The following is a 55155-nucleotide window of genomic DNA, read 5'->3' as shown; positions in this document are numbered from 1 at the left end:
CGGTGGTGGCCGCCGAGCGGTCCGGCCCGGTCTCCTGGTGGCCGCGTTCCGTCTCCGGGCCGGCCGGTGGCAGGCTGCGGCAGGTGCCGGCGGCGCTGGTGGGCGCGGTCGTCGTGGCGGTCGTGGCCCTGGTCGTCGTGTGGGTCACGTATGCGGCCGTCGATCCCCGGCTGCGGTTCTCCCCCGCCGAGCCGGTGCCGGCCGTGGCGGGCCTGCGCGGGCGGCTGGTGGATCTGCTGCCGGTACCGTCGGCGTACCGGGCCGGGATGCAAGTGCAGTTCGGCTTGGAGGACCACCCCTGGCAGGGCTTTCTGTTCGGGCACCTGTACACCGGTTCGCTCTGGTACTACCTGCCGGCCGCGCTGCTGGTGAAGACGCCGCTCGGGCTGCTGGTGCTGGGCGTGGCCGGTGCCGTGGCGGTCACGGCCCGCCACCGGACGCGGCCCGCCGCGCCGTATGTGCTGGTGCCGCCCGCGGTGCTGCTGGCGGCGGCGATGACGGGGTCACGGGACTTCGGCACCCGGTACGCGCTGTTCGTGCCGGTGTTCCTCGCGGTGGCGGCGGCGTGCCTGGTGCCTTGCGGGTGGCGCGGGAGCAGGCTCCTGGCCGGCGCGCTGGTGATGTTCACGGCGGTGAGTTCGCTGCGCGCGTTCCCGTACTACCTGCCGTACGCGAACGAGGCGTTCGGCGGCCCCGCGCACACCCACCGGCTGCTGCACGACTCGAACGTGGACTGGGGGCAGGACCTGGGCCGGCTCGCCGACCGGCTCCGCGAACGGTATCCGGGCGAACGGGTGTGGCTGGTGTACAAGGGCAGCGGAGTGCCGTCGTACTACGGCATCCGGGCCGCCGATCCGCGTACGGTGCCGCCGGAGCGCGTGCACGGGCTGCTGGTGGTGTCGGACTCCGCGGTCGCCAAGGCGCGCGGGGGGCTCGCCGAGCTGATCGCGAGCAGTCGGCCGGTCGGCGAAGTGGGCCATTCCATCAGCCTGTACCGGCGGTGAGCCCCCTGCCTCAACCCCCTGGTCACGGCGGTCGGTGAGCTATGTTGAGTGCTCGTGGCAGACAAAGGAGGCCGACCCGTGCCCTCGCCGCAGCAGGCACGCGCTCAGGCATCAGCGATCACGTCGGGCAGGACGGCGCCCGCGGCCGAGGCCGCCCCGACCTCCCGGCTCAGGGAACTCTTCGACGGCCCCCGTCTGTCGCCGGGGCAGCGGCGCATCGCCCAGTACCTGATCGAGCACATCACCGAGGCCGCGTTCCTGTCGATCACCGAGCTGGCCGACCGGGTGGGGGTCAGCCAGCCATCCGTCACCCGCTTCGCCGCCGCCGTCGGCTTCAGCGGCTACCCCGCGCTGCGCGAGAGGCTCCAGGCCATCGCGCTGAGCAGCCTCGCCGGCGGGCCCGGCGAGGAGAACCGGGCCAACGAGCTCCAGGCGGCCGTCGACGGTGAGATCCAGAACCTGGAGAATCTGCGGCGCGACTTCGCCAACCCCGACCGGGTCATCCACGTCGGCCGCGAGCTGTCCCGCTCCGCCCCGCTGACCGTCCTGGGCCTGCGGATCTCGGTGTCGCTGGCCGAGTACTTCAGCTACGCCGCCCGCCGTATCCACCCGGACGTACGGCTGGTGACCCTCGGCGGCAGCGTGGCCTACGACGCGCTCCTACAGGCCCGCGAGGCCGGCGGCAGCTGGGTGCTGGCCTTCGCCATGCCCCGGCACTCCCAGGAGACGCTGAACGCCGTCCGGGTGGCACGCGGCGCGGGTCTGAAGGTGGCCCTGGTGACCGACCTGGCGCTGGGCCCGCTGGCCGACGAAGCCGACGTCACCTTCGCCACCGGCACCGGTTCGCGGCTGGTGTTCGATTCCTACGCCGCGCCCGGTGTCCTGGCCGCGGCGCTGTTGCAGGCCATGACCGACGCCGATCCGGAGCGCACCCAGGCCCGGCTGGAGAAGTACGAGCAGCTCTCGGAACAGCACCAGTTCTTCCTCAAGGACTGACGAACTCAAGGACCGACAGACCCGAGGACGGGCGGACCCGAGGACCCGGGCGAACCCGAAGACGGGCGAACCCGAAGACGGCCGGACCCGAAGACGGCCGGACCCGAGAACGGCCGGACCCGAAGACGGCGAACGTCCCGCCCCGCCGCGCGCGGGTGAGGGCCGACCGGGCCTTCGCCGGGCGCCGTCCCGGCGCCGTGCGGGCAAGGGCCGACCGGGGGCCCTCGCCCGGCGCTGTTCCGGCGCTGTTCCGGCGCTGTTCCGGCGCTGTTCCGGCGCTGTTCCCGCGGCTCATCCTTCCGCCCGTGCCCGGCGTTCGTGAAGATCTTGCGGTCTCCAACCCCTTGGACAGGGATCATTCACCCCAAATCGCGCATGAATGTTTTCATACGTCTTGCAAACCGGACGGCATATATAAATACTGCTCGGCGGACTCACCGCACGCAAACCCGCCCCGAGAAAGCCGACGGACCGCCCATGCGCACGCACCACCGCACGCAGCGCCGGTTCCCCGCGCCCGGGGCTCCCGAACGGACACTCCCTGCCGCCGTCCCCTACCCACGTCGGCGCCCGGAGTGTCCCGGGGCGCATCGTCTGCGCGACGCGCCCGTGGCGGCCCCGGTCATCCCCTAGGCCGGGGCCGCCCCTGATTCGTCGACCACCCTCACGACGCCGCACACCGGAAGCGATGATCATGCCCCTGACCAGCACGCGCATCACCCCCGACTGGCCCTGTCAGGTCAAGACGCCGGGCAGCTACGACTGGGAGCGCTCGGCGGCCAAGTGGCTGCGTGAGCTGATCCCCGCGCGTTACGCCAGCTATCCGGCACTCATCCGCCACCCGGTCCTGCTCGCCCGGCACGCGCAGCTCCAGGTCCAGCAGGAGATCCGGGTCGCACGGACCGCCCTGCAGACCGCGCGGGCCGAGCTGCCGATGCTCGGACTGCCCGAGTCGGTGATCGAACACACGATCAAGCTGTACGCGGCCGAGGTGCTGCAACTGCAGCACATCGCGCGCAGCGTGCGTGCGGTCAGCGAGGCCCTGGTCGGCCGCGGCGCGGGCCGCTGAGCTCTGCCGGCCCGTCTCCGCCGGCCCGGGCTTCCCCGCCCTTTCCCCGCCTTCCCGGGCCCCATCCGCGCCCGCTCGCCCCTCCGCCCGGATCCCCGCCCCCGGGACCGGCCGCCCCTGCTCGCAGGGCCCCTCCCCATGAGCGGGAGCCTCGTATGAAGGTCGCATGAATCCCGCCCCGGCAGACGAGTGATCGAACGGGCGCAGGTGTGCAATGCTCGTCGCGTGACGAGCGAGCCTCTGCCTCCGGTGGACCGCGAGACCAGCGCCGAGCTCGCGGCGCTGGCCAAGGTCGTGGCACGGCAGCGCGCCGAGATGGAACGGCTGCGGGATCTGGCCGCCACCTCGGCGGTCCTGGAGCGCGCCAAGGGCGTACTGATGGCCGTCACCGGCTGCACTCCGGACACCGCCCACGAGGAGCTGCTCCAGCGCGCCAAGGACGGCAACCGCACCCTCCTCGAACAGTGCTGGCTCACCCTGGGCGCCCTGCCGCCCAAGGAACACCCCGCCGCCCCGGTCGCACCGCCCGCGGCGGCGCCCCCCACCGTCGGCCCCTGGGGAAGCGTGCCCGCAGGCGAAGGCGCCCTGGACCTGGCGGACGTACTGGGCCACATCGGCCGCGACCTGGTCCGGGTCGGCTCGCCGCACGAGCTGGCCGGGTGCCTGCTGGACCACCTGGCGCCCGAGGTGGACGCCGACGCGGTGATGATCTACGAGCAGTTGCCCGAGGGCGGGCTCGGCCTGATCGGGCACGCCGGCATCGACCCCACCCTCGCCGCCCAGTGGCGTCACGTACCCCCGGTGACCGGCGTGCCCGCACTAGACGCCCTGCGGTCCGGGGAGCCGCGCTGGCTGGAGAACGCGGCGGTGGACCGCGCACGCTACCTGCTCATCGGGGCCCCTCCGGAGCGGTGGCTCACCCGGGCCTGGCTGCCCGTGCCGACCGGGGACACCGCGAGCGTCGCCCTCGGGGTGCTGCGCCGGCGCGGCGGGCCGTTCGAAGCGCGCGAGCGGGAGCTGCTGCGGGCCGTGGCCCGGCTGTGCGCGGGCCGGCTGCGGGCCTTCGACAGCCCGCAGAACGGCACGGCAGGGAATGTCTCCCAGACCGTGCAGGCGGTGTTCGACGCACTGCCGGGAGCGGCGATCCTGCTGACCCCGCTGCGCTCCGCCGCCGGCGAGGTGGAGGACTACCGCATCGAGGCGGCCACTCCGGAAGCGGTCGACGTGTTCGGCCGGACCGGCCGGGACATGGTCGGCAAACGCATCCTGGAGAGCTACCCGTCGGTCGCGGGTGAGCCGCTGTGGCAGGGCTATCTCCAGGCCCTGGAGACCGGAGACCTGTTCGAGGGCGAGCCGTTCGCCTACCAGGACGTGGTCGGCGAGGTGCCCGTGACCACCACCTACACGGTGCGGGCGGCGCGGCTGGGTGAGGGCCTGGTGGTGACCTGGCTGCGGCACGACCCGGTGGAACGCCAGGAGCAGCGCCTGGCCGACGTGCAGCGGCTCGGCAACCTCGGCTGGGCGAACTGGAACCTGATCACCCAGGAGAGCTCCTGGGCCGCGCAGACCTACGCCGTGCTCGGCCGGCAGCCCGGACAGCGGCCGGTCCGGCTGGAGCGGCTGCCCGATCTGGCCCTGGCCGAGGACAAGGGGCCGCTCGCCCACGCGATCGCCGAACTCGTCTCGCGCGGCCGGCCGTTCGACGTGCCGTTCCGCATCGAGACGTCCGCGGGCGTCCGGTACCTGCGGATGGTCGCGGAGGCGGTCACGGCGCCCGACGGCACCCCGGTCGAGGTGCACGGCTTCATCCAGGACATCACCGCGCAGCGCAGCGCGGAGCTCGCGCTGGTGGAGAGCGAACGCGCGATGCTGCTCCAGCGCGGCATCCTCCAGGCCGAGCGGGCCCTGGCCGCCCGGCTGCAGCACGCCCTGCTGCCGCTGCCCGACAAGCCCCGGCAGTTGGCCGGACTGCGCATCGAGGTCTCCTATCTGCCCTCGCAGACGGGCATCCACGTGGGCGGCGACTGGTTCAGCGCCATCGAACTGCCCGACTCCGAGGCACTGTTCGTGGTCGGCGACGTGGCGGGTCACGGCATCGACGCCGTGGCCACCATGGCTCAGCTGAGGTTCACCGCGAAGGGCATGGTCAGCACCGGTTCCTCACTCACGGGCGCACTGACCCGGCTCAACCAGCTGCTGCTGCACTCCCGCGACGGCCAGACCACCGCCACCATGGTCCTGGCCCGCTACGATCCCGACCGGCGCATCCTGGCCTGGGCACAGGCCGGGCACCCGCCGCCGCTGCTGGTGCGCCGGGGCGAGGTGCGCTTCCTCGACCGTCCCGGCGGCATGCTGCTCGGCGCGACGGCCGCCCCCGTCTACGAGTCGCTGGAGCTGCGGCTCGAACCCGGGGACCGGCTGCTGCTCTACACCGACGGCCTGGTCGAACGCCCCGGCGAGGGTCTCGACGCGGGCTTCGCCCGGCTGGCCGAGGCGGTGCGGGCGCACGGCCTCGGCGAGTCCGGCTCCCTGGACGCCCTGCTCGCCACGATACTGGCGGACGAACGGCGCGACGACGTGTGCGTGCTGGACATCCGGGTGCCCCCGGAGACCGCGCGGGACGCGGAAGGGGCGGCGGAGACGGACACCTAGCGGTCACGCTCAGTCCGCTGGGTGCCCGGCATCGATGGTGACCGGCACCTAGCGGTCACTCAGTCCGCGGGGTGCCCGGCTTCGATGGTGACCGCGTCGGAGAGCCGCAGCAGCGGTCCGTCAGGTCCCTCGCCCCACTCGACCGGGTCGAGGACGTGACCGACGTGATCGCCCCCGTCGATACGGTGCAGGACGGTGCCGACGAACCAGGCCGCGGCCCCGTCCAGGACGGCGGAACCGACGGGTCCCTCACGCCAGTCGAGCCGCGCGAACTTGTCGACCTCGTCGCCCGTCTCGCCGCCGAACAGTTCCGCCAGGTCCCGCTGGTCGCGGGTGAGCAGATGGACGGTGAGGTGCTGCGCGGTCCGGGCGACCCGGTAGGTGTGGTTGGCCTTGGACAGCCAGACGACGAACCGGGGCGGCTGGATGGAGCACTGCGAGGCGAAGCCGACCAGGCAGCCGGCACGCTCGTCACCCGCCACGGCGGTGACCACACACATGTCCGGGTTCAGCCGGTCGAAGAAGCCCCCTGGGTCCGCCTGCCGGCCGCTGCCCGGATCCGCCTCCCGACCACTGCTCCGATCCGCCGGCCTGCGGCTCCGATCCGCCGGCCCGCCACCGCCCGGATCCACCGCTCGGCTGCCCTCGCCGGCCCGCTCGCTCCCGTCCGCCGTACCGCCCGTGTCCCGCCCACCGCTCCGGTCCGCCATGCCGCCGCCCGCGTCCCGCTCGCCGCTTCCGTCAGCCATGCAGTCGCTCCCGTTCCGCCATGCACTCGCTCCCGGCCGCCGCCCGGCACCGGCCGGGAGCCGTCCAGTCGATGTCGCTCGTGCCTCCTGGGTGCCCGGCGTGCCGTCCGTGAATCGTCGCCGAAGCCAGTGCGGGACTCCAGCGCGCGGCGCGTGTCGTTCTGGTGGACGCGCGTCCCGTCGACGCTGAGGCCGTACCGGACCGTGACGTGGCGTCGGGCGGTCGCGGCGGTGACGTCCGCGCCGGCCACGCTCTCCTCGGCGGCCACCGGCTCCACGCTGACCCTGACGTTCGGCGATCTGACGGGCATGGCGGGAGCCGGCCAGCGGATCGTGGTCAGGCTGGGCTGACCACTCCCTGCGCGAACCGGCTCAGGGACGCCGTGAACGCGGCGACGAAGGCGTCCCCGGCCTCCTCCGGCAGCGCGTCCAGGGAGAGGTAGGGGTTGAGGTCCTCCAGTTCGACCAGCAGCAGGCCGCCGTCGGGGGCGCGGCAGGCGTCGACGCGCTGGATGCCGCACCCGAGGTCGTTCCAGTCGATGAACCGGCGGGCGAACTCCAGGTCGGCGGCGGTGGCCGGGTACGGCCTGAGTTCCCAGCGGCGCTGGGGGTCGGGTGCGTACAGGGCGTACTGGAAGTCGTCGTCGACGAAGTAGAAGGACACCTCGTAGGCGAAGTCGACGCAGGGCTGGACCAGGACGTCGCCGGCGGCGAGGTCTCCGAGCCGGCTACCGGGGACGATCCGCAGGCCGAGGGAGTCGGCACCGAGCTTCGGCTTGACCACGTACCGCTCGGCGGACGGCAGCAGGTGCAGGTCCTCGGCGCGGTCGACGGTCGGGATCACGGGGAAGCCGGCGGCGGTCAGGTCGAGCAGGTACTGCTTGCCGGCCATGTCGGCCTTCCCGGTGAGCGGGTTGTACACACGGGCCTCGGTGGCCAGCGCCCGCGCGCGGAAGGCGTCGTATGCGCGCTGGTAACCGAGGACGGGGCCGCTGTTGCGGACGACGACGGCGTCGAAGCCGTCCATCAGGGCCGCGGCGTCCAGTGGATGACACAGGGCCAGATCGAAGTGGGCGCGCAGCCGGGAGGTGAGGTGGATGTCCTCGTCGCAGTAACGACGCCCGCGGGCCTGGTACGCCAGGTCGGTGACGTAGAGCAGGCGGGGGCGGTCGCCGGTCATGAGGACTCCTTGGAGGGCGGTGCGGGGGTGGCACCTGAGTGGTGCGAGGCCGACGTCGTCAGCGGCGGTGGCGGTGGCGGTGGCGGTGGCGGTGGCGGTGGCGGTGGCGGTGGCGGTGGCGGAGAAAGGTTACGCCGCAGGGTACGCCCGCTCCGCACACCCCCGGACGGCCGACCGCCCACCCGTGGCTCATCGCCCGCGCGGACAGGCCGCCCCGCTCGCCGGCATTCCCCTCACCGCCGCCGCGCCCCCACCGCCCGCCGTCACGCCCTTCGACGCCGTCGCCGCGCCCCACGCCGTCGCCGCGCCCCGCACTGGTCCCAGCAGCACTCAGTTCCCCCATGAGGCCGCTCACGCTGCACTGAGTGTCAGTAATCTGGTCCGAGTGCTACTTTCCCGTCCATGAGCTCCAGCAGCGCGGCGCCGGCCGCGAAGCCGCCGATGCGGGACGCCCTGGTGGCGGCGGCCTTCCGGCTCTTCCTGGAACGCGGGTACGAGCAGACCACGGTGGACGACATCGTGGCCCTGGCCGGGGTCGGCCGGCGCTCGTTCTTCCGCTACTTCCCCTCCAAGGAGGACGTGGTCTTCCCCGACCACGAGGGCTGCCTGGCCGAGATGACCGCGTTCCTGGCGGCGAGCGGTCCCGAGCACGAGCCGGTGCGGCGGGTGTGCGACGCGGCCCGGCTGGTGCTGCGGATGTACGCCGAGAACCCGGCCTTCTCGGTGCAGCGCTACCGGCTCACCCGGCAGGTGCCGGGGCTGCGCGCCTATGAGCTGTCGGTGGTGTGGCGCTACGAGCGCGCGCTCGCCGAGTATCTGCGCGCCCGGTTCGCGGGGCGGCCCGACGGGACCCTGCGCGCCGACGTCATCGCCGCCGCGGTCGTCGCCGCGCACAACAACGCCCTGCGCTGCTGGCTGCGGTCGGAGGGCGAGGGCGACGCGGGCGCGGCCGTCGACCACGCGCTGACCTATGTACAGAGGACGTACGCCCGGCCGGCGGACGCCCCGGCGGCGCCCGCCCGCGGCGGCCCGGCCGGCACCGGCGCCGCACAGCCCGACGACGTGGTGGTCCTGGTCACCCGCCGGGACGCCCCGCTGTGGCGCGTGGTGCAGGAGCTGGAGACGGCGCTCGACCGCGGCTGACCGCCGCGGGGACCCGATGACGGTAATTAGGGGTACGGAGTGCCTTTACGAGTGACACTGAGTGCCATACGCTGTCGGCGTGCACGGTGGCACGGCACCCGTGCACGTGCGTGCACGGCCCGCTCCGGGCACGCGGGATTCCGGCCGAGCGCAGGGAGTTGACCAGCGTGTACCACCACTCAGCAAGCACCTCGCACCCGGCGGCCGGTTCCGCGACGGGTGTTCTCGAACCCGCCGTCGCGGACTCCAAGGACGCCATCCTCTTCCAGCGCTGCACCTGGTGCGGCACCGCGACGTACCACCGGCTGCTGTGTCCGGTGTGCCAGGGCAGTGAACTGCGCACCGAGCGCAGCGAGGGCACCGGCACGGTCCGCCACTCCACCGTGGTGCACCGCAACACGCCCGCGGCACGCAATGTGTCGCTGATAGAGATGGCCGAGGGCTTCGTCGTACGGGGCCGGGTCATGGGCCCGCCGGTCGGGATCCACAGCGGTGACCGGGTCCGGCTGTCCACCGCCCAGGACCCCGTGCGCGGTGAACCGGTCTTCCAGCTGATGGACGAGCCGTACCGGGCCTGGACCTGACCGCCGCACGACGCTGAGCACCCGACAGGCCGCGTCACCGACGCCACAGCCCCGGGACCAACTCCCCTGCGGCGAAAGGCCGTCCAGCCCGTGAAACCCGATCGGCGCCGGGGCCGACCTCCGATGTGATCCATCACCTCCTCTTCACAGGCAACCCACAGTCTCCGCTTTCCATCCTCGGGAGCGAGGGACGCCCGGGACGGCCGGGCCGTCCGAGGTCGGGGTTCGAGGAGGAACAGTGGTCCGTGCCCGGCGCATATGGGTGACCGCCACCGCGTTGCTCGCGGTGGCGGGGGCATCCCCGGGGGTGGCAGTCGCCCACTCTCAACCACCAGGCGTTGCAGGGGGATCGACGACTCAGGACGGCTCTCCACTGCCGCCGGGGTGGCGGCTGACCGGTGGGGAGTCGGCGCCCCAGCTGGTGTGGCGGTCGGACCGGCCGGTACCGATGGGCGACGCCCGCGTCGAATTCCGCTCCGCGGGACGGCTGTTGGGTGTGCCGCGACCGGGTGCCGACGGACACACGTTCCGGCTGCCGCTCGACGGACGGCACGCGACGGAGCTGCACGGGCTCCAGGTGTGGTCCGGCGGACAGCGGTTGGACCGGCGGGAGCCGGGCGGTGCCGTGGCGGCCGCCCGGTTGCCGGCCCCGCTCCCGGCGAACGGCGTGGATCCGGGCAAACCCGGCACCTACCGCACCAAGTCCGGGGAGTACGGGCTGACATCGGTCCGGCTGCCGGGTCTCGCGGCTCCCGTGGAGATGCGCGCGGTGGTCGTCGCACCGGTCGGCGCGTCCGGCAAGCGTCCCCTCGCGCTGTTCCTGCACGGCCGTCACGCCACCTGCTACAAGGGACGCGAGGACGTCACCGGCGACTGGCCCTGCAAGTCCGGCACCAAGCCGGTGCCGAGTCACCGCGGGTACCTGCGCGACCAGAAGCTGCTGGCCTCACAGGGCTATGTCACCGTGTCGATCTCGGCCAACGGCATCAACGGGCAGGACTTCGCCGCGGAGGACGGCGGGGCGCAGGCGCGGTCGTCGCTGGTGCGGCTGCACCTGGCCCGCTGGGCCGGCTGGGCCGAACACCCCGAGACGGCACCGAAGGTGGTCCGTGAGGCGCCCCGCGCCGATCTGTCGCGGGTGCTGCTGGTCGGCCACTCGCGAGGCGGGGAGGGCGTCAACCGGGCCGCGCTGGACAGCCTCGCCCCGCCGCCCGCCGACCAGGACGGCTATCACGGGCCGGTGCGCTGGCACATCCGGGGCACGGTCCTCATCGGCCCGACCGTCTTCGGACAGAACCCGGTGCCCGACGTCCCGTCGGTGAGCATCCTGCCGGGCTGCGACGGTGACGTCTCCGACCTCCAGGGCCAGGTGTACGTCGACGGCACCCGGGCGGTCAGCAACGGCACCGCGCTGCACAGCGCGGTGTACGTGATCGGCGCCAACCACAACTTCTTCAACTCGGAGTGGACGCCGGGCCAGGCCGCGGCGCCCGCCGAGGACGACTTCTCCGACGACCCGCAGCACCACGACCCGGTGTGCGCCGAACGGGCCGCCACCCGGCTGACGGCGGACCAGCAGCACCGGGCCGGTTCCACGTACATCGCCGCCGCCGCGCGGCTGTTCCTCACGGGCGACGACCGGGTTCGGCCGCTGCTGGACGGCTCCGGCAGGCGGGCGCCGTCGGCGGACCCGGCGCGGGTGCTGAGCCACGCGGTGGGTGCCCGCCGGGGTGGCGGGTTCCTGCCGGACGGCGGGGTGTCGGTGACCGGCGGCAAGCTGTGCGCCGCGGTGGACCCGAGCCCGGCCAAGGCCTGTCTGGGCGAGGGGACCAAGGGCTCCTCGCCGCACTTCGCGTACTGGGAGACCGACCGGGAGGCCGGTCGGCAGGCGATCGCGCTGCGCTGGACGCGCGCCGGCACCCCGGCCCGGGTGACCGCCAGGACGCCGGTGTCGCTGTCCGGGTCCACCGCGCTGCGACTGCGGCTGTTCGTGCCGCCGAACTCCCGGGGCACGCAGCTGGACGTGGCTCTGACCGACGCCTCCGGCAAGAAGGCGAAGCTCGGCCGGGTCAAGCTCGACGGACTGCCGGGCAGTGAACGGACCGCCTCGTACTGGGCGCAGGAACTGCGCGTGCCGCTGACGGCGGCGACCGGCGCCGGGCTCGACCTGGGTTCGGTCAAGTCCCTGGAGCTGACACCGCGTTCGGCGTCGGGACGGGCCTGGCTCATGGACGCGTGGGGCTGGCGGCCCGGGACCCCCGCGGTGCGCACCGACGCGCTGCCGCGCGTGGACGTCGGGCGGACGACCGTCGACGAGGGTGACTCGGGCGTGCGGACCTACCGGGTCCCGGTGCGGGTGACGGGCCGGGGCGGCAGCGGCCAGGTCCGCTTGTACGTCACCGACCCGGCCACCGGCAAGGCCAAGGACCGGCTGGTGACGGTGCGTCCGGGTGCTCAGGACGTCGACGTACCGGTCGAGGTGAAGGGCAACAAGCGGTACGGCACCGATGTGTCGTACGACGTGCTGGTCAAGGCGGTCCACGGCGCGGTCGTGGGCTCCTACCGGGGCGGGATCACCGTCCACGACGACGACCCGGCGCCGACCATGACCGTCACGCCTGTCGCCGGCAAGGTGACCGAGGGGCAGTCGCTGAAGTGGCGGGTGTCGCTGTCCGAGGCTGTGGACGTGGACATGAGCGCCGCGTTCGAGGTCGTGCCGGCCACCGCGCCGGAGCTGTCCACCAAGGACGTCCCGGCCGCCTGGCTGCGCGACATGACCGGGGAGAAGCCCGACCCGGTGCGTCCGCTGTCCAAGGTGTACGGGCTCTACCTGTGGACGGACATCCCGGCGGGCCGCACCAGCGCGGACATCACCCTGCCCACGGTCAAGGACCGGGTCCGGGAGTCCACGGAGTCGGTGCGGTTCCGGCAGATCGACCCCCGGACCGGGGAGCCGCAGACCGGCGGCCTCGAGCTGTCGGGGTCGGTACTGAACGCGTCGTAGGACGCGCGGGGCGGGTGGCCCTCACTCCCCGAGGGTCACCCGGATGCCGACCGTGCCGTGCTGTCCGCGCCGGAGCCGGCTGCCCAGCAGGGTGAGGCGGCCCACGAGGCCGTACTTGCGGGCGATGAGGTTCCGGTAGCGGGCGGTGGTGGCCGGGTCGGTGATCTCGGCCCTGGCCGGCAGCTGGTCACCGGTGGGGTTGCCGCGCACGTCGCAGGGGCCGACGAGAACGCCGGGGCGGTGCCGGATCCTCTTGACCTTCCAGCTGTCGGCGACCGTCCACACGCCCAGGGCGTCGTCGTCCCGGACCACCCACACCGGGGTGGCCACGGGAGTGCCGTTCTTGCGGAAGCTGGTCAGCAGCAGGTACTTGCCGGAGCCGAGCCGGTCGAGCCGCGTGTCGTCCATGTCGGCAGTCTAGGAGGCGACCGGGCCGGTGAACGAGGGTCAGGCACCGGCCCGCGCACAGCCGGACGCCGCCCGCCGGACGGGCCGGCCGGTGGCGGCGCCCGCAGCGTCCAGCACAGAGCGGCCGCCATCCGCCGTACCTCCTCGGTGAGGATCCCGGGCGAGGCGGCAAGGCTGAGGCGTACGTGCCCCGCGCCGCCGGTGCCGAACGGACGTCGCAGCCGCTCCAGGCCGAGCGCGCGCAGCGGATCCGGCACGCCGGGTGTGTCGTGCGGGATGCCGGTCATGTGGGCTCAGGACAGGCGGCCGTGGGGTGAGCCGGACGGTAGCGGCGGGCCGTCCGAGCGCGGGCAGACGGTGGCAGGGGAATTCCCCGGCCGGGCAGCGGAGATCAACTAGGGCGTCTAGATTGCGTCCTGCACGGTGTATCTCTCGTCAGGCATCTCATCAGGCATCCAGGAGCTGACCCACGTGACCGACAACCCGGCAGCCACCAACGACGTGGCCGTGTCGCTGCGTGCCCGCATCAACACCGGCCAGCCGCACACCGCCCGGATCTGGAACTACTGGCTCGGCGGCAAGGACAACTACGAGGTCGACCGCGCGGCCGGCGACCAGATCCGCCAACTGCACCCGGGCATCGGCGAGTACGCGCGCGCCGACCGGCTCTTCCTCGGCCGTGCGGTACGCCATCTGGTGGGTGAGGTCGGCATCCGGCAGTTCCTGGACATCGGCACCGGGCTGCCCACCGCCGACAACACGCACGAGGTGGCGCAGCGGATCGCGCGGGAGTCCCGGATCGTGTACGTCGACAACGACCCGCTCGTCCTCGCGCATGCGCGTGCCCTGCTGACCAGCACGCCCGAGGGCCGTACCGACTACCTGGACGAGGACCTGCGCAACGTCGACGCCATCCTCGAACACGCCGCGCGCACGCTGGACTTCAGTCAGCCGGTGGCTCTGATGCTGCTCGGCGTGGCCATCTTCATCGGTGACGAGGAGGATCCGTTCGGCCTGGTACGGCAGTTGACGGACCGCTTGCCGTCGGGCAGCCATCTGGTGCTGTCGCACACCATCACCAGCCCGTCGATGCCAGACGTGGACGAGGCGGTGAAGTTCTGGAACGAGCACGGCACTCCGAAGCTCACACAGCGCACGCCCGAGGACGTGGCCCGGTTCTTCGACGGGCTGGAGCTGCTGGAGCCGGGCGTGGTGTCCTGCTCGCGCTGGCGCCCCGAGAACGACCACGGGGCCGAGCCGGAGGAGGTCGCCATGTTCGGCGGGGTGGCCCGCAAGAACTGAGCGCCCCCGTCGGTGAACGCGGCCGTCGCGGACGCCGTATCCAGAAGCGGGCCCTCGACGATCCGAGGGCTCCGCGGTGCCGGTTGGGGCACCGCGCGTCCGGCGGCTTCGGGAGCCATGCATGCGGCACGCACGACGACGGGTCGTCCGGCGAGTGACACGGCTGGCGGCGGTCGGCGGACTCCTCCTGGGGGGTGCGATGGTCACCCAGGCGGCCATGGCGAGCGAGACTCCGCCGGCGCCCGCCAGAACGCTCAGCTCCGCCTCGGGCCCCGGGAACACCGGCGCCGCGCTGGTCGCGCGGCTCGGCACCGCCCGGACGGCGGGCAGCTGGATCGGCGCCGACGGGCGTGCGGTCGTGGCGGTGACCGACGAGTCGGCGGCACGGGCGGTCCGGCGGGCCGGGGCCGAGGCGAAGGTCGTGACGCACAGCATGAACGAGCTGAGGTCGGCGACGGCCACGCTGCGTTCGGCGCCACGGGTGGCGGGTACGGCCTGGGCGGTGGACTACCGGACCAACCGGGTCGTGGTGCGGGCGGACCGCACGGTGTCCGCCGGTGACTGGTCGCGGCTGACCGGGGTCGCCGACAAGATCGGTGGTTTTGTGCACATGGAGCGCACGAAGGGTACGTTCACCACGCGGTTGAACGGTGCCCAGCCGATCCTGTCGACCGGCGGTCGCTGCTCGGCGGGGTTCAACGTCACCAACGGGCAGTCCGACTTCATCCTCACGGCCGGCCACTGCGGGCCCGCCGGGTCCACCTGGTTCGCCGACAACCGGGGCGACCGGCAGCTCGGCTCCACCGTGAACAGCGCCTTTCCGGGCAGCGACTTCTCACTCGTGCAATACGCCGCCGGGAAGGCCGGGGAGGGCGCCGACGTCGTCGCGATCGGCGGCGGCAAGGGCGTGCGGATCACCGGGGCCGCCGATGCGGCGGTCGGACAGCGGGTGTTCCGCAGCGGCAGCACCAGCGGGCTGCACGACGGCCGGGTCACCGCGCTGAACGCGACCGTCAACTATCCCGAGGGGACGGTCACCGGGCTCATCGAGACCGATGTGTGCGCCGAGCCCGGCGACAGCGGTGGCCCGATGTTCTCCGAGGGCATCGCGCTCGGTGTCACCTCGGGCGGCAACGGCGACTGCACGACCGGTGGGACGACGTTCTTCCAGCCGGTGACCAAGGCGCTGGCGACGCTCGGGGTCCGGCTGATCGTGTCGGCGCAGAACGCCGGCGGCGCCCAGGGCGGCTCACCCTCCGCCGCGCCGTCGGCCCCCGCGAACCAGGGCGCGATGGCCCCCAGCGCGGCCTCACCCGGCTCCTCGGCGCCGGTCACGGGCGGCTCCGAGGGCAACACCCTGCTGGCGCGGCTGACGGACACCCGGAACGTCGGTCCCGGCCTGCTGGTCATCGCGGGCAGTCTGATCGCGTTGGTCGCGACCCGGTACATCCGGGCGGAGCAGGACCGCAAGGCGTACCAGCGGTACTACTCGGCGACGTGGGGCTGAGCAGAGCGGCGGGGCCCCGGGCACGCCAGTAAGGGCACCCGTGCGATCACGGGTGCCCTCGGCGGTACGGCGCGGTGCGCGCGGGTCGGTCAGGCCGCCCGGTGCGACTGTGGGGCTGCGGCGGGCGCGGGGTCGGTCAGGCCGCCCGGTGCGGTTGCGGGGCCGCGGCGGCCCACTCCATCACGAGGCGCTGGTACTGCGCGCGCTGCTCGGTGGTCAGTGTCCCGCCCGCCCGGCGCCACAGCGCCCGGATCTCCTCGTTGACCTCCGCGGCCGATCGCTCGGAGACGGTTTCAACAGTGGTGGACATGCTGTGAAGCATATGCCGACCGAGGTGAAGGCATTGTGAGTAAGTAGCCGCGATATGGACATTTCGGACCGTGTTACTCATCACGTCAATGAGTCGACCGGAAGGGGGAGTTCACTGCCCGGTCAGGCCGAGCACCAGCACCTGGATCGCCAGAACGGCGGCCCCGCGCGCCCAGTCGTGGAAGTCGGACACCTTCGTCTCCAGGTCCACCGGGGCGGCCATCGGGTGCCGGTGGGCGCGGATGGTGTCGCGGACTGTGTTTCCGGCCACATCCATCAGGCCGACGCCCTCCCCGGCGAGCCGGATCTTCCGCGGCATCGCGAAGTCGGCGATCTGCGCGACCACGATGCCGAGGGCCCGAGCGGCCTCGCCGACGACCCGGGAGGCCATGGGCTCGCCCCTTGCGGCACCGGCGAGGATCTCCTCGTAATCGGCGTCCCGGCCCGTGGCGGCGCTGATCCGGTAGAGGATGCCGGGGATGGTGAGCAACGACACGGCGCCCCCCTTCCTCGTAGGCGTACCAGTACAGCGGCGGCGCGGACTGGAAGGCGACCGCCAGCTATCCCCCGCTGCTGTACCCGACGCACTCGGTGGGCGGGGTGCTCGGGGCCTGGCGGACGCCGCCCGCTACACCCTGCCGGGCATCATCGCGCACGAGTCGGCACGGCAGGGCGGGGTGCGGCTGAAGATCCCGGACCTCGGGGACGCCCCCGACGCGTGAGGGACCGAGGCGGGCTCAGGTGCCCGGCTTGCGGCCGTAGACGAAGACGTCGTCACCGTTCTTCAGCAGCGACCAGTACTTCTTGGCGTCCTTCGTGGTCATATTGACGCAGCCGTGCGAACCGGGCGGGTTCCACATGCTCAGGCCCACCGAGTGGAAGGCCTGACCACCGTTGAAGAACTGGCTGTAGGGCATCGGCACGTCGTAGATGTTCGAGACGTGGTCGATGTCCCGCCAGTAGATCTTCTTCAGGCCGGTGCGGGTCTCGTAGCCGTCGCGTCCGGTACGCACCGGCACCGGGCCGTAGACCAGCCGGTTGCCGTCCTGGATCCAGCTGAGCTGGAGCGTGAGGTTCACGCAGGCGATCCGGCCCTTGTTCGTCGGGCACTTGCCGTCCTTGTTCGGCTTGTTGCCGACGGCCTTCTGCTTGTTCATCAGGTCCATCACGCCCCAGGTGACGGGACCGGCGTAGCCGATGTCGGGCGTGATGCCGTGCTTGTCCTGGAAGGCCCGGATGGCCGTGCAGTCGGCGGCGGACTGCTTGCCGTCGACCGGCCGGCCGAGGAACTTCTCCACCTGCTTCTGGTACGGCCCCGTCGTCGTGGTGCAGCTCGCTGCCTGAGCCGGTGCCGCGGTGAAGGCGAGCGCGAGCGGCGCCACCAGTCCCGTGACGCCCAGCGCGACGACGCCTCGTCTGCCTATGCCCCCCATGGCGGCCTCTCCCTCTTCCCCTTGTCCGATTCTGCGGTTCGCCCGGGCCTTCGCCCGGGGTCCTCCCAGCGCGATTCCCGCGGTCTCGGACTACTAGACCCGGCAGGGCGGAGCATGGTTGTGTTTCCGGTCAGGCTGTGACGAAACGGTGAAGTTCAGACCGTACAACACGCCCTCAGCAGCCCGACGGCCCGGGTCAGGGTCTCCGGGGTCGCCGTGAACGGCAGGCGGAGGTGGTGCGCGAGGGTGGTCCGGTCGGCGCTGAAGTGGGGGCCGGGGGTGACCGCGAGGCCGCGTGAGGCGGCCCGGGCCGCGAGGTCCGTGGCGCGCGGGCCCGCGCCGCCCAGGTGCAGCCACAGGGTCAGCCCGCCCGCCGGGACCGTGCAAGTCCATCCGGTGCCGGCGAGCAGCGTGGCGAGGTGGTCGCGCTGGGCGCGCAGCCGGGCCCGCCGGTCCGCGAGCACCGACGGGAGCGGTTCGCCGAGCAGTTCGGCGGCGATGAGCTGTTCCAGGGGCGGCGGCGCGAGCTGGGCCTGGAGCGGACTGAGCCGCAGTTGTCGTACGAGGTCCGCGGTGGCCCGGATCCAGCCGACCCGGAGGCCGCTCCACAGGGTCTTGCTCGCGGAGCCGATCTGGATCACGCGCGCCCCGGCGAGGTGGGGTTCGGTGCCGGGCGGTGTTCTCAGGTCCAGGTCGCGCATGGTCTCGTCGGCGAGGACGGTCAGTCCATGGCGGTCGGCGAGCGCGGAGACCGCCCGGCGCGCGGTCGCGGTCATATGGGCACCGGTCGGGTTGTGGAAGTCGGGGACCAGGTAGGCCAGTCGGGGCCGGTGCCGGCGTACGGCGGCGGTGAGGTGTGCGATGTCCCAGCCGTCCGCGGCCGAGACGGGGACCGGCAGCAGGCGGGCCCGGCGGGCGCGCAGCACGGCGAGGGCACCGGGGTAGGCGGGGTTCTCCACCACCACCGGTGCCCTGCGGTCGGTGTGCAGGTGGTCCAGCAGCAGGGTCAGGGCGGCCTGGGCGCCGGCGGTGACCAGGATCTGTTCGGGGCGGGTGGCGAGGCCGGCGCTGCTGTAACGGTCCGCCAGGAGTTCGCGGAGCCGGGGCAGGCCGGCCGTGGCGACACCGGAGTCGACGAGCAGGGGTGCGCTCAGCTCCGCGGCACGGGCGAGGGCGGCGCGGTAGGCGTCGTGGGGCGCGGCGGTCACCGCGAGGGTGAGGTCCAGGTCGGCGTCGGGGGCGCCGCCCCGGTCGAGGGACCAGGGGGTGGTGCGCTCGGTGAGGCGGGCGGGCAGGCGCACGGCGCTGCCGCTGCCGTGCCGGGTGTGCAGCCAGCCGTCGGCGCGCAGCAGGCTGAGCGCGGCGACCACCGTGCCGCGGCTCAGGTGCAGCGTGCGGGCCAGTTGCCGTTCCGAGGGCAGGCGGGTGCCTACCGGCAGCCGGCCGTCGGCCACGGCGTCCCGGACCGCCGCGGCCAGGGTGCGCGCGAGGGGTCCGGGCCGGGCGCGCCAGTCGCCGAGCGCGGCGACGAATCCATAGTCCACCGGTCCAGTTTTCCTGGTCCAGTCGGTACGAGGTGGACCAGGCAGCGGCATCCGCCGCCGTCTACGCTGCGCCGCATGCACCGGACTCTCGCCGACGATCTCTCCCGGCTCCCCGAACTGCTCCAGGCCGCCCGTGACATCGCCGCCCGGGAGGCGGTGGGGCTGGCCGACCGGCCGGTGGCCGCGCCCGGCCGGAGTCCCGAGCGGGTCCCGCTCCCGGCCGAGGGCGCGGGGGGCGAGGGCGCCCTCGCGCGGTTCACCCAGCGGTGGGCGCCCGGCTTCTCCGGTTCCGCCGGCCCGCGCTACCTCGGGTTCGTCACCGGCGGTGCGACGCCCGCGTCCGTGGCCGGGGACTGGCTGACGTCCGCGTTCGACCAGAACCTGTCCGGGGCGGGCGGCTCCTGGGGGCAGGAACTGGAGCGGGAGACGGTGGCATGGCTGCGCGAGCTGTTCGGGCTGGGCGAGGCGCACAGCGGGGCGTTCGTGACGGGCGCCACCATGTCCACCACGGTCGGACTGGCCATCGGGCGGGAGTGGGCCGGGGAACGGCTGGGCGTGGACGTCTCCCGGGAGGGTGCCGCGGCACTGGGGCCGCTCGAGGTGCTCTCGGGCAGCCCGCACTCCAGTGTCGCGAAGGCGATGTCGGTGCTGGGACTGGGCCGGGACCGGTTGCGGCAGGTGCCGCTGCTGTCCGGCAACCGGGAGGCCGTCGACGTGGCCGCGCTGGAGGCGGCGCTGGCCGAGCGGGCGGGCCGGCCGGTGATCGTCGTCGCGAACGCGGGCACCGTGAACACCGTCGACTTCGACGACCTGCGGGCGATCACTGCGCTGAAGGAGCGGTACGACTTCTGGCTGCACGTGGACGGAGCGTTCGGCGCCTTCGCCGCGCTCTCCCCGGAGCACGCCGGACTGGTCGACGGGCTGGACGCGGCCGACTCGGTCTGCGTGGACCTGCACAAGTGGCTCAACGTCCCCTATGACGCGGCCGTCCAGTTCACCCGGCGCCGCGATCTGCAGGTGGCGGTGTTCCACAACACCTCGCCGTATCTCGGCCTGCCGGCGGGCGAGCCCGACTTCCTGCATCTGACACCGGAGAACTCGCGTCGGCTGCGGGCGCTGCCGGCCTGGTTCTCGATGGTGGCCTACGGGCGGGCCGGGCACCGGGAGATCGTGGAGCGCAACGTGGCCCTGGCCCGCCGGCTCGGCGCGGGTGTCGAGGCGCTGCCGGGCCTGCGGCTGCTGGCTCCGGTCCGGCTCAACGTGGTCTGCTTCACGCTCGCCGCGGACCCGTCGCAGGAGCGGGTGGCGCAGCTGGCCCGGGCGGTGGCCGCGTCCGGGGAGGCGTATGTGACGCCGACGGTGTACGGCGGGGTGCCCGGGCTGCGCGCGGCGTTCAGCAACTGGCGCACCACCGAGGCCGACACCGATCGGGTGCTTCAGGTGCTGGCGACGGCCTCGGGCTGACGGCCAGGACAGCGGCACGAAACCGGCACCCGGGCGGCCTTCGGCCGGCGGCCAGGACAACGGCACGGGAACCCCCCGCGGCCTGTGACCGGCGGCCAGGACAGCGGTACGGGAACCGGTGCCCCGGGCGGCCTGGGGCTGCGGGTCAGGAGGCGTCCCGTACGGCGGTGTGGAAGCCGGTGGGACCCGGCAAGCCGGCGGACACCGCGGGCGCCGGATCCTGCACCTCCGCCAGGTACCGGTCCAGGTGGTCGCCCGGTACGCCGATGCCCCGCCCGCCGGAAGCCGTGACGAGGTCGGCGGTGTCCTCGATGATCTCGGGGCGGTCGCACTCGGAGCGGTGGGCACGGGTGCATCCGTCAGTGCCCGCGCTCGATCCACTCCTTCAGGTGGGGCGCCTCCGCGGCGATGGTCGTGCTGTCCCCGTGCCCGGTGAGGACCTTGGTCTCCGGGGGGAGGGTGAGGAGCCGGTCGCGGATGGAGTCGATGATCGTCGGGAAGTGGGAGTAGGAGCGTCCCGTGGCGCCAGGGCCGCCCTGGAAGAGGGTGTCGCCCGTGAAGACGGTGCCGAGGCCGGGGTCGTACAGGCAGACGGCGCCAGGGGCGTGTCCCGGGGTGTGCAGGACGGTGAGGTCGGCGCCGGCCGCCTCGATGACCTGACCGTCCTGGAGGTGCCGGTCGGGGTCGCGATCCGGGTGGGTCTGCCGCCACAGCGTCAGGTCGTCGGGGTGCAGCCAGATGGTGGCGCCGGTACGGGCGGCGAGTTCCGGTGCCGCGTTGACGTGGTCGTTGTGGGCGTGCGTGCACACGATCGCGGTGAGCCGCCGGTCGTCGACGGCGCGGACGATGGCCTCGGCGTCGTGGGCGGCGTCGATGACGATCACCTCCCGCTCGTCGCCGACGATCCACACGTTGTTCTCGACGTCCCAGGTGCCGCCGTCGAGGGTGAACTGTCCGGAGGTGACGAGGCGTTCGATGCGTACGGTCATCACAGCACCACCACCGAACGCAGCACGTCGCCCTGGTGCATCCGCTCGAACGCCTTCTCCACCTCGTCGAGTCCGATGGTCTCGGTGACGAACGCGTCGAGCGGCAGGCGGCCTTGCAGGTGCAGGTCGATCAGCATGGGGAAGTCGCGGCTGGGCAGACAGTCGCCGTACCAGCTGGACTTCAGGGCGCCGCCGCGTCCGAAGACGTCCAGCAGGGGCAGTTCGAGCTTCATCTCGGGGGTGGGGACGCCGACGAGGACGACGGTGCCGGCGAGGTCGCGGGCGTAGAAAGCCTGCTTGTAGGTCTCGGGGCGGCCGACGGCCTCGATGACGACGTCGGCGCCGAAGCCGCCGGTCAGCTCGCGGATCGCCTCGACCGGGTCGGTCTCCTTGGAGTTGACGGTGTGGGTGGCGCCCAGGCCGCGGGCCTTGGCGAGCTTGCGGTCGTCGATGTCCACGGCGATGATCTTCGCCGCGCCGGCGAGGTTCGCTCCGGCGACCGCCGCGCCGCCGACACCGCCGCAGCCGATGACGGCGACCGAGTCGCCCCGGCCGACGTTCCCGGTGTTGATCGCCGCGCCGAGGCCGGCCATCACCCCGCAGCCGAGGAGACCCGCGACGGCCGGGGAGACGGCCGGGTCGACCTTGGTGCACTGCCCGGCCGCCACCAGCGTCTTCTCGGCGAAGGCGCCGATACCGAGGGCCGGGGAGAGCTCCTGCCCGGTGGCGGCGAGCGTCATCTTCTGCCGGGCGTTGTGGGTGTTGAAGCAGTACCAGGGCCGCCCGCGCAGGCAGGCCCGGCACTGGCCGCACACGGCACGCCAGTTGAGGACGACGAAGTCGCCGGGGGCGATGTCGGTGACGCCCTCACCGACTGACTCCACGACACCGGCGGCCTCGTGGCCGAGCAGGAAGGGGAAGTCGTCCGAGATGCCGCCCTGCTTGTAGTGCAGATCGGTGTGACAGACCCCGCATGCCTGGACGCGTACGACGGCTTCGCCGGGCCCGGGGTCCGGCACCACGATCGTCTCGACCCGTAGGGGCTCGTCCTTGCCCGGTGCGATCACGCCGCGTACTTCCTGCGCCATGGTCTGGTCCCTTCTTCGATTGCCTTCGCCGCCGACCCTACGCGCGACCGCTCGGTAGCGGGACGGACCACGACGGTGATCGTGGATCTTTCCGCCACCCGCGATCATGGATCCTTCCGCCGGCGTGCGGGAGTTGGGGACGAATACCGGGGTCGTCCGCGACGAGACCCGCTCACCCGCCTCCCCCTCCGCCCTGGCAGCGGTGAGGGCCGCCCCTGCCGGGACGGCCCTCGGGTCCGGCGGCGGGTCAGGCCTCGACGGCCGGCAGCAGGCCCGTCACGGGCGCCACCAGACCGGCGACCTGCCACAGCTCGTTGAGCCGGTTCAGCTCGTTCACCTGGTTCAGCGCCCCCGCCTGCTCGGAGACCCGCGGGACCCCGGCCTCGTACTCGGCCGGGATGTCGCTGACGGTGAGCGATTCGAGCACGGCCATGGGACTGATCTTCCCGGTGTCCGGTGCGCTCGCGTCGGCCGCGTTCGCCGGCGGCGCGGCAAGACCGGTGACCCCGGCGGCGAGACCGAGGGCGGCGACGTTGGCATCATGTCCTCGGCAATGGCTCCGGGCCCCGGCCGGACACGGGCGGCGGGACGCGCTCACCTGTGAGGCGGAGCGCAGCGGCTGCGCTTGCCGAGCCCGCCGGGGCGGAGGAGTCTCGAAGACGGGGACCCGCGCGGCCCGCCCCCGGACGGCCGCGGGCACCTGAAGGAGGTCACCATGGGTACCACGGCGGGATCCGCTTTCGACACCGAGACACTGCGCCGGGGCATAGAGGGGAACACCGGCAACACCCTGCTGTCCCTCTACACGGACGACGCGGAGATCCGCATCGTCGACCGCAACAACCAGCCGAGTCACCCCACGGTCCTGCACGGCCGCGGCCAGATCGCCGAGTTGCTGGACGACGTCTACAGCCGCGACATGACCCACAAGCTGGACAGGTGCGTGGTCCAGGGTGACCAAGTCGCCTACAGCGAGTCGTGCGAGTACGGGGACGGCACCCGGGTGCTCGCCGAGTCGATGCTCACCCTGCGGGACGGCAAGATCGCCGATCAGCTCATCATCCAGGCCTGGGACGAGTAGGACACCCGGCCCGGTACGGCGGCGCCGGGAGCGTGCCGCGGGTCCGGGCCACCTCACGGCCGGCCTGGACCTTTCCGGTGCCGGCCGTACTCGCCGGGCACGCCGGAGGCGTCCCTCACCGATGCGGGTCCGGGCGGGGGGTACGAGGGTCGTAGGAACGCTCGGCTACGCTGTACGCGGGCCGTGACTGGCGCTGAGGTGGAGCACCACCGGGGAGCGGTCCGTGGTGATTGCCGCGCGCCTGGGCGAGGAGAATCGATCCAGCTCAGGAGTGTGCAGCATGACTCAGGCCCGTCTGATGGACAGCACCGCGCTCGCCCGTCGCATCGTCGAGAACACCGCGCGGCAGGCCGCCGGTCTCACCGAGCGGACCGGGACGGCACCGTGTCTGGCGACCGTGCTGGTCGGCGAGGACCCGGCGTCCGTGACGTACGTCCGCATGAAGCAGAACCGCTGCCGCAAGGCCGGCATCGAGTCGCGTCACGTGGCTCTGCCCGCGGCCACGTCCACCGCCGAACTCGTCGGCACACTGCGCGACTTGTCGGCCGACCCGGGTGTGCACGGCATACTGCTGCAGCACCCGATGGGCGGCCACATCGACGAGCGGGCCGCGTTCGAGGCGATCGCGCCGGAGAAGGACGTGGACGGTGTCACCTTCGCCTCGTTCGCCACGATGAGCTTCGGACTGCCGGGCTTCGTCTCCTGCACGCCGGGCGGCATCCTGCGGCTGCTGGACGAGTACGGCGTCGACCCGGCCGGGAAGCGGGCCGTGGTGGTGGGCCGCAGCGCGATCCTCGGCAAGCCGGTGGGCATGCTGCTGCTGGCCCGGGACGCGACCGTCACGTACTGCCACTCGCGCACCCGGGACCTGTCGGCGGCGGTCCGCGAGGCCGACATCGTCGTCGCCGCGGTCGGCCGGCCGCGGCTGATCGGGGGGCAGGACATCAAGCCGGGCGCGGTCGTGATCGACGCGGGCTACAACGCGGGGAACGTGGGCGACGTCGACTTCGACTCCGCCGTGGAACGGGCCGCGCTGATCACGCCGGTGCCGGGCGGGGTGGGTCCGATGACGATCGCCACGCTGCTGGAGCAGACCGTCGAGGCCGCCGCCCGGCAGCTCGGCGCACAACTGCTCAGCGCATAGCGGTTCGGCGCACAGCGTCTCAGCACGCGGCCGTTCAGCGCACAGCGGCTCAGCAGACAGCCGTTCAGCGCACAGCGGCCCGGCCCCCGGCGGCTCAGCGCATCCAGGCGGCGTACTGCATCACGTCCCCGGCCTTGAGGCCGTACTCGGGTTCGGCCTTGGCGGCGGTCATCTCCAGGCCCAGCACCGCTCCGGTGGACGGGGCCATGATCAGCATGCGCCGGACGCCGCTGGGCTCGCACGGCCGAGCGGGCGCAGGAACTGCGCACGGCGTACGAGTCCCGTTACCGGGCGCTGCGCCGACGTTTGCCGGCCTGCCGTGTGCTGGGATGCACGCTGCTGGCGGCGGCACTGGTGGTGTCGGTCGCCGCCCAGGGCCGTGAGGTCAACGGCCGCGTCCGGCGGCGTACGGAAAGGGCCGTCGAGGCGCATTGGAGCGCGAGGCCGTCATACTGGCCGTCGTGCGCGTTGCGATCATGACGGCGGGATCCCGGGGCGACGCCGCCCCCTACACCGGTCTCGGGCACCGGCTCGCCCTGGCCGGGCACGAGGTCACCCTGGTCACCCACGGCCGCTTCGAGCCGCTGGTGACGGGTTCGGCGGTGCGGTTCCACGCGCTGCCGGTGGATCCACTGGCGGAACTCCGGTCCCCGCGAGGCCGGGGACTGGGCCGCAGCACGAGCGGCGCCGGGAAGCTGCTGCGGCTGGGGGACCTGGCCCGGCGCACGGCCGGACAGCTGACCGAGGCCCTGCTCGCCGCGGCACACCGCAGCGACGTCCTGCTGCTGTCCGCCTCCCTGGCTCCGCTCGGGCATGCGATCGCCGAGGGGCTGCGGCTGCCGAGTCTCGGTGTCTATCTGCAACCCGTCGCCGCCACACGGGAGTTCGCCCCGCCGGTGCTCGGCGGCGGCGCCTGGGGCGGGCCGGTCAACCATCTGGCCGGGCAGGGGGTGAGCCTGGCCGTGGAGCAGGTCTTCGCCGGTACCGTACCCGCCGTGCGTGAGCGGCTCGGCCTTCCGCGGGTACGCACCGGTGCCGCGCGGCGGGCGCGGGAGCGGCGGCACTGGCCGGTGCACCACGGTTTCAGTCCCCTGGTGGTCCCCCGGCCCGGTGACTGGCGGGCGGGTCTGGAGGTGAGCGGCTACTGGTGGCCCTACGACACCGGGGCACGGCTTCCGGGGGTGGTGGAGGAGTTCCTCGACGCCGGCCCGCCGCCGGTCTTCGTCGGGCTGGGCAGCGCCACCGTGCCGGACGCCCGGCTGCTCAGCGCGCGGGTGGTGGCGGCGCTGCGCCGGGCCGGGCTGCGCGGGGTGATCCAGCGCGGCTGGGGCGGGCTCGCGGCCGACGGCGACGACATGCTGACCATCGGCGAGGTGCCGCACTCGGCGCTCTTCGGACGGATGGCCGCCGTGATCCACCACGCGGGAGCGGGCACCACGGCGGCAGGGCTGCGCGCCGGGGTGCCGGCCGTGCCGGTCCCGGTCCAGTTCGACGCGGGATTCTGGTCGGCCCGGCTGGTCGCCCTGGGCGTCGCCCCGGCCGTCGTACCGCTGCGCCGCCTGACCGTGGACGCGCTGGCCTCGGCCCTCGTGCGGGCCACGCGGGACGCGGGGTACCGGCGGCGCGCCCATGCCCTGGGGGCCCGCATCCGGGAGGAGGACGGCACCGCGCCGGTCCTCACCGCGCTCGACCGGCTGGCCGGCTGACCATGCCGGCCGGCAGGTCGCCGAACGGATTCTGACGTGGGGTCAGCCCGTGCTGAGCACCATCCGGAAACGGGCGCCGCCGGAGAGCATCTTCTGGTACGCGCCGTCCGCGTCGTCCAGCGGCACGATCTCGGTCATGGGGCGGATGCCGTGCAGGGCGCTGAAGGCCATGGTGTCCTCCACGTCCTGCGAGGTGCCGGAGGGGTGGCCGCGCACGACACGGCCGGTCATGAGCAACTGGGCCGGGCTGATGCCGAGCGGCGTGGTGTCCGCGCCGATGGCCACCAGTTCGCCGCGCGGGGCCAGACCGTCCACCGTGGCCGTGATGGCCTCGGAGTTCCCCGCGGTGGCCAGGACGACTCCGGCACCGCCGAGGGACTGGAGCGCCTCGGCGACCGGGGTGCCGGAGGTGCTGTCGATGTAGTGGTGGGCGCCCAGTTGCTTGGCGAAGTCGGCCTTCGCGGGGCCCCGGGCGATCCCCACGGTCTCGAAGCCCATCGCGACCGCGTACTGCACCCCGAGGTGTCCCAGACCGCCGAGACCGAGGACCGCGACCAGGTCGCCCGGCCGGGCGGAGCTGCGCCGTAGCCCGTTGAACGTGGTCACGCCCGCGCAGGCCATCGGCCCGGCATCGCTCGCCGCCAGCCCCTCGGGGATGCGGGCCAGCGCGTCGACGGGTGCGATCACCTTCTCGCCGAAGCCCCCGTCATAGGTCCAGCCGGGAACCTTGAGGTTCCGGCAGACGATGAAGTCGCCCTCGCGGCAGGGCTTGCAGTGGCCGCAGCTGCCGCCGAACCAGCCGACGGCCACCCGGTCGCCGGCCTGCCAGCCACGCTCCTGCACACCGTCGCCCAGCTCCTCGATGCGCCCGGCGATCTCGTGCCCGGGCACCTCCGGGAACGACACGCCCGGTAGCCCGCCGCTCACGAAGAGAGCGTCACTGTGGCAGACCCCGCACGCTTCCACGGCGATCCTGACGTGTCCGGGCCCCGGCTGCTGGACCTCACGCTCGACCAGCTTGAAGGTGCCGTTCGGAGCGGTCACCTGCGCGGCTCGATAGGTACTCATGACACTCTCCGAGAACGGTACGACAGCCCCCACACCCAGCACACCAGTTCCGGCCCTATCCCGCGCGCCGAGCGGCTCCCGTCCCCGCTGACCTGCGCGGCCCGGCAACCCGGCCCCTGGGGTCACTGGTCTCCCGGTCGCCAGCCCTCCGGCCGGAGCATCCCCAGCAGCAGCCTGACCAGCTCGTCCACCACCTCGTCCAGCGTGGCGTCCACCCAGCCGGCGGTCCAGTCGTGCAACAGGCCGTTGACGCTGCCGATGAAGGCCGTGGCCGCCAGGCGGTAGTCGCGTGGCGCCGCCTCCCCGCGGGCCACGGCCGCATCCGCCTCGGCGCGGATGAGGTCGACCCAGCGGGCCCGTCGGGCGAGGCGCTGCTCCTCCAGCCGGGCGCTGACGCCGATGATCTCCACGAAGGCGATGCGGCTGCGGCGTGGGTCGGAGGTGACGTCGTGGGCGTAGGCCGTGAAGAGCACGGCGACGCGGTCGGCCAGCGGCAGACCGTCCGCGCCGGCGAGCGCGGCCACGACGGCCCGTTCGGCCCAGCCGTTGACCTGGAGGTGGAGCGCGGCGAGGACGTCCTCCAGGGTGCGGAACTCCTCGTAGAACTGGCGGGTGGACAGGCCCGCCGCCTGGCTCAGCGCGGCGACCGTGGTGCCCCGGTAGCCGGGTGCGTCGCCGAACAGTTGCAGCGCCGCGTCCAGGAAGCGGCGGCGCCGCTCGGCCTGCCGTTCCGCCGCGGACCGGCCGCCGTAGCGTCCTGTCGGCGCTCTGAGCCTGCCCCCCACGCCTCCCCCTCCGTCTCCCCGCCGGTCGTCCAATCTTGGCGTGCACACATCTTGCCGAGAAGACCACCCCTTCCTTACTTTTCAGTAAGTCCACTGTGAATGCGCCCGTGTTCAGATTCTTCCGAGGAAAGAGAGCCGTCATGGCTGTCCCCAGAAGCAGGCACCTGTGCTCCGTGGCCGCCGCCCTCGTCCTGACCGTCGCCGGCCCGGCGACCGCCGCCTCCGCAGCGTCCGCCGCTCCCGCCGGCCTGCGCGAGGTGCTGTTCGTCGGCAACAACTGGGACGGCACCGCCGATGTCATCAGATCGTCCGGCGACTTCGCGAAGATCGGCCGCATCGACGTCGTCCCGGACAAGGACGCCCGGATGGCGGAGATCAACGCGGACCCGATCAAGTGGATCTACTTCCAGGCGATCCGCAACAGCGTCGGCGAGGGCCACGACCAGTTCGCCGACGACATGTACTCGACTCCGGACGGCAGGTCGGTGGTGGTGTCCCGGCCGAGCTTCGCGGATGTCGTCTCCATCGACCTGGCCAGCGGGAAGGTCAACTGGCGCTTCCCCGTGTCCGGTTACCGGGCCGACCACATGGCGGTCTCCCCGGACGGCACCCGGGTGGCGGTCTCCGCCTCGACCGCGAACACCGTGCACGTGCTGGACATCGACACCGGCACACAGCTGGGGTCGTTCGCGACCGGTGACAAGCCGCACGAGAACATCTTCACCAAGGACGGCAAGTACATCTGGAACATGTCCATCGGCGACGTCAACACCGCCCTGGACGATCCGGGCTGGGACTGGACCAAGGGCGATCGGCACATCACGGTCGTGGACGCGACGACGTACAAGCGCGTGAAGGTCGTCGACATGCGGCAGCGGCTGGACGCGTTCGGCCTGCGGGACTTCTCCGACGCGGTCCGTCCGGCCGTGTTCTCCGCCGACGAGTCCAAGCTGTACTTCCAGGTGTCGTTCTTCAACGGCTTCCTGGAGTACGACGTCGCCACCGACAAGATCGCCAGGATGAAGACCCTGCCGAAGAACCCGGCCACCAGCGAGGACCGCACCACCTGGGTCAACGACTCGCGCCACCACGGAATCTCGATGAACCCCGAGGGCACCAAGCTGTGCGTCGCGGGCACCATGGACGACTACGCCGCGGTGGTCGACCGTGCCTCGCTGGAGGAGGGGCCGCTGATCACGGCGTCCAAGCCGTACTGGGCGACGGTCAGCGGGGACGGCAAGGACTGCATCGTCTCCGAGAGCGGCGCCGACCAGGTGACGGCGATCGACTTCGCCACGGGCCGGAAGGTGACGTCGGTCCCGGTCGGTGACCACCCGCAGCGCGTGCGACTGGGGCACGTGCAGTCCGACTGGACAGGCCCGAAGGGCAGTTGAGTTCCGGCTGACCGGTCATCAGACGTGGCCTCCGGGGTGTCCCCACTCGCCCCGGAGGCCACTTTCGTCAGAACCGGGCCGCCGTCCACGCGGCCAGCTCGGTCCTCGCCGCGGTCAGCAGGTCCGCCGCGGGCGCCGTGGCTCCGGCGGTGACCAGCGCGTAGTGCGCCACACCGGAGTCGGAGTCGGTGAGCAGCAGCCGCCGGCTGCCGGTGCCGCCCGGTTCCGGGGCCACGGCGACCGGGGTGGCGGAGTCGTACGCGGGCGGGGCGTGCACGGTGCCCAGGTCGGAGACGACGGTGGTGGTGGCGGTGGGGAAGGACGCCGGCAGGTGCAGTTCGGTGGGGGCCGTGCCGTCGCCGGAGCGCCACACGAGCACGCCGTACTGGCCGGAGCCCACCAGTTTCGCCACGTTCGGCAGGGAAGCCGGCACCGGGTTCCAGGTGAGGACGGCGGAGCCGTCACGGGAGCGGTCCTCGTAGGTGAAGGCGAGGGCGGTGCCCGCGGTGGCGCCCGGGTAGAGGCGGTCCAGGAGACGGGCGTCCTGACGCAGCACGGCGTTCCCGGAGTCGTCGAGCCGTACCGCCGACAGATCCTCGTCGTTCCAGGCGTCCTTGGCGGTGAGCACCTTGTCGGGGTTGCCGTTCATCGGCTCGTGGTGCCGGCCGCTGTAGAGGTCCCACTGCCACTGGGAACCGGAGAGCACCGGACCGGAGGCGGCCGGGCCGGACCACCAGCTCCTGCCGGGCAGGCGGGAGTCGAGAGCCTGGTACATGGCCTTCAGGACGGTCGGTGCCTTGTCGGACACCGTGCCGGACAGGGGGTGGCCGAACTCGCTGACCACAGCGGCGGTACCGGCGGCCGACGCGCGGTCGCGGACGGTGGCGAAGTCGGTGGCGTACTGGCCGTCGGCCGCCTTGCCCCACATCAGGATGCCGGAGATGGCCTTCTGGTCGTAGAAGTGGGTGTTGAAGACGTACGCGGGGCCGAGCGTGCCGGTGTCCAGCAGGCCGCCCTCCTGTTTCTGGGTGGGGATGCCGGCGTTCCAGAAGAGGTTCGGCTCGACGAGCGCGGGCTTGTCCCGCCAGCCGGCGGCGTCCATGCGGGCACGGAACCTGACGTAGAACGGCCAGAGCAGATCACGCTCCCAGGTCCGGGAGCCCTGCCCGGAGTCGTAGCTTCCCGCGTAGGGCTCGTTGTACGGGTCGAAGCCGGTGATGCCCGCGAACTCCTCGCTGGACAGGTGCTGTCGCAGGTGCTCCATGGTGGCCTGGGCGGTGGTCAGGAAGGCGTCCTGGAGACCGTGGGCGTTGTGCCAGAAGTCGTACTGAGCCTTCCGCACGGCCGCGTTCTGGGTGATGTTCTGGCCCCAGAAGAGGCATATCCCGCAGGATTCCTTCGGGTAGCCTCCTTCGTCCACGGCCCACTTGGGGGCGCCGTCGCCGGTGTACCAGCTGCCCGTGCCGAAGAGGTACCGGGAGTACAGGTCCTGGTGGAAGTCGGGGTAGACGCGGATGCCCGCGTCCAGGAACGCGCGTATCTGTTCGGTGGCCGCGGCCAGGTAGGCGGAGTCCACCTGGCCGCGCACGGGCTCGGCGTGCGCCCAGGAGAGCAGGAAGCGGACCGCGTTGCCGCCGCCGAGGGCGCGCAGCGCGGTCGCGGACTTCCGGGCGTCGGCGAGCGAGGCGTAGGGCAGGCCGCCGTTCTCCTCCAGTTTGGTCTCGCCGGAGACGTTGTAGCCGCGCAGGACGATCTCCCGGCCCTGGCCGTCGGTGAACCGGCCGCCCCGCACGGTCAGCGCAGCGCCGTCGAACCACAGGGAGTCGGAAGGGGTGGCGGCGGTGGCGGGCGGGGCCCCCGCCACCGTCAGGGATCCGCAGAGGACGACCAGGACAGCCAGCAGACGCACCCGGATGTTCGGCATGCCCACCACGGTCCGGCGCTCCCCCGGCGGCGTCAATAGATCCTGACCCAGCAGTAAGTTGACTATCGGTCAGTTCTACTGGTTCACGCCGCGCCGCCCGAAGTGGTGTTCGTGCCACCGCTCGGGCGCGCCGGGCGCGCCGTCGAGCCGGATGCCGCCGCGGCGGCACACCTTGACGAGCCGGGCCGCCCCGCGCTGATCGTCCGGGGAGGTCGGCGAGCACGCCGCCGTCCCGGTCCGCCGGCCTCCGGACATGCCTGCAGCGCGCACCCGAGGGCCTCCTGCGGGACGGCGGGCCGGAGCGGTGCGGCGGGAGGCTGACACCACAGCAATGGATCAACATTCAACAGATCCCCGCCGTAGCACTCGCCGCCACCAAGGGGCGGACTTAGAGTGACGTACATCACGCCAGCCTGGCTGGTTCCCCACTCCTGCCCGCACGGCTTGGAGGGCGCATGACCCACATCAAGGTGAACGTGGACGGCACGACGTACGAGGACGATGTGGAACCCCGTCTCCTCCTCGCCCACTACCTGCGCGACCGCCTCGGCCTGACCGGCACCCCGATCGGCTGCGACACCTCGAACTGCGGAGCGTGCACCGTCGACCTGGACGGGGCGACCGTCAAGAGCTGCTCGGTGCTGGCCGTGCAGGCGGACGACAGCGAGGTGACGACGATCCAGGGGCTCGCGCGCGACGGCGAGTGGACACCGCTGCAACGCGCCTTCCACGAACAGCACGGCCTGCAATGCGGCTACTGCACCCCCGGCATGATCATGGCGGCACGCGATCTGCTGCGCGAGAACGCGCGCCCCACCGCGGAGGAGGTGCGGCAGGCCCTGGAGGGCAACCTCTGCCGGTGCACCGGCTACCAGAACATCGTCCGCGCGGTGCTCGCCGCGTCCGGGCAGGAGACCGGTTCCGGGCAACAGGTCACCGAGGAGGCCACGGCATGACCGATCAGGCCGTTGCACACGAGGTCGGCCGCTCCAGGCTGCGCAAGGAGGACGCGCGGCTGATCACCGGCCAGACCAACTGGACCGACAACATCCAGGTCGCGGGCCTGTTGCACCTGGCCGTCCTGCGCAGCCCGATGGCCCACGCCCGCATCACCCGCGTCGACGTCTCCCCCGCCCGGGAACGGCCCGGGGTCGTCGCCGCCTTCAGCGGCGCCGACCTCGCCGAAGGGCTCGGCTCGCTGCCCTGCGCCTGGCCGGTGACCGAGGACATCGTGCTGCCCGACCACCCGCCGATCGCCGTGGACGAGGTCCGCCACGCCGGTGACCCGGTCGCGGTCGTGGTCGCCCGCGACCGGTACGCGGCCGCCGACGCGCTGGAGGCGGTCGAGGTCGACTACGATCCGCTGCCGCCGGTCCTGGACCTGGAGGCCGCACTCGCCGAGGGCGCCCCGCTGGTCCACGCCGACAAGGGCACCAACCGCTGCTACACCTGGCCCCTTGCCACCGGCGAGAGCTTCGAGTCGGTCCGGGCACGCGCCGAGGTGACCCTGAAGCGCCGTTACCATCAGCAGCGGCTGATCCCCAACGCCATGGAACCCCGGGCGGTGGTCGTCACCCCGATCGCCGCCTCCGGCGAGTACACGGTCTACTCGGCGACCCAGATCCCGCACATCCTGCGGATCATGCTGGCGACCGTCACCGGCGTCCCCGAGCACAAGCTCCGGGTGATCGCCCCGGACGTGGGCGGCGGATTCGGCTCCAAACTCCAGGTGTACGGCGAGGAGGCCATCGCGCTCGCGGTGGCCCGCAAGCTCGGCCGCCCGGTGAAGTGGACGGAGTCCCGCTCCGAGGGCTACCTCGCCACCCACCACGGCCGCGGCGTGATCCAGGACATCGAGATCGCCGCCACCCGCGAGGGCAGACTGCTCGGCCTGAAGGTGGACCTCCTCGCCGACATGGGCGCCTACCTGATGCTCGTCACGCCGGGCATCCCGATCCTCGGCGCCTTCATGTACCCGGCGATCTACAAGATGGACGCCTACGAGTTCACCTGCACCGGCGTCTTCACCACCCGCACCCCGACCGACGCCTACCGCGGTGCCGGCCGCCCCGAGGCCACGTACGCCATCGAACGGATCATGGACGAGCTGGCCGTCGAGCTCGGCCTCGACCCGGTCGAGGTGCGGCGCCGGAACTGGATCCGGCACGAGGAGTTCCCGTACACCACCATCGCCGGGCTCACCTACGACAGCGGCAACTACGAGGCCGCGACCGACAAGGCGCTGGCCCTGTTCGGCTACGACGACCTGCGGGCCGAACAGCGGGAGCGCAACGAGCGCGGCGACACCGTACGCCTCGGCATCGGCGTGTCGACCTTCACGGAGATGTGCGGTCTCGCGCCGAGCCGGGTGCTGCGCGACCTCAGGTACGCGGCCGGCGGCTGGGAGGCGGCGAGCATCCGCATGCTGCCGACCGGCAAGGTCGAGGTCGTCACCGGCACCAGCCCGCACGGGCAGGGCCACGAGACCTGCTGGAGCCAGATCGCCGCGGACGTGCTGGGCGTGCCGTTCGACGACGTCGAGGTGGTGCACGGCGACACCAAGGCATCCCCGCAGGGCATGGACACCTACGGCTCGCGGTCGCTGGCCGTCGGGGGCGAGGCCGTGCACCGGGCGGCGGTGAAGGTGGTGGAGAAGGCGCGCAAGGTCGCCGCGCACCTGCTGGAGGCCAGCGAGCAGGACCTGGAGTTCAGCGGCGGGGTGTTCTCGGTGAAGGGCTCCCCGGAGGCACGCAGGACCATCCAGGAGGTCGCCTTCGAGACGTTCACCTCGCACGACCTGCCGGACGGGGTCGAGCCCTCCATCAACGCCGAGACGGTGCTCGACCCGGAGAACTTCTCCTTCCCGCACGGCACCCACCTGTGCGCGGTCGAGGTCGACACGGAGACCGGCAAGATCCGCATCCGCACGTACGTGTGCGTGGACGACGTCGGCACGGTCGTCAACCCCATGATCGTCGAGGGCCAGGTGCACGGCGGGCTCGCCCAGGGCATCGCCCAGGCGCTGTTCGAGGAGGCCGTCTACGACGACCAGGGCAACCTCGTCTCCGGCACCATGGCCGACTACCTGGTGCCGTCGGCGGCGGACCTGCCGGACTTCGTCACCGACCGGACGGAGACCCCGGCGGTCGACAACACCATGGGAGTCAAGGGAGTCGGCGAGGCGGGAACGATCGCCTCGACACCCGCCGTCGTGAACGCCGTGGTGGACGCGCTGCGGCCCCTGGGCGTGCGGGACGTGCGGATGCCGTGCTCGCCGCACCGGGTGTGGCAGGCCGTCCAGGCGGCGCGCTCCGGTGACGCCGGCGCGGCGGACGGCACCGGGGGGACGGGGCCCGCCCAGTCCGGCCAGTCCGGACAGACGGCGCAGTCGGGGGACACCGGCCAGTACGGCCCGTCCGGGAAAGAGGGTCCGCGATGATTCCTCCCGCGTTCGACTACGCCCGTCCGAGCAGCGTCGACGAAGCGGTGCGCACGCTCGCCGACGCAGGCGAGGAGGGCAAGGTCCTGGCCGGCGGGCAGAGCCTGCTGCCACTGCTGCGGATGCGGCTGGCCTTCCCCGAACTCGTCGTGGACGTCGGCCGGGTCCCGGAGCTGCGCGGCGTCCGCGAGGACGGCGACACGCTCGTCATCGGCGCCATGACCACGCACCACGAGGTGGTCCACGACCCACTGGTGCGCCGCCACGCCGGTCTGCTCGCCGAGGCGACGGCCACGGTGGCCGATCCCGCCGTACGGCACCGGGGCACCCTCGGCGGCTCCCTGGCGCACGCCGACCCGGCCGGTGACCTGCCCGCCGTGGCCCTCGCCCTGGACGCGGAGCTCGTCGTCGCGGGGCCGGGCGGCCGGCGCACGGTCCCGGTGCGGGACTTCTTCGTCGACTACCTCCAGCCGGCCCTCGCACCGGACGAACTGCTGGTGGAGGTGCGGATCCCGAAGACGGACGGCTGGAGCTTCCACTACGAGAAGTTCCATCCGGTCGCCCAGTCCTGGGCCATCGTCGGTGTCGCCGCGCTGGTGCGACGCGACGACGGGCGCATCGCCGAGGCGCGCATCGGTCTGACCAACATGGGCCCGACCCCGCTGCGGGCCCCGGCGGCCGAGGAGGCACTGTCCGGCGCCGACGGCCCCGAGGCCGTCGCGCGGGCGGCAGCGGCGGCGGCCGAGGGCACCCGGCCGGCGCAGGACCTGTCCGCCTCGCCCGAGTACCGGCAGCACCTCGCCCGCGTGCTGACCCGGCGGGCGGTGCTGACCGCCACGGGCTGGGGGTGAGCGCCGATCACCTGCATGGACGACCCGGAGCAGGTGCGGGCCCGCCTGGAGGAGACGGGGTATCTCGTCGACGAGGGGCTGGCGATCACCTGCTTCCTGGCCCTGAGACTGCACCGGCCGCTGTTCTGCGAGGGCGACGCGGGCGTCGGGAAGACCGCGCTCGCGACCGCCCTCGCCGGGGCGCTCGGCGCGCCGCTGATCCGTCTGCAGTGCCACGAGGGCATCGACGCCTCCCAGGCCCTGTACGACTGGGACTTCCCACGCCAGCTGCTGCACCTGCGGGCCGCCGAGGCGGCCGGGGTGACGGACGCCGACCGCCTGGAGAGCGAGCTGTACGACCGGCGGTTCCTCATCGCCCGGCCGCTCCTGCGAGCCCTCCAGACGCAGCCGTCGGTCCTGCTGGTCGACGAGATCGACCGGGCCGACGACGAGTTCGAGGCGTTCCTGCTGGAACTGCTGTCCGAGTACTCCGTCACCATCCCGGAACTCGGGACGCTGCGGGCCGAGGCGCCGCCGGTGGTGGTGCTCACCTCGAACCGGACCCGGGAGGTGCACGACGCGCTGAAACGCCGGTGCCTCTACCACTGGTTCGACCACCCCTCCTTCGCCCGCGAACTGGCCATCGTGCGGCGCCGGCTCCCCAGGGTCTCGGCGCGGCTGGCCGAACAGGTCACCGCGCTCGTGCAGGCGCTGCGGGGCGCGGACCTGCTCAAACCGCCCGGTGTGGCCGAGACGATCGACTGGGCCGAGGCGCTGGACGCGCTCGGGGCGAGCGAGGTGGACGCGGAGCTGGCCACGGCGACGCTGGGATCGGTGCTGAAGTACCGGGAGGACGCCGACCGCGCCCGCGGCCTCGATCTCTCGGCAGTCCTGGCACGCCGGGGAGTGTGACGGCTTTGGGCACACCGAGAGGCGGGACGGACCGGGAGCCGGGAGCGGACGCCGTACGGCCCGGGCCGCCTGCCGTGCCGGGGGGCGTGCCGCTCGGGGCGGACGCCGTACTGCTCGGCTTCGTGCGGGCCTTGCGGACGGCCGGTCTCGACGCCAGCACCGAGCGGCTGCACGCGTTCCTGCGCGCCGTGCAGCTGCTGCGGCCCGGGATGCGCAGCGACGTGTACTGGGCGGGGCGGGCGACGCTGTGCGGGGGGCACGACGATCTGGAGCGGTACGAGCGGGTGTTCACCGCGTATTTCGGGGCGCCCGGTGAGCACGCCCGGCGCCCGGCGCGCCCCGCATCCCCGCCCCGGCTCCGGCTCGTCGCACGCGAGGCCGCCGCCGCTTCCCGCAGGCCCGGCGAGGACCGGCCGTCCGGCCCGCCCACGGCCACCCTCGCCAGTTCCGCCGAGGTGCTGCGGCACCGCGACGTCGCCGCGCTGGACGCCGTCGAGCGCGCCCAGGTGCGCCGCCTGCTCGCCGCGTTCACGCTGCACGGGCAGACCCGCCGCTCGGCGCGACGGCGGCCCGCCCGGCGCGGGGAGGTCGACCCGCGCCGCACCGTACGCGAGTTGCTGCGGCGCGGCGGGGAACCGGCCCGGCTGCGGCGGCACGCGCGCGTGGAACGGTCCCGCCGGGTCGTGCTGCTGGTCGACGTGAGCGGTTCGATGGCGCCGTACGCCGACGCGCTGCTGCGGTTCGCGCACGCGGCGGTGCGCGGGGGCCGCACGGAGGTGTTCACCATCGGGACCCGGCTGACGCGGGCCACGCGCGAGCTCTCGCACCGCGATCCCGACCTCGCCATGGCCGCCCTCGCGGCCGCCGTACCGGACTGGCGCGGCGGCACCCGGCTCGGCGAACTGCTGCGCGAGTTCCTGAACCGCTGGGGGCAGCGCGGCATGGCGCGCGGCGCGGTGGTCGTGCTGCTCTCGGACGGCTGGGAGCGCGGCGATCCGGAGCTGCTGGGCGCCCAGATGCGCCGGCTGCACGGCCTGGCCCATCAGGTGATCTGGGCCAACCCGCGCAAGGCCCGCCCCGGTTACGCGCCGCTGGCCGCCGGGATGGCGGCGGCCCTGCCCAGCGTCGACGCCTTCGTCGAGGGGCACAGCCTCGCGGCGCTGGAGCGGCTCGCGGCGGTGGTGCGCGGGGCGTCGGCCGGAGAGAGAGTGGGGAGAGGAGCCGAAAGTGCGTGAGATCCTGCCGGCGCTGGAGCGCTGGTACGCGGCCCGGATCCCGTTCGGGCTCGCCACGGTCGTCGCGGTCAGCCGCAGTGCGCCACGCGGGCCCGGCGCCGCCATGGCGGTGGGGCCCGACAACGAGGTCGTGGGCAGCGTCTCCGGGGGCTGTGTGGAAGGGGCGGTGTTCGAGCTCGCGCAGGAGGTCGTGGCGAGCGGAACGGCACAGCTCGCGACCTTCGGCTACAGCGACGAGGACGCCTTCGCCGTCGGGCTGACCTGCGGTGGCGAGATCACCGTGCTGGTCCGGCCGGTGACGTCCGGGACGGACCCGGCGTTCGGGGCGGTCGCCGCGTCGGTCGCCGCGGGCGAGCCGGTGACCGTGGCGACGGTGGTCGACGGGCCCGCCCCGCGCGGGGCGGCCCTCGCGGTCTGGCCGGACACCGTCGCGGGCACGCTCGGCACGAACGGGCTGGATGCCGCCGTCACCGCCGACGCGCGTGGCGAACTCGCCCTGGGTGCCTCGCTCCTCAGGCACTACGGCCCGCACGGGGAGCGCCGCGAGGACACGGTCACGCTGTTCCTCCAGTCGTTCGCTCCCCCGCCGCGGATGCTGGTCTTCGGCGCGATCGACTACGCGGCCTCGGTGGCCCGCATCGGTGACTTCCTCGGCTACCGGGTCACCGTCTGCGACGCCCGCCCGGTCTTCGCGACGCCCAAGCGCTTCCCGGGCGCGGTCGAGGTGGTCGTGGACTGGCCGCACCGCTATCTCCGGAGCACCGGCACCGACGAACGCACGGTGATCTGCGTCCTCACCCACGACCCGAAGTTCGACGTGCCGCTGCTTCAGGAGGCGTTGCGCCGGCCGGCCGCCTACATCGGGGCGATGGGCAGCCGCCGTACCCACGACGAACGACGCGCGCGGCTGACCGAGGCCGGTCTCACCGACGCGGAGCTGTCCCGGCTGCGTTCACCGCTCGGGCTCGACCTGGGGGCCCGTACGCCCGAGGAGGTCGCCGTGTCGGTCGCCGCCGAGATCGTCGCCCTTCGCTGGGGCGGCAGCGGGGCACCGCTCACCGCGACCGCGGGGGCCATCCACCCGCCCGCGGCCATGTGAGTGCGAGGAGGAAGTCATGGAACTGGAACACGAGTTCACCGTCCCCGTCCCGGTCGACGACGCCTGGCGGGCGTTCGTGGACATCGACCGGGTCGCCCCGTGCCTGCCGGGCGCGACGGTGGAGGAGTTCGACGGCAGGACGGTGACCGGTTCGGTGAAGGTCAAGGTGGGCCCGGTCAGCGTGACCTACCGGGGCACCGCGGTCTTCGAGGAGCAGGACGAGGCGGCGCACCGGATGGTGCTCGTGGCGAGCGGCCGGGAGACCCGGGGGCAGGGCACGGCCAGGGCGACCGTCACCGGCACGCTCACCGAGGCCGACGGCGGTACGGCGGTGACGGTGCGGACCGATCTGGCGGTGACGGGACGCCCAGCGCAGTTCGGGCGCGGGGTGCTGGCGGAGGTGGGCGACCGGCTCGTGGGACAGTTCGCGGCCTGTCTGGCCGAACGGCTGGGCGAACAGCCGCGGCCCTCCGACGAGGAGCCGGCACCGCCCACCGGGCAGGAGCCGGTGCCGCGCGACCGGCAGCCGGAGCCGCTGGACCTGCTGCGTACGGCGGGACTTCCGGTGGCCAAGCGAGCCGCCGGCGCGGCGGCGGGGGTCGCGGTACTCGCGCTGCTGGCCGCGGGCGTGCGGCACCGCGTGCGGGCCCGGCCGGCCCGGGCCCGCGCCCGCCACCGGGCCGGCCGGACGGCCCGCCGACGCTAGTGCTGGGACCGGAAAGGTTCACCGGCTCGCGGCGCCCGGCACGGCACCTCGCCGCGTTGTCGCATCACCCGAGTACATCCAGTACGCGGGTGATGCTCCGCCTTGCGATGCACCGCACCGGACGCCGCGAGCCTTCCGGCAAACCTTTCCGGCCACAGCACTAGGGGTGCCGCCCGGCCGGCTTGGCGCGGCCCGCCCGGTCCGCCTCCCGCTCACCGCCGCCGGAGCGACAGCGTTCCCGGGAGCAGCGTCAGCCTGGCAGCAGCGTCAACGGCAATCCCACGCCGACGCTATTCGGGGTCTCCGGCGACACGCGCGTGGACGTGCTGGTCGTGCCAGCCGTCGGCGTGCAGCAGGGCGCTGCGCTGGGTGCCCTCGACGGTGTATCCGGCCTTCTCGGCCACCCGGCAGGAGGCGGGGTTGGCCGTCGAGTGGCAGAGGACCAGCCGGTGCAGGCCCAGGTCGTCCAGGGCCCAGCGGCTGAGCCGCCGGGTCGCCGCGACCGCGATGCCGCCGCCGCGCGCCGCGGGCAGCACCCAGTAGACGACCTCGGCGGTGCCACCCGCCAGGTCGACGTCGTTGAGACCGGCGAGCCCCACGGCCGCGCCGCCGACCGGGGCGAGGGCCCAGACCGCCCCCGTCTCGGCGTGTCGGCGCGCGTGCAGGCGCTCGATCCGGGTCCGGGCCTCGTCGCGGCTGCCGACGGAGAAGAGGTTCCAGTGGCTGATCGCCGGGTCCTGCCCGGCCGTGTACAGGGCGTCGGCGTCGGTGTCGTCGAGGTGCCAGGGCCGCAGTTCCAGGCCGCCGGGCAGCGGCAGCGTGGGCTGTGCGCCGGCGGCGAGACGGCCGGCGGGCACGACGGCGGGTATGCCGGAGCTGTTGATCATCCGGGGATGATGTCACGGCCCGCTACCGCTGCGGCAGACGGTGCAGAGTGACGTCGCTCAGCGCTCGGTCGGCCACCGTCGCCGTGAGGTAGGTGCAGTGGGGCTGCCGGCGCCGGTCGGTCGGGGATCCGGGGTTGAGCAGGCGCAGGCCACCGGGAGCGGTGGTGTCCCAGGGGATGTGGCTGTGCCCGAAGACCAGGACGTCGAGGTCGGGGAAGCGGGCCGCGCAACGGGCCTCGCGGCCCTGGGCGGGGCCGGTCTCATGGACGACGCCGAAGCGCAGGCCGCCCAGTTCGGCACGGGCCACCTCGGGGAGCCGGGCGCGCAGCTGCGGGCCGTCGTTGTTGCCGTGGACCCCGATCAGCCTTCGGCTGCGGCTCTCCAGCAGGTCGAGGGTGGCGGTGTCGACCCAGTCCCCGGCGTGGATCACGACGTCCGCGTGCGGGAGTTCGGCGAGCAGCTGCTCCGGGAGCCGCTTGGCGCGCTTGGGCAGGTGCGTGTCGGACATGAGCAGGAGGCGCACCCTGCCAGCCTAAGCGCGCCGGTCGGCCAGCCGGCGCAGCCCGCGCACGACGCCGTATGCCGCGCCGCCCGTGCCGAGGGCGGTGGCGACGGGGTGCCGGACCAGGGTCTCCTGCCAGGACCGGGAGTGGGCGCTGTCGTCGAAGGAGCCGTGGGCGCCCTGGTCCTCGGCCACGGTCCGGTCCACCGGTTCGAAGAGGTTGTCCAGGCCGGCCGGTGGGATGCGGTCGGTCTGCTGGGAGTCGAAGCCGGTCCGGGCGAGATAGCGGTCGAGCAGTGCGGGGACGAGCCGGTTGGCCCAGACGGTGGCCACGGTGGTGGCGCCGACGTAGTACTGCTTGCGGCGTGGGTGGTCGGCCGCGTACACCACGCCCCGCGCGGCGACCTCCGGCTGGTAGATCGGAGGCACCGGCATCGGGTGCTGGGACAACCGGGAACGCACCCATTCGAACTGGGGTGTGTTGACCGCGGGCATCTGGGCCACGGTGATGTGCACGTTGCTGCCCCGGTGCAGCAGCTCCGTGCGCACGGAGGAGGTGAAGCCGTTGATGGCGTGCTTGGCTCCGCAGTACGCCGACTGCAGTGGGATGGACCGCTCCCCCAGCGCGGAGCCGACCTGCACGATGGTGCCGCGGTCGCGGGGCAGCATGCGTGTGAGGGCCGCGCGGGTGCCGTTGACGAAGCCGAGGTAGGTCACCTCGGTGACCCGCTGGAACTCTTCCGCGGTGATCTCCTCGAACGGCGCGAACACGGTGGAGAACGCGCAGTTGATCCACACGTCGATCGGGCCGAACTCCTTCTCCGCGGCTTCGGCGACGGCGTCCACCCGGGCCGCGTCGGCCATGTCGGCCGCCTGGGTGAGCGGGCGTCCGCCGAGGGCCGCGACCTCGTCGGCCACCGCCTCCAGTCCGCCCTCGCCGCGCGCGATCAGGACGACGTTCGCGCCGCGCCGGGCGTACAGGCGGGCGGTGGCGCGGCCGATGCCGGCGCTGGCTCCGGTGATGACGACGGTGAGGGGCATGGTCCTCTCTCCTCTTGAACCTCTCGCGCTCCCTGCGCTTTCTGCGCTCCTCGCGCTTCTTGCGCATCTTGCGCTTCCTGGGCTTCCCGCGCTTCCTGGGGTTCCTGCGCTTCCCGCGTTTCCCACGTTTCCCGCGCTTCCTGACGGCACGGTCCGTCTCACTCCACCCGGTACGGTGCCGCCCGTTCCTGCACCACAGTCAGCCCCAGGCCCGGTGCCCCGTCGGCGCCCGGCGTGATGCTGCCGCCACCGGGGTCGAGGACACCGTCGAACAGGAGCCGTTCGATACGGGCGTGGTCGTGGAACCACTCCAGATGGCGCAGGTTGGGCACGGCGGCGGCCACATGCGCGTGGGCGTGGGGCGCGCAGTGCCCGGAGACGTCGATTCCGCGCGCGTGGGCGAGCGCGGCGGCGCGCAGCCAGACGGTGATGCCGCCGCAGCGGGTGACGTCGGCCTGGAGGCAGTCGACGGCCCCGGCGGCCAGCATGTGCGCGAAGTACCCGAGGGTGTAGCCGTACTCGCCGGCGGTGACGTCGATCGGGGTCCGGCCGCGGATGTCCGCCAGGGTGGTGAGGTGGTCGGAGGAGACGGGTTCCTCGAACCAGGTGACGCCGTGGTCGGCGAGGCGGGCCGCGACGCGTACCGCCTCGCCGCCGGTGTAGGCGCCGTTGGCGTCCACGTACAGCTCGGCCGTGTCGCCGATGGCGGCCCGCGCGCGGGCGACGCGTTCCAGGTCGCGGTCCTGCCGGCCGCCCCACGACTCCCCGATCTTGATCTTGACGCGGGGGATGCCCTGTTCCTCGGTCCAGCCGCGCAGCTGGCGTTCCTGCTGGGCGCTGTCGTAGGTGGTGAAGCCCCCGCTGCCGTAGACGGGCACGTCGTCGCGGGCGGCGCCCAGCAGCTGGACGAGGGGCAGGCCGAGCAGGCGTGCCTTCAGGTCCCACAGGGCGATGTCGACGGCGGCGATCGCCTGGGCGGCCACGCCGGGCAGTCCGGCGTTGCGCACGGCCCGGCACATGTGTTCGTTGGCGCGCGGCACGTCGTAGGCGCGGAGGCCGGTGACGGTGCCGGCGAGCAGTTCGCGGACGACGTGGGCGGTGGCGGCGGGGGCGTAGGTGTAGCCCAGCCCGGTCGTGGTGCCGGAGCGGACGGTGACCAGGACGAGGGTGGTCTTGTCCCAGGCGAGGGTGCCGTCCGCCTCGGGGGCGTCGGTGGGCACGGTGTAGACGGCGGTGTCGATCGCGTCGACACCCGGCCGGTCGCTCATGGTCGCCTCCTCAGCTGCCGCAGCCCGCCCACGGCACCCACGGCGAGGGCGGCGACGGCGGCGGCCGCCACCCAGCGGGTGGTACGGGAGGGCTCGTCGGGGCGGTCGGCCAGGCGTTCCGGGTGGTCGCCGGGCAGGTTGCCGTCGAGGGCGAGCGCCAGGACCTCGGCGAGGTGCAGTGCGCGGCGGCCGGTGCCGCCCTGTTCGATCTGGGTACGGCAGCTGAAGCCGTCGGCGAGGACGAGGCTGTCCGGGGCGGCCCCGCGGACCGCCGGCAGGACGCCCTGTTCGGCGACGGCCATGGAGACCTCGTGGTGGCCCCGTTCGAAGCCGAAATTGCCGGCCAGGCCGCAGCAGCCCTCGTCCAGCACCTCGGCGTCGAGGTGGGCGCGGCGCATCAGTTCACGGTCGGCGTCGAACTTCATGATGGCGTGCTGGTGGCAGTGGGTCTGGACGGTGGCCCGCCGGGCGAGCCGCGGTGGCCGCCAGTCGTCGGGGGCGTGGTGGACGAGCTGTTCGGCGAAGGTGCGCGTCTGCGCGGCGAGCCGCGCCACGTCCAGGTCACCGGGCATGAGTTCCGGGGCGTCGGAGCGGAAGACGGCCGTGCAGGAGGGTTCCAGTCCGATGACCGGCGTGCCGGCCTCCAGGTAGGGCCGCAGCACTCCGAGGGTGCGGGTCAGTACCTTCTTGGCGGTGGGGAGTTGACCGGTGGAGATCCAGGTCAGTCCGCAGCACACCGGCTCGGTGGGCACGGCGACCCGGAAACCGGCGTCCTCGAGGACGCGTACGGCCGACTTCGCGATGGCGGGGTGGAAGTAGGTGCTGAAGGTGTCCGGCCACAGGACGACCGTGCGCGGGTCGGCCGGGTCCGTTTCCTCCCGGTCGCGGGCCCGCCACCACTGGACGAAGGACTCCTCGGCGAACAAGGGTGCCGAGCGGGCTTCGTCGATGCCGGCGAGCCGCTTGCCGAGGCGGGCCAGGCCGGGCGCGTGGAGCGCGGAGTTGACCAGGGCGGGAGCGGTGCGCGACAGCCGGGCCCACAGCGGGAGCCAGCCCATGGAGTAGTGGGCCATGGGACGCATCCGGCCCGCGTAGTGGTGGGACATGAACTCCGCTTTGAGGGTGGCCATGTCGACGCCGGTCGGGCAGTCGGACTTGCAGCCCTTGCAGGCCAGGCAGAGGTCGAGGGCGTCGCGTACCTCGGCGGAGCGCCAGCCGTCCTGGACCGCCGAGTCGGCGTGCCCGTCGAGCATCTCGAACAGCAGCCGGGCCCGGCCGCGGGTGGAGTGTTCCTCCTCCATCGTGGCCCGGTACGAGGGGCACATGACGCCGCCGGAGTGGCTGCGGCAGTTGCCGATGCCGACGCAGCGCATCACCGCGCGGTCGAAGGCGTGGTCGTCCTCGGGGAAGCCGAAGTGGGTGGTGGGGGTGGCGGGCCGCCAGGCGGGGCCGAGGCGCAGCTGCCCGTCGACGGGGTTCGGGTGGACGACCTTGCCGGGGTTCATCCGGTTGCCGGGATCCAGGAGCGCCTTCAGCTCGCCGAACGCGGTCACGAGCCGTTCTCCGAACATCCGGGTGAGCAGCTCGCCCCGGGCCTGGCCGTCCCCGTGCTCGCCGGACAGGGAGCCGCCGTAGGAGGCGACGAGGTCGGCCGCGCGCTCCAGGAAGCGCCGGAAGTCGGCCACACCCTCGGCGGCCGTCAGGCCGAAGGGGATCCGGGTGTGGACGCAGCCCTGACCGAAGTGGCCGTACAGGGACGGGTGGTCGTAGCCGAACTCCTCGAACAGCCGCTTGAGGTCGCGCAGGTAGTCGCCCAGCCGTTCGGGCGGTACGGCGGAGTCCTCCCAGCCCTCCCAGGTCTCCCGGCCGTCGGGCGGGCGCGCGGTCACGCCGAGTCCGGCCTCGCGGGCCTTGAGCATCTTCTGCTCGCGCTCGGGGTCGTCGGAGAAGGCGACGTCGGCGTCCTTCTCCTCGCGGCCGACGGCCCGCAGCAGGGCGTGCGCCTGTTCGTCGACGTCCTCCTGGCTGTCGCCGCTGTACTGCACCATCAGCCAGCTGTCGCCTTCGGGAAGGACGGCGAGCGATTCCAGGTAGGCGCCCTCCTCACGCATCAGCTGGGCCATCCGCCCGTCCAGGGCCTCCAGCTGGGTGGGCGTGCAGTGCTCCAGCAGGCGGGGCACGTCGTCGGCGGCGGCGCAGATGTCGTCGTAGCCGAGGACGAGCAGGGACTGGTACGCCGGCACGGGTACGAGGTCGAGTTCGGCGCGCAGGACGGTCACGAGGGTGCCCTCGCTGCCGACGAGGGCCTTTGCCACGTCGAAGCCGTTCTCGGGGAGCAGGGAGTCGAGGTTGTAGCCGGAGACGCGGCGCGGGATCTTGGGGTAGCCGCGGCGGATGTCGGCCAGGTACTCGGTGGCGATGCGTTCGAGACCGGCGTAGATCTCGGCGAGCCGGCCGCCGCCCGCGACGATCCGGGCCCGCTCGTCGGGCGGGGTGGGGCCCACCCAGGCGCGCTGCCCGTCGTAGGTGAGGATCTCCAGGCGCCGGACGTTGTCGACGGTCTTGCCGTACGCCTGGGCGGAGGCGCCGCAGGAGTTGTTGCCGATCATGCCGCCGAGCGCGCAGTGGCTGTGGGTGGAGGGCTTCGGGCCGAACTGGAGCTTGTGGCGGGAGAGCCGGCGGTTGAGTTCGTCCAGCACGATGCCGGGCTCCACCACGCAGGTGCGCCGCTCGGGGTCGACGGAGAGCACGCCGGTGCAGTACTTGCTCCAGTCGATCACCACGGCGGTGTTGGTCGTCTGTCCGGCCAGGCTGGTGCCGCCGCCACGGGAGAGGACAGGGGCGTCGAAGCGTGCGCAGACCGACACCGCCCGGGCGCCCGCCTCCACGGTGCGGGGCACGACGACGCCGATCGGGACCTGCCGGTAATTGGAACCGTCCGTGGCGTAGGCGCCGCGGCTGCCCGCGTCGAAGCGGACTTCGCCATCGACCTCGGCCCGCAGGGCCGCCTCCAGGCCGGACCTGTCCGGAGGGGTCATTCTGGGCTCCCTTGATCTTCACCGACGAGCTGCCCTGTCCGAGGCGGGCGAGTACCCGACAAAAAGACAGGTAAAACTGAACAGTCTCAACTGGACAGACACGTCTGTCGGTCATAGTCTTGCGCCATGACCGACATCTCCGACTCCGCCGGCCGCGCCGCGCGCGAGCTGCGCGTGGTCTTCAGCAGGCTGCGACGGCGCATCCGGGAGGTGGCGCAGGACGCCGACCTCAGCCCCTCCCAGGAGTCGGCGCTCACCCTGGTCGGCAAGCACGGCGCGGCCACGGCCAGCGCGCTCGCCGCCGCCGAGGGGGTGCGCCCGCAGTCCATGGCCACCACACTGGCCGCCCTGGAGCAGCACGAGCTGATCCGCCGCACCCCCGACCCCGACGACGGCCGCCGCCAGCTGGTCACGCTGACCGACACCGGCCGGGCCCGCATCGAGGGGAACAAGCAGGTGCGGGAGGAATGGCTGGCCCGCGCCTTCCAGGACCGCTACACCGAGGAGGAGCGGCAGACGGTCCTCGCGGCGCTGGAGCTGCTGGACCGGCTCTCCCGGCCGTGACACCGAGGCGCTCGCAACGCGCGGGGACCACCGGCGTCTCCCCTGCCCCTCATCACCCCCGAACCACCCGAAAGGTCTGACCGACCCATGCCGCTCACCACGCTCGACCCCCGCACCGCCCTCGTCGCGATCGACCTGCAGCACGGCATCGTGGCCATGCCCACCCAGCCGTACCCGGGGGCCGAGGTCGTCTCCCGTACGGCCGAGCTCACCGACGCCTTCCGCTCCCACGGGCTGCCCGTGGTCCTCGTCCGGGTCTCCTTCGCGGCCGACGGGGCGGACGCCGTGCCCGGCCGCACCGAGCGTCAGCCGCGCGGGCTCGCCTTCCCGGAGGGCTGGGACGTCATCGTCGGCGAACTGTCCGGACACCCCGGCGACATCCATGTCACCAAGCACAACTGGAGCGCCTTCCACGGCACCGACCTGGACGTCCAGCTGCGCCGCCGGGGCATCACGCAGATCGTGCTGGCCGGGATCGCCACCAGCATCGGCGTGGAGTCGACCGCCCGCGACGCCTACGCGCACGGCTACCACGTCACCCTCGCCACGGACGCCATGGCCGACGCCGACGCCGAGGCGCACACCAACAGTGTCGAGCGGATCTTCCCGCGGCTCGGCGAGAGCGGCACGACCGAGGAGATCCTGAAGCTGCTGGCCAGCACGCACGCCTGACCGGCCCCTCCCCCGGCGACGGGGCGGGCCGGCCACGCACCGCGGTCGGCCGCGTCACCTATTGGGCGGGAGAGCGGATCGCCGCGTCACCTACCGGGCGGGAGAGCGGATCGCTGCTCGCCTGCCGGCCGCCGGCCCTGCGGTCAGACCGGTCAGTCCTCACCCCGCACTATGGTGTCGTCGGCCGAGGCGCCCTGCTGCCCGGTGGCCGCCCGGTCCAGGACGGCGGGGAGGCAGGTGCGCACCCCCCGCCCCCGCCGGCGGCGGGCCTTCGCCCATCCGGTCTCGGCGTAGGGCAGGGCGGGCTTCTCACTGCTGTGCGCGGTCACGTCGTTCAACTTCCTTCTGCGCTGTGTGTGCCCGCCCGGGTCCCCCGCGCCGGACAACCGCAAACCCGGGCAGGCGGCGGACCGTCAGGTCCGACCGCCGCCACCGCCGCCGAAGGACCCGCTGGAACCCTGCGACCAGCGCATGCGGCGCTGGTCCTCGGCGGGCTTGGAGGCGACGTTGCCGGTCTGGTACGGGGTGAGTCGCTCGCCGTCACCGGCCTGGGGCACCTCGTCGGGCTCGCGCATCTCCACCGTCTCGCGGACCGGCCCGGACGCCGGCATCCGCGGCTGCTCCTCGGGCCTGGGCGGACCGGGCTCGCGCCGGCGCACCTTCATCCCGAGCCGGACGGCCCAGATCAGGCCGGCGACGCAGAGCACCCCGACGACGAGGACGACTATGTATCCGAAGACCTGCGCACCGGCGGCTGCTTCGTACATGGCAGTGTTCATGAACGCCGGGTACCCGGAGGGCCGCCGGGAATGCCCGGCGCGATGACCGTCAGCCGATCGGCGCAACCGGCCGGGCGCGCCCCCCTGGGCAGGACGGGCGTGGCGTGAGCGGGCCCGCGGCCACCCGGAGTAGCGTCAGCCGCGATGACCGAATCGCCGCAGATGCCAGAAATCACGGAGATCACCGCCCGGTACTCGGCGCCCGCGCCGCGACCCGGCCGGGCCCTGCTGCGCTGGGTCTCCACGACCGACCACAAGGTGATCGGCCGCCTCTACATGGTCACGGCATTCTGCTTCTTCCTGCTGGCCGGACTGCTCGCGCTCGGTATGCGCGCCGAGCTGGCTCACCCGGGCCTGCAGTTCCTGAGCAAGCAGGGTTACAACCAGTTCTTCACGATCCACGGCACGATCATGATGCTGCTGTTCGCGACGCCGATGTTCGCTGGATTCGCCAACGCCGTCATGCCCCTCCAGATCGGCGCCCCCGACCTGGCCTTCCCACGGCTGAACGCGCTGTCCTACTGGATGTACCTGTTCGGCGGCCTGATCGTGGTGTCCGGCTTCCTGGTGCCGGGCGGAGCGGCGGCGTTCGGCTGGTTCGCCTACGCGCCGCTCAACAGCTCCTACTTCACCCCCGGCCCGGGCGGTGACCTGTGGGCCATGGGACTGGTGGTGTCGGGTGTGTCGACGACGCTGACCGCGGTGAACTTCATCGCCACGATCATGTCCCTGCGCGCGCCGGGCATGACCATGTTCCGGATGCCCATGTTCACCTGGAACGTGCTGTTCACCTCGATCCTGATCCTGCCCTCCTTCCCCGTGCTGACGGCGGCCCTGCTGGCGCTGGAGGCCGACCGGAAGTTCGGTGCACACGTCTTCGACGCGGCGAACGGCGGCGCGCTGCTGTGGCAGCACCTGTTCTGGTTCTTCGGGCATCCCGAGGTGTACATCGTGGCGCTGCCGTTCTTCGGGATCGTCTCGGAGATCATCCCGGTCTTCTCCCGTAAACCGCTGTTCGCCTATGTGCCGATGATCGGGGCGACCACCTCGATCACCATGCTGTCGGCGGTGGTCTGGGCGCATCACATGTTCGCCACCGGCGCGGTGCTGCTGCCGTTCTTCTCGGTCATGTCGTTCCTGATCGCGGTGCCCACGGGCATCAAGTTCTTCGCCTGGATCGGGACGATGGTCCACGGGTCGGTCTCGTTCGAGACGCCGATGCTGTGGTCGCTGGGGTTCCTGGTGTCGTTCCTGCTCGGCGGGCTGAGCGGAGTGCTGATCGCCTCGCCGCCGCTCGACTTCCACCTCACCGACTCGTACTTCATCGTGGCGCACCTGCACTACGTCCTGTTCGGCACGGTGGTGTTCGCGATGTTCGCCGGCTTCTACTTCTGGTGGCCGAAGTTCACCGGGAAGATGCTGGACGAACGGCTCGGCAAGGTGCACTTCTGGCTGCTGTTCCCGGGGTTCCAGCTGACCTTCCTGGTGCAGCACTGGCTCGGCGAGCAGGGGATGCCCCGCCGGTACGCGGACTATCTGCCCGGGGACGGCTTCACGCTGCTCAACATGCTGTCGTCGGCGGGCGCGTTCCTGCTGGGCGTGTCCACGCTGCCGTTCCTCTACAACGTCTGGCGCACCGCGACCAGGGGCGAGAAGGTGTCCCTGGACGACCCCTGGGGGTGGGGCCGTGGCCTGGAATGGGCGACATCCTGCCCGCCGCCCCGGCACAACTTCGTCGCGCTGCCCCGCATCCGGTCGGAGTCACCCGCCTTCGACCTGCACCATCCGGAGGTCGAGAACCCGGCCGGGGAGGAGAGGGTGCGATGAAGGCGGAGGCGATGCTGTTCGGCGGCGTGGCGCTGTTCTTCGGCGGCTCCGCCGCCCTGTACGGCGTGTGGTCGCGAGACGTGACGGGCACGACCGCGCTGGTCGTCGCGTGCGGAATGGCGGCGCTGGTCGCCTTCTTCTGTCTCATCCAGTACCGGCGCCGGGGCGCACGTCCGCAGGACCGCACCGCCGCCGAGGTGGCGGACGGGGCCGGGCCGGTGGAGTTCTTCCCGGACGAGAGCCTCTGGCCGGTCGTCACCGCGCTCGGATTCGCGGTGACGGCCACCGGTGTCGTCTACGGCCTGTGGCTGTTCCTCATCGGTCTCGGTGTTCTGGCGCGCGGCGTGTGCGGGATGGTGTTCCAGTACGCGCGCCGGTGAGCGGCCTGCGGGGAGCGCCGGGCCGGAACACCTCGACGGGCTCGTGGTCGCTCTCGTAGCCGCCGGTGACGGTCTGCCGGATGTCGCCGGTGGGCACGCCCTCGGTGAGGCGTTCCCGCTCGGCCGCCGTGACGGCCCGGCACAGCCACCGGGTGACCAGGAACGCGAGCACGGGCGCCACGACGAGGGCGGCGCGCAGCACCCAGGTCAGGACGTCGACGGAGATGCGGAAGCTGAAGGCGATGATGTCGTTGCCGCCGGCCAGCAGCAGCACGCCGTAGAAGACGGTGCCCGCGACGCCGAGGGCGGTGCGGACGGGACGCTCGCGCGGCCGGTCGCACAGGTGCTGCTCGTGGTGCCACTCCCCCGTCAGCCGCTGCTCCACGAACGGATAGGCGTAGAGCACGGCGAACAGCAGGCCGGGCAGGACGACGGCCGGCAGCAGGACGTTCCACATGAACGTGTGCCCGGCCACGTTCGTCTCCCACGGCGGTACGAGCCGCAGCGCGCCCTCCAGGAACCCGACGTACCAGTCGGGCTGGGAGCCGGTGGAGACCAGGTCCGGGCGGTAGGGACCGTATTTCCAGACCGGGTTGACCTGGGCGAGGCCGGAGAGCAGCACGAGAACGCCGAAGACGGTCAGGGACAGGCCGGCGGAGGTGGCGGTGAACTGCGGGTAGAGGGGTTTGCCGAGGACGTTGCGGTTGGCGCGGCCGGGGCCCCGCCACTGGGTGTGCTTGAGGTGGAAGACCAGGACCAGATGCACCGTCACCAGGGCGATCAGGGCGCCGGGGAGCAGCAGGATGTGCAACGGGTACAGGCGGGTGATGATGTCGTGGCCGGGGAACTCGCCGCCGAAGGCGAAGAAGGCCACGTACGTCCCCACCACCGGGATCGACCCCATGATGCCCTGCGCGATGCGCAGCCCGGTCCCGGAGAGCAGGTCGTCGGGGAGTGAGTAGCCGGCGAAGCCCTCGGCCAGCGAGACCACGAACAGGGTCAGCCCGATGACCCAGTTCAGCTCCCGGGGCCGGCGGAAGGCGCCGGTGAAGAAGATCCGCAGCATGTGCAGACCGATCGCGGCGACGAAGACGAGCGCGGCCCAATGGTGGACCTGCCGCATCAGCAGGCCGCCGCGCACATCGAAGCTGATGCGCAGGGTGGAGTCGAACGCGGCCGACATGCGCACGCCGCGCAGCGGCGGATAGGAGCCCGCGTAGACGACCTCACGCATCTCCGGCTGGAAGAAGAACGTCAGCCACACGCCGGTCAGGATCAGCACGATCAGGCTGTAGAGGGCGAGTTCGCCGAGGAAGAAGGACCAGTGTTCCGGGAACGCCTTGCGCAGCAGCGCGCCGCCCTCCAGGACGGGCAGCCGCGCGTCGGCGGCGTCCACCAGCCGCTCGGCGCGTCGGCCTGCTCGGCTCATGTGCTCTCCGTCGCGGCGGCCCGCTCCACCTCGGTCTCCACCTCGGCCCGTGCCCGGCCCGTCTCCTTGGCGTACTCGCTGACCGCCGTCTGCACATCGCGGGCCAGGTCCCGCCAGGCCCGCAGGGCGGTCTCGTAAGTGCCCGACTGGGCGCCCGTCATGCCCCGCTCGGCCGGCGGACCGTAGGTCTCCCGCAGGTCCTCGACCGTGGCGCGGGCAGCTTCGGCCGCGCGCTGCTTCTGCACCAGTTCCTCGAAGTCGTGTGCCACATCAACCGACCCTAGGCACGGGTGCCCGAGCGCGCCTCCCCAACCCGTCTGAACGGCTCTCTCCCACACCCGTGTGGCGGGTCAGCCGTCGGCCACGAGGTCCGCCCACACCTGTTTGCCGCCGCTGACCGGGACCGTCCCCCAGGCCGCCGACACGGCCTCCACCAGCAGGATGCCCCGGCCGCCGGTGGCCTCCCAGCCGATGCTGGTGGGCTGCACGGGGCTGCGCGGTGAGGAGTCGGCGACGGCCAGCCGCAACCGGTCATTGACCAGGCTCATGTCGAGCCGGACCGGGCCGCCGGTGTGCACGAGGGCGTTGGTGACGAGTTCGGACACCACCAGCAGGGCCGCGTCGACCAGGTGCTGGGGCACGTCCCAGGCGCGCAGGGTGCGCCGGGTGAAGCGACGGGCGTGCCGGACCGCCTCCGGCACCCGCCACACCGTCCAGCTCTCCCGCAACGGCCGTACCGCCAGACCGTCGTAGCGCATCAGCAGCAGGGCCACGTCGTCGCCGCGGTGGGCGCCGGTGAGCAGGGCGTCGGCGACCAGACCGAGGTGGGCGGGGTCGGCGGCGGCCAGGTCGCGGGCGAGCCGGTCCATGCCGGCGTCGAGGTCGGAGTCGGGGGACTCCACCAGGCCGTCGGTGGTCAGCGCGACCACGGTGCCGGGCTGCAGCCGCAGCGGGGTCATCGGGAACTCGGCCTGGGTCAGCACGCCGAGCGGCGGGCCGCCCTCGGTGGCCAGGATCTCGACGGTGCCGTCCGGGTGGCGCAGTACCGGCTGCACATGCCCGGCGCGGACGCACCAGGCGGTGCCCCGCTCCATGTCGACGTCGACGTAGGCGCAGGTGGCGAAGAGGTCGGTCTCCATGTCCAGCAGCAGCCGGTTGGCATGCGCGACGACCACGTCCGGGGCGTGGCCCTCGGCGGCGTAGGCGCGCAACGCGGTGCGCATCTGACCCATCAGGGTGGCGGCGCCCGCGTTGTGGCCCTGGACGTCGCCGATCACGAGGGCGACATGGTTGTCGGCGAGCGGGATCACGTCGTACCAGTCGCCGCCGACCTCCAGACCGGCCGTGGTGGGCAGATAGCGGGCGACGGCCACCCCGCCGGGCAGCCGGGGCAGCCGGCGGGGCAGCAGGGTGCGCTGGAGCATGCCGACGAGTTCGTGCTCGGCGTCGAAGGCATGGGCGCGCAGCAGGGCCTGTCCGGTCAGGGCGGCGCAGGCGGTGAGCAGGGCGCGTTCGTCGGGGGCGAAGTCGTGCGGGCGGTCCCAGCCGATCAGGCAGGCGCCCGCCATGCGGCCGGCGGCGGGCAGCGGCAGCACGGCGAGGCCGCCGGGGCCGACCTCGCCGAGGGCGGGCTCCAGCACCGAGCCGGCGGGCCAGATCCGGGCGCGGCCCACGCGCAGCGCGGCGGCCAGGGTGGGCATGGCGCGCACCGGCGCGTCGGGCCACTCGGTGCGCCACTCGCTGCGCCACACCTCGGGCCACGCTTCGGGCTCGGGCGGGTCCAGGACGGTGACCACCAGCCGGTCGTTCTCCAGTTCGGCCAGGGCGATCCGGTCGGCGTGCAGCGGTGTGCGCAGGGCGGCGACGACGGCCCGGCCGACGTCCTTGACCGTGCCGGCGGTGGCGAGAGCGGCGGCCAGGCGCTGCACGCGGGCGACGTCGGTGACGTCGGAGCGCAGGGTGGAGGCGTCGGCCACGGTGCCGACGAGTCTGGCGGCCCGGCCCTCGCCGCCGGGCAGCAGCCGGCCGCGCAGCCGCAGCCATTTGGGTGGCCCGGCGGCCTGCAGGACGCGGAACTCCAGCTCGCGGTCGCCGATGGACATGTGGTCGGCCTCGACCACGGACATCAGCGCGGGCAGGTCCTCGGGCACCGCGCGGCCCAGCAGGGTCTCGACGCGGCCGTCGAAGCTGTCGCGGTCGATGCCGAGCAGCCGCAGGATCACCGCGCCGACCTCGATCCGGCCGGTGTCCATGGACAGGTCGAAGGCGTCCTCGGGCAGCTCGCCGGTGTCGTGGGCGGCGGCCGGGACGGGTACGGCGATCGCGCGGGCGATCAGCTCCAGACAGGACCGGTCGTCGGTGCCGAAGCCGCCGGGATGCTCGCCGACGGCCAGCAGACAGCCGGCGCCGGCCGGGCCGAGCGGCAGGACGGCCACGGAGAAATCGGGGGACGGGGTGCGGCGCGCGTCCGGGCCGCCGGCCAGCTCGGCGGGGCCGAGCCACAGCGGCCGTCCGGCGCGGTGCGCCTCGGCGACCGGGGAGGCACCGGTGGCCGGGTAGCAGTCCCGCAGGCCGTACAGGGTGCGGGGCAGACCGGCCGACTCGGCGAGGCGGAACAGTGCGGGGTCGTCGCCGGGCGTGTACACCCCGGCGAAGGTCGCCCCGGCGAACACGAGCGCATGTTCCAGGACCCGGCGGAGCCGGTCGGGGCCGACCGGTGCCGCCATCAGCGAAGCGAGGGCGACTTCGGCACGCTCCGCCCTCGTTCTGCTGATCGCAGCGCCCTCACTGACCACGTCGCCATTACAGCGCGTGCGAGCCACCTGCGCAGCCCCTGTGCACGTGGACCAGACGGACACCGCCCGGATGCCCTTGCCGAAGGTGGCCGTCACCGCGGCGGCGACGACCAGCACCGGGAACACCAGCATGGCCGCCCCCGGACACCGGCGAGCCAGCAGAGCGCCGACCCAGGGCAGGGGGCCGGCGCGCCTGAACCACCCGCACAGCCCCCGTACACCCGA

The 55155-nt window shown here is 73.0% G+C and carries 51 protein-coding genes, 2 pseudogenes and 1 riboswitch (1 of these 54 cut by a window edge); of the genes and pseudogenes, 27 read left to right on the top strand and 26 right to left on the bottom strand.

What is annotated here, in order from left to right; all coding sequences use genetic code 11:
* The 4 genes from ACIGYR_RS05395 to ACIGYR_RS05380 all read left to right on the top strand — a co-directional run.
* A protein-coding gene (locus tag ACIGYR_RS05395; protein WP_399601442.1) for a phospholipid carrier-dependent glycosyltransferase crosses the window boundary here: on the top strand, window positions 1–1004 show its 3' portion. Its footprint begins 733 nt before the window's first position; only the last 1004 of its 1737 coding nucleotides appear in the window; its start codon lies beyond the left edge, outside the window; it ends in the stop codon at window positions 1002–1004.
* 78 nt (window positions 1005–1082) lie between these two features.
* Window positions 1083–2000, top strand: coding sequence for a MurR/RpiR family transcriptional regulator (locus ACIGYR_RS05390; protein WP_391837541.1), 918 nt, complete (start codon window positions 1083–1085; stop codon window positions 1998–2000).
* 688 nt (window positions 2001–2688) lie between these two features.
* Window positions 2689–3069 (top strand): hypothetical protein, encoded by a 381-nt coding sequence (locus ACIGYR_RS05385; RefSeq protein WP_391837543.1) that lies wholly within the window; start codon window positions 2689–2691, stop codon window positions 3067–3069.
* 249 nt (window positions 3070–3318) lie between these two features.
* Window positions 3319–5721, top strand: coding sequence for a SpoIIE family protein phosphatase (locus tag ACIGYR_RS05380; RefSeq protein WP_399602322.1), 2403 nt, complete (start codon window positions 3319–3321; stop codon window positions 5719–5721).
* A gap of 59 nt (window positions 5722–5780) precedes the next feature.
* On the opposite strand, the gene ACIGYR_RS05375 is transcribed toward ACIGYR_RS05380, so the two are convergent.
* The gene (locus tag ACIGYR_RS05375) at window positions 5781–6221 is read right to left on the bottom strand and encodes a flavin reductase family protein (protein WP_391838257.1); all 441 of its coding nucleotides are present in this window, start codon (window positions 6219–6221) and stop codon (window positions 5781–5783) included.
* A 453-nt stretch (window positions 6222–6674) separates the two neighbouring features.
* On the opposite strand from ACIGYR_RS05375, the gene ACIGYR_RS05370 reads away from it, so the two are divergent.
* Window positions 6675–6821, top strand: coding sequence for a hypothetical protein (locus ACIGYR_RS05370; RefSeq protein WP_391837545.1), 147 nt, complete (start codon window positions 6675–6677; stop codon window positions 6819–6821).
* Here ACIGYR_RS05370 and ACIGYR_RS05365 read toward each other — a convergent pair.
* Window positions 6808–7650, bottom strand: coding sequence for a hypothetical protein (locus ACIGYR_RS05365; protein ID WP_391837547.1), 843 nt, complete (start codon window positions 7648–7650; stop codon window positions 6808–6810). The genes ACIGYR_RS05370 and ACIGYR_RS05365 overlap by 14 nt on opposite strands.
* A gap of 402 nt (window positions 7651–8052) precedes the next feature.
* On the opposite strand from ACIGYR_RS05365, the gene ACIGYR_RS05360 reads away from it, so the two are divergent.
* From ACIGYR_RS05360 to ACIGYR_RS05350, 3 genes are all read left to right on the top strand, one after another.
* Window positions 8053–8793: a TetR family transcriptional regulator gene (locus ACIGYR_RS05360; protein ID WP_399601436.1), complete on the top strand. Its 741-nt coding sequence runs from the start codon at window positions 8053–8055 to the stop codon at window positions 8791–8793.
* A gap of 167 nt (window positions 8794–8960) precedes the next feature.
* Window positions 8961–9377 carry a Zn-ribbon domain-containing OB-fold protein gene (locus tag ACIGYR_RS05355; protein WP_391837551.1) on the top strand — a complete coding sequence of 139 codons (417 nt, stop codon included), beginning with the start codon at window positions 8961–8963 and terminating at the stop codon, window positions 9375–9377.
* Between the two features lie 238 nt (window positions 9378–9615).
* Entirely contained in the window at window positions 9616–12381 is a 2766-nt protein-coding gene (locus ACIGYR_RS05350; RefSeq protein ID WP_399601433.1) for a hypothetical protein, read from the top strand.
* A 21-nt stretch (window positions 12382–12402) separates the two neighbouring features.
* On the opposite strand, the gene ACIGYR_RS05345 is transcribed toward ACIGYR_RS05350, so the two are convergent.
* Window positions 12403–12789: a PPOX class F420-dependent oxidoreductase gene (locus ACIGYR_RS05345; protein WP_399601430.1), complete on the bottom strand. Its 387-nt coding sequence runs from the start codon at window positions 12787–12789 to the stop codon at window positions 12403–12405.
* Window positions 12790–13260: 471 nt separating this feature from the next.
* Here ACIGYR_RS05345 and ACIGYR_RS05340 point away from each other — a divergent pair, with 471 nt between their 5' ends.
* A complete protein-coding gene (locus ACIGYR_RS05340) occupies window positions 13261–14091 on the top strand; it encodes an SAM-dependent methyltransferase (RefSeq protein WP_399601428.1) in 831 nt (276 codons plus the stop codon).
* A gap of 121 nt (window positions 14092–14212) precedes the next feature.
* The gene (locus ACIGYR_RS05335; protein WP_399601425.1) at window positions 14213–15598 is read left to right on the top strand and encodes a S1 family peptidase; all 1386 of its coding nucleotides are present in this window, start codon (window positions 14213–14215) and stop codon (window positions 15596–15598) included.
* Window positions 15599–15734: 136 nt separating this feature from the next.
* On the opposite strand, the gene ACIGYR_RS05330 is transcribed toward ACIGYR_RS05335, so the two are convergent.
* Both ACIGYR_RS05330 and ACIGYR_RS05325 read right to left on the bottom strand, forming a co-directional pair.
* Window positions 15735–15920, bottom strand: a complete 186-nt coding sequence (locus ACIGYR_RS05330; protein WP_391837561.1) for a hypothetical protein — start codon at window positions 15918–15920, stop codon at window positions 15735–15737.
* Between the two features lie 99 nt (window positions 15921–16019).
* Window positions 16020–16415, bottom strand: a pseudogene (locus tag ACIGYR_RS05325) (ROK family protein); the annotation flags it as partial.
* Here ACIGYR_RS05325 and ACIGYR_RS05320 point away from each other — a divergent pair.
* Complete coding sequence (locus ACIGYR_RS05320; RefSeq protein ID WP_399601422.1) at window positions 16387–16629, top strand: hypothetical protein; 243 nt, start codon at window positions 16387–16389, stop codon at window positions 16627–16629. The pseudogene ACIGYR_RS05325 and the gene ACIGYR_RS05320 overlap by 29 nt on opposite strands.
* Before the next feature lie 15 nt (window positions 16630–16644).
* Here the strand turns inward: ACIGYR_RS05320 and ACIGYR_RS05315 are convergent, their stop codons facing one another.
* Window positions 16645–17340 (bottom strand): L,D-transpeptidase family protein, encoded by a 696-nt coding sequence (locus ACIGYR_RS05315; protein ID WP_391837565.1) that lies wholly within the window; start codon window positions 17338–17340, stop codon window positions 16645–16647.
* A gap of 155 nt (window positions 17341–17495) precedes the next feature.
* The gene (locus ACIGYR_RS05310; protein ID WP_399601419.1) at window positions 17496–18884 is read right to left on the bottom strand and encodes a PLP-dependent aminotransferase family protein; all 1389 of its coding nucleotides are present in this window, start codon (window positions 18882–18884) and stop codon (window positions 17496–17498) included.
* A gap of 75 nt (window positions 18885–18959) precedes the next feature.
* Here ACIGYR_RS05310 and ACIGYR_RS05305 point away from each other — a divergent pair, with 75 nt between their 5' ends.
* Window positions 18960–20348: a pyridoxal phosphate-dependent decarboxylase family protein gene (locus ACIGYR_RS05305; RefSeq protein ID WP_399601416.1), complete on the top strand. Its 1389-nt coding sequence runs from the start codon at window positions 18960–18962 to the stop codon at window positions 20346–20348.
* A 241-nt stretch (window positions 20349–20589) separates the two neighbouring features.
* Here the strand turns inward: ACIGYR_RS05305 and ACIGYR_RS05300 are convergent.
* The 4 genes and pseudogenes from ACIGYR_RS05300 to ACIGYR_RS05285 all read right to left on the bottom strand — a co-directional run.
* Window positions 20590–20712: pseudogene (locus ACIGYR_RS05300) on the bottom strand (short-chain dehydrogenase); the annotation flags it as partial.
* Window positions 20708–21337: an MBL fold metallo-hydrolase gene (locus ACIGYR_RS05295; protein ID WP_391837571.1), complete on the bottom strand. Its 630-nt coding sequence runs from the start codon at window positions 21335–21337 to the stop codon at window positions 20708–20710. The pseudogene ACIGYR_RS05300 and the gene ACIGYR_RS05295, both read right to left, overlap by 5 nt.
* Window positions 21337–22425, bottom strand: coding sequence for an S-(hydroxymethyl)mycothiol dehydrogenase (locus ACIGYR_RS05290; RefSeq protein WP_391837573.1), 1089 nt, complete (start codon window positions 22423–22425; stop codon window positions 21337–21339). Before ACIGYR_RS05290 ends, ACIGYR_RS05295 begins: the two co-directional genes overlap by 1 nt.
* A gap of 247 nt (window positions 22426–22672) precedes the next feature.
* A complete protein-coding gene (locus ACIGYR_RS05285; RefSeq protein WP_399601413.1) occupies window positions 22673–22858 on the bottom strand; it encodes a hypothetical protein in 186 nt (61 codons plus the stop codon).
* A 282-nt stretch (window positions 22859–23140) separates the two neighbouring features.
* Here ACIGYR_RS05285 and ACIGYR_RS05280 point away from each other — a divergent pair, with 282 nt between their 5' ends.
* Window positions 23141–23506: a nuclear transport factor 2 family protein gene (locus ACIGYR_RS05280; RefSeq protein WP_391837574.1), complete on the top strand. Its 366-nt coding sequence runs from the start codon at window positions 23141–23143 to the stop codon at window positions 23504–23506.
* A gap of 173 nt (window positions 23507–23679) precedes the next feature.
* Window positions 23680–23760, top strand: a riboswitch (ZMP/ZTP riboswitch).
* Window positions 23761–23786: 26 nt separating this feature from the next.
* Complete coding sequence (locus tag ACIGYR_RS05275) at window positions 23787–24650, top strand: bifunctional 5,10-methylenetetrahydrofolate dehydrogenase/5,10-methenyltetrahydrofolate cyclohydrolase (protein ID WP_399601409.1); 864 nt, start codon at window positions 23787–23789, stop codon at window positions 24648–24650.
* A 94-nt stretch (window positions 24651–24744) separates the two neighbouring features.
* Here ACIGYR_RS05275 and ACIGYR_RS05270 read toward each other — a convergent pair whose 3' ends face one another.
* Complete coding sequence (locus tag ACIGYR_RS05270) at window positions 24745–24867, bottom strand: hypothetical protein (protein WP_391837578.1); 123 nt, start codon at window positions 24865–24867, stop codon at window positions 24745–24747.
* Window positions 24868–25126: 259 nt separating this feature from the next.
* Here ACIGYR_RS05270 and ACIGYR_RS05265 point away from each other — a divergent pair, with 259 nt between their 5' ends.
* The gene (locus ACIGYR_RS05265) at window positions 25127–26356 is read left to right on the top strand and encodes a glycosyltransferase (protein ID WP_399602319.1); all 1230 of its coding nucleotides are present in this window, start codon (window positions 25127–25129) and stop codon (window positions 26354–26356) included.
* Between the two features lie 42 nt (window positions 26357–26398).
* Here the strand turns inward: ACIGYR_RS05265 and ACIGYR_RS05260 are convergent, their stop codons facing one another.
* Together ACIGYR_RS05260 and ACIGYR_RS05255 are read right to left on the bottom strand one after the other, a co-directional pair.
* Window positions 26399–27424 carry an alcohol dehydrogenase catalytic domain-containing protein gene (locus ACIGYR_RS05260; protein WP_391837580.1) on the bottom strand — a complete coding sequence of 342 codons (1026 nt, stop codon included), beginning with the start codon at window positions 27422–27424 and terminating at the stop codon, window positions 26399–26401.
* Window positions 27425–27546: 122 nt separating this feature from the next.
* Entirely contained in the window at window positions 27547–28209 is a 663-nt protein-coding gene (locus ACIGYR_RS05255) for a TetR/AcrR family transcriptional regulator (protein ID WP_391837582.1), read from the bottom strand.
* A 140-nt stretch (window positions 28210–28349) separates the two neighbouring features.
* Between ACIGYR_RS05255 and ACIGYR_RS05250 the strand changes: the two genes are divergently transcribed.
* Complete coding sequence (locus tag ACIGYR_RS05250) at window positions 28350–29603, top strand: YncE family protein (RefSeq protein ID WP_399601404.1); 1254 nt, start codon at window positions 28350–28352, stop codon at window positions 29601–29603.
* Window positions 29604–29670: 67 nt separating this feature from the next.
* On the opposite strand, the gene ACIGYR_RS05245 is transcribed toward ACIGYR_RS05250, so the two are convergent.
* On the bottom strand, window positions 29671–31527 hold the full coding sequence (locus ACIGYR_RS05245; RefSeq protein ID WP_399601402.1) for an endoglycosylceramidase: 1857 nt from the start codon (window positions 31525–31527) through the stop codon (window positions 29671–29673).
* 75 nt (window positions 31528–31602) lie between these two features.
* Entirely contained in the window at window positions 31603–31797 is a 195-nt protein-coding gene (locus ACIGYR_RS05240; protein WP_399601400.1) for a hypothetical protein, read from the bottom strand.
* Between the two features lie 185 nt (window positions 31798–31982).
* Here ACIGYR_RS05240 and ACIGYR_RS05235 point away from each other — a divergent pair, with 185 nt between their 5' ends.
* The 7 genes from ACIGYR_RS05235 (at window position 31983) to ACIGYR_RS05205 (ending at window position 39748) form a co-directional block, all read left to right on the top strand.
* Complete coding sequence (locus tag ACIGYR_RS05235; RefSeq protein ID WP_399601397.1) at window positions 31983–32483, top strand: (2Fe-2S)-binding protein; 501 nt, start codon at window positions 31983–31985, stop codon at window positions 32481–32483.
* Complete coding sequence (locus ACIGYR_RS05230; RefSeq protein WP_399601394.1) at window positions 32480–34966, top strand: xanthine dehydrogenase family protein molybdopterin-binding subunit; 2487 nt, start codon at window positions 32480–32482, stop codon at window positions 34964–34966. The genes ACIGYR_RS05235 and ACIGYR_RS05230 overlap by 4 nt, the downstream gene beginning before the upstream one ends.
* Window positions 34963–35817, top strand: coding sequence for an FAD binding domain-containing protein (locus tag ACIGYR_RS05225; RefSeq protein WP_399601391.1), 855 nt, complete (start codon window positions 34963–34965; stop codon window positions 35815–35817). Before ACIGYR_RS05230 ends, ACIGYR_RS05225 begins: the two co-directional genes overlap by 4 nt.
* 15 nt (window positions 35818–35832) lie before the next feature.
* Window positions 35833–36708 carry an AAA family ATPase gene (locus ACIGYR_RS05220; RefSeq protein ID WP_391837594.1) on the top strand — a complete coding sequence of 292 codons (876 nt, stop codon included), beginning with the start codon at window positions 35833–35835 and terminating at the stop codon, window positions 36706–36708.
* Between the two features lie 86 nt (window positions 36709–36794).
* The gene (locus ACIGYR_RS05215; RefSeq protein WP_399602316.1) at window positions 36795–37943 is read left to right on the top strand and encodes a VWA domain-containing protein; all 1149 of its coding nucleotides are present in this window, start codon (window positions 36795–36797) and stop codon (window positions 37941–37943) included.
* The gene (locus tag ACIGYR_RS05210) at window positions 37936–39042 is read left to right on the top strand and encodes an XdhC family protein (protein ID WP_399601387.1); all 1107 of its coding nucleotides are present in this window, start codon (window positions 37936–37938) and stop codon (window positions 39040–39042) included. Before ACIGYR_RS05215 ends, ACIGYR_RS05210 begins: the two co-directional genes overlap by 8 nt.
* 16 nt (window positions 39043–39058) lie before the next feature.
* A complete protein-coding gene (locus ACIGYR_RS05205; RefSeq protein WP_399601385.1) occupies window positions 39059–39748 on the top strand; it encodes an SRPBCC family protein in 690 nt (229 codons plus the stop codon).
* 290 nt (window positions 39749–40038) lie between these two features.
* Here the strand turns inward: ACIGYR_RS05205 and ACIGYR_RS05200 are convergent, their stop codons facing one another.
* The 5 genes from ACIGYR_RS05200 to ACIGYR_RS05180 form a co-directional block, all read right to left on the bottom strand.
* Window positions 40039–40635 (bottom strand): GNAT family N-acetyltransferase, encoded by a 597-nt coding sequence (locus ACIGYR_RS05200; protein ID WP_399603203.1) that lies wholly within the window; start codon window positions 40633–40635, stop codon window positions 40039–40041.
* A 22-nt stretch (window positions 40636–40657) separates the two neighbouring features.
* Window positions 40658–41158, bottom strand: coding sequence for a metallophosphoesterase family protein (locus ACIGYR_RS05195; RefSeq protein WP_391837602.1), 501 nt, complete (start codon window positions 41156–41158; stop codon window positions 40658–40660).
* A 9-nt stretch (window positions 41159–41167) separates the two neighbouring features.
* Window positions 41168–42178: an SDR family oxidoreductase gene (locus ACIGYR_RS05190; protein WP_399603199.1), complete on the bottom strand. Its 1011-nt coding sequence runs from the start codon at window positions 42176–42178 to the stop codon at window positions 41168–41170.
* A 158-nt stretch (window positions 42179–42336) separates the two neighbouring features.
* On the bottom strand, window positions 42337–43446 hold the full coding sequence (locus ACIGYR_RS05185; protein ID WP_399603196.1) for an enolase C-terminal domain-like protein: 1110 nt from the start codon (window positions 43444–43446) through the stop codon (window positions 42337–42339).
* A complete protein-coding gene (locus ACIGYR_RS05180) occupies window positions 43443–46484 on the bottom strand; it encodes an FAD-binding and (Fe-S)-binding domain-containing protein (protein WP_399603193.1) in 3042 nt (1013 codons plus the stop codon). The genes ACIGYR_RS05185 and ACIGYR_RS05180 overlap by 4 nt, the downstream gene beginning before the upstream one ends.
* A 126-nt stretch (window positions 46485–46610) precedes the next feature.
* Here ACIGYR_RS05180 and ACIGYR_RS05175 point away from each other — a divergent pair, with 126 nt between their 5' ends.
* Window positions 46611–47048, top strand: a complete 438-nt coding sequence (locus tag ACIGYR_RS05175; RefSeq protein WP_399603189.1) for a MarR family winged helix-turn-helix transcriptional regulator — start codon at window positions 46611–46613, stop codon at window positions 47046–47048.
* An 87-nt stretch (window positions 47049–47135) separates the two neighbouring features.
* The gene (locus tag ACIGYR_RS05170; RefSeq protein WP_399603185.1) at window positions 47136–47720 is read left to right on the top strand and encodes a hydrolase; all 585 of its coding nucleotides are present in this window, start codon (window positions 47136–47138) and stop codon (window positions 47718–47720) included.
* 152 nt (window positions 47721–47872) lie between these two features.
* Here ACIGYR_RS05170 and ACIGYR_RS05165 read toward each other — a convergent pair whose 3' ends face one another.
* Both ACIGYR_RS05165 and ACIGYR_RS05160 read right to left on the bottom strand, forming a co-directional pair.
* Window positions 47873–48049: a hypothetical protein gene (locus ACIGYR_RS05165; protein WP_399603181.1), complete on the bottom strand. Its 177-nt coding sequence runs from the start codon at window positions 48047–48049 to the stop codon at window positions 47873–47875.
* Window positions 48050–48133: 84 nt separating this feature from the next.
* Window positions 48134–48499 (bottom strand): DUF6479 family protein, encoded by a 366-nt coding sequence (locus ACIGYR_RS05160; RefSeq protein ID WP_399603178.1) that lies wholly within the window; start codon window positions 48497–48499, stop codon window positions 48134–48136.
* A gap of 276 nt (window positions 48500–48775) precedes the next feature.
* On the opposite strand from ACIGYR_RS05160, the gene ACIGYR_RS05155 reads away from it, so the two are divergent.
* Window positions 48776–50326: a cbb3-type cytochrome c oxidase subunit I gene (locus ACIGYR_RS05155; RefSeq protein ID WP_399603264.1), complete on the top strand. Its 1551-nt coding sequence runs from the start codon at window positions 48776–48778 to the stop codon at window positions 50324–50326.
* Entirely contained in the window at window positions 50323–50706 is a 384-nt protein-coding gene (locus ACIGYR_RS05150) for a cytochrome c oxidase subunit 4 (RefSeq protein ID WP_391837617.1), read from the top strand. Before ACIGYR_RS05155 ends, ACIGYR_RS05150 begins: the two co-directional genes overlap by 4 nt.
* Here ACIGYR_RS05150 and ACIGYR_RS05145 read toward each other — a convergent pair.
* The 3 genes from ACIGYR_RS05145 to ACIGYR_RS05135 form a co-directional block, all read right to left on the bottom strand.
* A complete protein-coding gene (locus ACIGYR_RS05145) occupies window positions 50642–52135 on the bottom strand; it encodes a cytochrome bc complex cytochrome b subunit (protein ID WP_399603175.1) in 1494 nt (497 codons plus the stop codon). The genes ACIGYR_RS05150 and ACIGYR_RS05145 overlap by 65 nt on opposite strands.
* The gene (locus ACIGYR_RS05140) at window positions 52132–52404 is read right to left on the bottom strand and encodes a hypothetical protein (protein WP_391837621.1); all 273 of its coding nucleotides are present in this window, start codon (window positions 52402–52404) and stop codon (window positions 52132–52134) included. Before ACIGYR_RS05140 ends, ACIGYR_RS05145 begins: the two co-directional genes overlap by 4 nt.
* A gap of 81 nt (window positions 52405–52485) precedes the next feature.
* Window positions 52486–54957 (bottom strand): SpoIIE family protein phosphatase, encoded by a 2472-nt coding sequence (locus ACIGYR_RS05135; RefSeq protein WP_399603261.1) that lies wholly within the window; start codon window positions 54955–54957, stop codon window positions 52486–52488.
* Window positions 54958–55155: the final 198 nt, after the last annotated feature.

The sequence above is a fragment of the Streptomyces sp. NPDC053076 genome, from assembly GCF_044546845.1.
In the GTDB taxonomy this organism is placed as follows: Bacteria; Actinomycetota; Actinomycetes; order Streptomycetales; family Streptomycetaceae; genus Streptomyces.
The sequence above is the reverse complement of the archived record's forward strand: the minus strand, read 5'-3'. Positions and strand labels throughout refer to the sequence as shown.

Coding starts and splice junctions, on each gene's coding strand:
- ACIGYR_RS05385 (WP_391837543.1), top strand. CDS start 2,689: ATGATCATGCCCCTGACCAGCACGCGCATCACCCCCGACTGGCCCTGT.
- ACIGYR_RS05375 (WP_391838257.1), bottom strand. CDS start 6,221: ATGTGTGTGGTCACCGCCGTGGCGGGTGACGAGCGTGCCGGCTGCCTG.
- ACIGYR_RS05365 (WP_391837547.1), bottom strand. CDS start 7,650: ATGACCGGCGACCGCCCCCGCCTGCTCTACGTCACCGACCTGGCGTAC.
- ACIGYR_RS05360 (WP_399601436.1), top strand. CDS start 8,053: ATGAGCTCCAGCAGCGCGGCGCCGGCCGCGAAGCCGCCGATGCGGGAC.
- ACIGYR_RS05345 (WP_399601430.1), bottom strand. CDS start 12,789: ATGGACGACACGCGGCTCGACCGGCTCGGCTCCGGCAAGTACCTGCTG.
- ACIGYR_RS05335 (WP_399601425.1), top strand. CDS start 14,213: ATGCGGCACGCACGACGACGGGTCGTCCGGCGAGTGACACGGCTGGCG.
- ACIGYR_RS05330 (WP_391837561.1), bottom strand. CDS start 15,920: ATGCTTCACAGCATGTCCACCACTGTTGAAACCGTCTCCGAGCGATCG.
- ACIGYR_RS05320 (WP_399601422.1), top strand. CDS start 16,387: ATGGTGAGCAACGACACGGCGCCCCCCTTCCTCGTAGGCGTACCAGTA.
- ACIGYR_RS05315 (WP_391837565.1), bottom strand. CDS start 17,340: ATGGGGGGCATAGGCAGACGAGGCGTCGTCGCGCTGGGCGTCACGGGA.
- ACIGYR_RS05305 (WP_399601416.1), top strand. CDS start 18,960: ATGCACCGGACTCTCGCCGACGATCTCTCCCGGCTCCCCGAACTGCTC.
- ACIGYR_RS05295 (WP_391837571.1), bottom strand. CDS start 21,337: ATGACCGTACGCATCGAACGCCTCGTCACCTCCGGACAGTTCACCCTC.
- ACIGYR_RS05290 (WP_391837573.1), bottom strand. CDS start 22,425: ATGGCGCAGGAAGTACGCGGCGTGATCGCACCGGGCAAGGACGAGCCC.
- ACIGYR_RS05285 (WP_399601413.1), bottom strand. CDS start 22,858: ATGGCCGTGCTCGAATCGCTCACCGTCAGCGACATCCCGGCCGAGTAC.
- ACIGYR_RS05280 (WP_391837574.1), top strand. CDS start 23,141: ATGGGTACCACGGCGGGATCCGCTTTCGACACCGAGACACTGCGCCGG.
- ACIGYR_RS05275 (WP_399601409.1), top strand. CDS start 23,787: ATGACTCAGGCCCGTCTGATGGACAGCACCGCGCTCGCCCGTCGCATC.
- ACIGYR_RS05270 (WP_391837578.1), bottom strand. CDS start 24,867: ATGCTGATCATGGCCCCGTCCACCGGAGCGGTGCTGGGCCTGGAGATG.
- ACIGYR_RS05265 (WP_399602319.1), top strand. CDS start 25,127: ATGACGGCGGGATCCCGGGGCGACGCCGCCCCCTACACCGGTCTCGGG.
- ACIGYR_RS05260 (WP_391837580.1), bottom strand. CDS start 27,424: ATGAGTACCTATCGAGCCGCGCAGGTGACCGCTCCGAACGGCACCTTC.
- ACIGYR_RS05250 (WP_399601404.1), top strand. CDS start 28,350: ATGGCTGTCCCCAGAAGCAGGCACCTGTGCTCCGTGGCCGCCGCCCTC.
- ACIGYR_RS05245 (WP_399601402.1), bottom strand. CDS start 31,527: ATGCCGAACATCCGGGTGCGTCTGCTGGCTGTCCTGGTCGTCCTCTGC.
- ACIGYR_RS05235 (WP_399601397.1), top strand. CDS start 31,983: ATGACCCACATCAAGGTGAACGTGGACGGCACGACGTACGAGGACGAT.
- ACIGYR_RS05230 (WP_399601394.1), top strand. CDS start 32,480: ATGACCGATCAGGCCGTTGCACACGAGGTCGGCCGCTCCAGGCTGCGC.
- ACIGYR_RS05225 (WP_399601391.1), top strand. CDS start 34,963: ATGATTCCTCCCGCGTTCGACTACGCCCGTCCGAGCAGCGTCGACGAA.
- ACIGYR_RS05220 (WP_391837594.1), top strand. CDS start 35,833: ATGGACGACCCGGAGCAGGTGCGGGCCCGCCTGGAGGAGACGGGGTAT.
- ACIGYR_RS05205 (WP_399601385.1), top strand. CDS start 39,059: ATGGAACTGGAACACGAGTTCACCGTCCCCGTCCCGGTCGACGACGCC.
- ACIGYR_RS05200 (WP_399603203.1), bottom strand. CDS start 40,635: ATGATCAACAGCTCCGGCATACCCGCCGTCGTGCCCGCCGGCCGTCTC.
- ACIGYR_RS05190 (WP_399603199.1), bottom strand. CDS start 42,178: ATGCCCCTCACCGTCGTCATCACCGGAGCCAGCGCCGGCATCGGCCGC.
- ACIGYR_RS05185 (WP_399603196.1), bottom strand. CDS start 43,446: ATGAGCGACCGGCCGGGTGTCGACGCGATCGACACCGCCGTCTACACC.
- ACIGYR_RS05180 (WP_399603193.1), bottom strand. CDS start 46,484: ATGACCCCTCCGGACAGGTCCGGCCTGGAGGCGGCCCTGCGGGCCGAG.
- ACIGYR_RS05175 (WP_399603189.1), top strand. CDS start 46,611: ATGACCGACATCTCCGACTCCGCCGGCCGCGCCGCGCGCGAGCTGCGC.
- ACIGYR_RS05170 (WP_399603185.1), top strand. CDS start 47,136: ATGCCGCTCACCACGCTCGACCCCCGCACCGCCCTCGTCGCGATCGAC.
- ACIGYR_RS05160 (WP_399603178.1), bottom strand. CDS start 48,499: ATGAACACTGCCATGTACGAAGCAGCCGCCGGTGCGCAGGTCTTCGGA.
- ACIGYR_RS05155 (WP_399603264.1), top strand. CDS start 48,776: ATGGTCACGGCATTCTGCTTCTTCCTGCTGGCCGGACTGCTCGCGCTC.
- ACIGYR_RS05150 (WP_391837617.1), top strand. CDS start 50,323: ATGAAGGCGGAGGCGATGCTGTTCGGCGGCGTGGCGCTGTTCTTCGGC.
- ACIGYR_RS05145 (WP_399603175.1), bottom strand. CDS start 52,135: ATGAGCCGAGCAGGCCGACGCGCCGAGCGGCTGGTGGACGCCGCCGAC.